Origin of the sequence: Pseudomonas luteola NBRC 103146, assembly GCF_002091675.1 — a bacterium.
In the GTDB taxonomy this organism is placed as follows: domain Bacteria; phylum Pseudomonadota; class Gammaproteobacteria; order Pseudomonadales; family Pseudomonadaceae; genus Chryseomonas; species Chryseomonas luteola.
In genome coordinates, this window is record NZ_BDAE01000007.1 from 55,785 (window position 1) to 112,076 (window position 56,292).

A 56,292-nucleotide genomic window follows, 5' to 3' on the forward strand; every position below is an offset into this window, starting at 1 on the left:
CTCGCTCGCTACCGAGTGGATGAAGGGCAAGACCATCGATGAGGCAGAGGCGATCAAGAACTCCATGATTGCTGAAGAGCTAGCTTTGCCTCCGGTCAAGATTCACTGCTCGGTTCTGGCTGAAGACGCCATCAAGGCGGCGGTGCAGGACTATAAGCAGAAGAAAGGTTTGGCTTGAGGAGGCACTGATGGCCATTAGCATGACTGAATCTGCTGCACGTCACGTGCAGCGTTCTCTGGAAGGACGCGGCAAAGGCGAAGGTATCCGTCTGGGCGTACGTACCACCGGATGTTCGGGCTTGGCCTATGTGCTGGAATTCGTTGATACGCTGGCTGAAGAAGATCAGGTGTTCGAAAGCCATGGCGTCAAGGTCATCATTGATCCGAAGAGCCTTGTCTACCTTGACGGTACCGAACTGGACTTCGTCAAGGAAGGACTCAACGAGGGATTCAAGTTCAATAACCCTAACGTGCGCGGTGAGTGTGGCTGCGGCGAAAGCTTCAACGTTTGAGGTCGCCCGTGGGAACGCCTTGTCACTTTGCCTTGTTCGATCTCAAGCCGTCTTTTGCGCTTGATCTCGAGCAGCTTTCGAGTCGCTATCGTGAGCTTGCGCGTACAGTGCATCCTGATCGCTTTGCCGATGCCCCCGAGCGGGAGCGGCGACAGGCACTGGAGCGTGCGGCGCAGTTGAACGAGGCGTATCACGTTCTCAAGACTCCCTCGCGGCGAGCCCGTTACCTGCTGTCACTTCAAGGGCATGAAATGCCTGTTGAGGCGACTATCCAGGATCCCGACTTTCTCCTTCAGCAGATGCAGTGGCGTGAAGAGTTGGAAGAATTGCAGGATGAGGGGGACGTTGATGGTATCGCGCCCTTCAAGCAGCGTTTGAAGAAATCCCAGGCTGAACTCGAGCATGAGTTCGATTCGTGTTGGGAGAACGCTTCGAAACAGGAAGCTGCAGAACGGCTTGTTCGCCGCATGCAGTTTCTCGACAAGCTGAGCAGCGAAGTGCGTCAGTTGGAAGAGCGCCTCGACGATTAATCTGGCGCCTGCTTAAAGGCGCCCCTAGCACAAGCTGAATAGCAATGGCTTTATTGCAAATTGCCGAACCTGGAATGGCTCCCAAGCCGCATCAACGCAAGTTAGCGGTAGGGATTGATCTGGGCACTACGAATTCTCTTGTCGCTGCCGTGCGCAGCGGCGTCTCTGAGCCGCTTCCTGATGAGCAGGGCGGTGTCATTCTTCCTTCAGCCGTTCGCTATCTGGAAAAGGATATTGAAGTAGGGGATGTAGCCAAGCAAAGTGCTGCACAAGATCCTTTCAATACGATTCTTTCCGTAAAACGCTTCATGGGTCGCGGCCTGGCTGACATCAAACAGCTGGGCGAGCAGTTACCCTATCGATTCGCTGAAGGCGAGTCCCACATGCCTTTCATCGAGACGATACAAGGGCTCAAGAGCCCTGTTGAGGTCTCAGCCGAAATTCTTCGTGTACTGCGTTCGCGTGCAGAAAAGACCCTGGGTGGTGAATTGGTTGGAGCGGTAATAACCGTTCCGGCTTACTTTGATGACGCGCAGCGCCAAGCGACCAAGGACGCTGCCAAACTGGCCGGTTTGAATGTGTTGCGGCTGCTTAACGAGCCTACCGCAGCGGCAGTGGCCTATGGGTTGGATCGTGGTGCGGAGGGCCTCATTGCGATCTATGACCTGGGCGGCGGCACATTTGATATTTCCATCCTGCGTTTGAGCAAAGGGGTTTTCGAAGTCCTGGCTACTGGAGGTGATAGTGCCTTGGGTGGTGATGATTTTGACCATGCCATTGCGACCTGGGTAATCGAACAGGCGGGGCTGTCTACTAATCTGTCGCCCTCGGAGCAACGTCAGTTATTGCAATTAGGCTGTATGGCCAAAGAGCAATTATCGGCGCAACCTACTGTTACGCTCAGTTACGGTACCTGGCAGGGCGAGCTTACTCGCGAGCACTTTGAAACACTGATCGAGCCGTTGATCGCGCGAAGCCTGAAAGCTTGCCGTCGCGCAGTGCGTGACTCTGGTTGCGAGCTTGAGGAAGTCAAGGCGGTGGTTATGGTGGGTGGCTCCACTCGCGTGCCGCAAGTCCGATCCGCAGTGGCCAGACTGTTCGGTCGCGAGCCACTGACGGACATTGATCCAGATAAGGTTGTTGCCATCGGTGCGGCCATTCAGGCTGATACCCTGGCGGGTAATCGTGGGGGCGAAGAGCTCTTGCTGCTGGATGTCATTCCGCTCTCCCTTGGGCTTGAAACCATGGGCGGTTTGATGGAAAAGATTATCCCGCGTAACACGACCATACCTGTGGCACGTGCCCAGGATTTCACAACGTATAAAGATGGCCAGTCAGCCATGATGATTCATGTGCTGCAGGGTGAGCGAGAGCTGGTGAAAGATGCTCGTTCGCTGGCCCGTTTCGAGCTGCGCGGCATTCCGCCTATGGTGGCTGGCGCTGCCAAGATCCGTGTGACTTTTCAGGTAGATGCGGACGGCTTGCTGAGCGTCTCGGCGCGAGAGCTCTCCAGTGGTGTGGAAGCCAGTATCCAGGTCAAGCCATCCTATGGTCTGACGGATGGTGAAATCGCGCGTATGCTGCAGGATTCTTTCCAGAATGCCGGCGATGACATGAACGCTCGCGTGCTACGTGAGCAGCAAGTCGAGGCGCAACGTCTTCTAGAGGCGGTCCAGGCGGCTGTCGCTGAGGACGGCGATCGTTTGCTGAACGCTGAAGAGCGTGAAGTTATAGAGGCCGAGATCGACAAGCTAAAGAGTCTTGTCGACCATTCAGATGCCTCTGCTATTGAAGTACAAACCAAGCGTCTTTCCCAAGTGACCGATGCATTCGCGGCTCGCCGGATGGATGCATCGATCAAGGCGGCCCTGGCGGGTCGTCGTCTTAACGAAATCCAGGAGTAAGTTCACCATGCCGCAGATCGTTTTTCTGCCCCACCCAGAGCATTGCCCCGAGGGCGCGGTGATCCAGGCCGAAGAAGGTGAAACCATTATCGATGCAGCGTTGCGCAACGGTATTGAAGTCGAGCATGCCTGTGAGATGTCTTGTGCCTGTACGACCTGCCATGTCGTCGTTCGTGAAGGCTTTGGCTCCATGGAGCCGTCTGACGAGCTTGAAGATGACATGCTGGACAAGGCATGGGGACTAGAGCCGGAGTCCCGGCTGTCCTGTCAGGCAAAGGTTGGCACTGCCGACTTGGTCGTTGAAATTCCCCGCTACACCATCAATCAGGTATCGGAACGTCACTAAGGAAGATCATCATGGCGATGAAATGGGTCGATGTGCTGGATATCGCAATCGCTCTTTCCGAAGCTCACCCGGATGTGGATCCCCGCTATGTAAATTTCGTGAATTTGCGTAACTGGGTCACCGCACTGCCCGGGTTTGACGATGACCCCCAGCGGGGTGGCGAGAAGGTACTCGAAGCCATCCAGGCTGCGTGGATTGAAGAAGCGGACTAACCTATTCTTCGTTAGCCTACGCTTTTGACCGAAGCCCGCGTATAATCCGCGGGTTTCGTTTTTGCTAAATGCCCAACTTTGGAGTTGTCATGTCTGTTCAACGCACCCTTTCTATCATCAAGCCGGACGCTGTAGCCAAGAACGTCGTTGGTGAAATCATCACTCGCTTCGAAAAGGCTGGCCTGCGCGTTGTGGCCGCGAAGATGGTTCAGCTCTCCGAGCGCGAAGCCGGTGGCTTCTATGCTGAGCACAAAGAGCGTCCTTTCTTCAAGGATCTGGTGTCCTTCATGACTTCCGGTCCGGTCGTTGTTCAGGTTCTGGAAGGCGAAAACGCCATTGCCAAGAACCGTGAGCTGATGGGCGCTACCGATCCCAAGAAAGCAGACGCCGGTACCATCCGCGCTGATTTCGCTGTTTCCATCGATGAAAACGCTGTTCACGGTTCTGATTCCGAAGCATCGGCTGCCCGTGAAATCGCTTACTTCTTCGCTGCAACTGAAGTTTGCGAGCGCACTCGCTGATCCACAGGTGAATCCATGAGCAATACAGTCGGCAAGACTAACCTGCTGGGGCTTACCCAGCCACAAATGGAGCAGTTCTTCGAGTCCATCGGAGAGAAGCGCTTTCGTGCCGGCCAAGTGATGAAATGGATTCACCACTTTGGCGTTGATGATTTTGACGCCATGAGTAATCTCGGCAAGGCCTTGCGCGAAAAGCTCAAGGCCTGCGCCGAGGTTCGTGGCCCCGAAGTAGTAAGTGAAGATATTTCGGCGGATGGCACCCGCAAGTGGGTCATTCGTGTGGCTTCCGGTAGCTGCGTTGAGACGGTTTACATTCCTCAGGACAAGCGTGGCACGCTGTGTGTTTCGTCACAGGCAGGCTGTGCACTTGACTGCAGTTTCTGTTCGACCGGAAAGCAAGGTTTCAATAGCAATCTCACGGCTGCCGAAGTCATCGGCCAAGTGTGGGTTGCCAACAAGTCATTTGGTACTGTGCCGGCCAAGATCGACCGTGCCATTACGAACGTCGTGATGATGGGCATGGGTGAGCCGCTGCTCAATTTCGACAATGTCGTAGCTGCCATGCAAATCATGATGGATGACTTGGGTTATGGAATATCCAAGCGCAAGGTAACGCTATCCACGTCAGGGGTAGTGCCCATGATTGAGGAGCTGGCCAAGCACGTCGATGTGTCTCTGGCGCTGTCGCTGCATGCGCCCAACGACGCCTTGCGCAACGAGCTGGTACCGATCAATCGCAAGTATCCTCTGGCCATGCTGCTGGATGCCTGTCAGCGGTACATTGGTCAGCTGGGTGAAAAACGTGTTCTGACCATTGAGTACACTCTACTCAAGGACGTCAACGACCAGCCCGAGCATGCTGTGCAGATGATTGAATTGCTGCGCAACGTGCCCTGCAAGATCAATCTGATTCCTTTTAATCCTTTCCCTCATTCCGGTTACGAGCGCCCCAGCAAGAATGCGGTGCGTCGCTTCCAGGAACTCCTGCAGCAGGCCGGTTTCAATGTCACCGTGCGTACTACGCGTGGCGATGATATCGATGCAGCCTGTGGGCAGCTGGTAGGAAAGGTTATGGACCGTACTCGGCGAAGCGAGCGGTACATTGCTGTACGCCAGTTGAATAATGAGAACGATGCGGCTTTGGGTGTTCGCCAGAATTAATTAAAAGGAGAGGGTTAGTGATGTTGCGTGCAGTATTGGCTTTGGCAGTTGCAGGACTTTTAACCGGCTGCGTCACTACTGGCTCTACTGACCCTCTGAGTACGGGAAAAGGTCGTGATCATGCCCGGGACGCCTACATTCAGTTGGGTCTGGGCTATCTGCAGGAAGGAAACACCGAGCAGGCCAAGATCCCGCTGAAACAGGCCCTGCAGCTTGACTCCTCGAGTGCCGATGCCCATGCCGCGCTGGCATTGGTGTTCCAGACCGAGATGGAGCCCAAACTGGCTGACGAAGAATACCGCAAGGCCATGTCAGCACGCCGTAACGATTCCCGTATTCTCAATAATTACGGAAGCTTTCTTTTTGAGCAGAAGCGATACAGCGAAGCCTACGATCGTTTCATAGAGGCCTCGCAGGATCCTTTGTACCCTGAACGCTCGCGAGTCTTTGAAAACCTCGGTTTAACTGCGTTAAGGTTGAATAAGCCCGTATTGGCACGCCAGTATTTGGAGAAGTCGCTGAGACTGAACAGCAACCAACCCAAGGCTTTGCTGGAAATGGCGCAGCTCTGTTATGCGGCTCGTGAGTATGTACCTGCACGTGGGTATTACGAAGCATTTAGCCGCATTTCGCCCCAGGATGCGCGTAGCCTTTTACTGGGCATCCGTCTGGCCGAAGTATTCAACGATCGCGATACGGCTGCCAGTTATACCTTGCAATTGAAGCGGCTTTATCCCGCTTCTGAAGAATATAAACAACTTCAGTCGGAGCAACGATGAGTAATGTGCAACCTGAGGCTGTAATGTCAGCTCGTGGTAATCCAGGCGACATACTGCGCCAGGCTCGCATTTCCAATGGGTGGAGCATCGCTCAAGTGGCTGCTCAGATGAATCTGAGTGGGCATGTCATCGAGTTGCTGGAAGCTGGGGACTATCAAAAGCTGCCAGGGCATACGTTTGCCCGCGGTTATGTCCGCTCCTATGGGAAGCTGCTGGGGCTTGATCAGGCTGAGCTTGTAAAGGTCTTCGATCAGTACACAGGGACCGATGCCAAAGGCAGTACGGTTCACACCATAAACCGTGTTGAAGAACCGGTGCGCTTGTCGCGTAATGTCCTGCGTATCGTCAGCTTTATTCTGGTCGTTGTTATCATTGGGCTTGGCCTGTTCTGGTGGCAGGAGCGCTCCGGGCTTGGTATGGGCGGCAATGGCCTTAGCCTTGAGCATGTCGAAGTAGAAAGCGCAGACGGCACTACTGAAATTCATACGCTTGATGAGCCTGAAGATCAGGCGGTGGCGGAAGCTCAAAAGGCTGAGGTGCCCGCTGCATCAGAGCCAGGTGTGCCCGCTACACCGACTGCTCCTGCTGCCAATGCTGTTGCGCAAACGCCTGTGCCTGCCCCGAATACCGCTTCCGGTACGGCAGCCAATGGCGCTGCGAATGCTGCTCCTGCTACGGCCGCTACACCGACTACTCCGGTTGTATCGACCGATGCTGCGCTTGCGCCTACCACGCCGCCAGCCGGCGAAACTGCGCCAGCGGCAGAGCAGGGAGGCTTGAGCATTCAGTTGGTAGCGGACTGCTGGATGCAGATCACAGATGCGTCGGGGAAAGTTATTTACAGTGGCCTCAAACGAAAGGGTGATACCCTGCAGTTTGAAACGGTAAAAGCTCCTGTGGAGATTCGTTTAGGCTACGCACGGGGTGCGCAAATTACCTATAACGGCCAGCCGGTAGACATCAAGCCCTATGTACGTGGGGAAACTGCTCGCTTCAAAGTAGGGCAGGCGTCTCAGTAACCAGAATTGCAGTACGATCAAAGCGGCATCATTCTGCCGCTTTGATTTTATTATCGGATCATATTTTATAGTTCTCTGGTTTTAACCAGTCTCCGTAAGGATCTGGTATTTATCAGGAAGAAGAGTCCTGTCATGCATAGCGAATCGCCGATCAAACGTCGCCCTTCTCGAAAGATCTGGGTAGGCTCCGTGCCGGTAGGAGGCGATGCTCCTATCGCGGTACAGAGCATGACGAACACCGAAACCTGTGATGTTGCCGCAACAGTTGCGCAAATCCGTCGTCTGGAAGATGCAGGCGCTGATATCGTTCGGGTTTCAGTTCCCGACATGGATGCTGCAGAAGCATTCGGTCAAATCAAGCAGCAGGTGAATGTTCCTCTGGTTGCAGACATTCATTTTGATTACAGAATTGCCCTTCGGGTAGCTGAACTCGGTGTGGATTGTCTGCGTATCAACCCTGGCAACATCGGGCGTGAAGACCGGGTCAGGGCGGTAGTCGATGCGGCGCGTGACAAGAACATTCCGATTCGTATCGGCGTGAATGCGGGCTCTCTGGAAAAGGATCTGCAGAAAAAATATGGTGAGCCTACCCCTGAAGCGCTACTGGAATCAGCCATGCGTCATGTCGATTACCTCGACAAACTGGATTTCCAGAACTTCAAGGTCAGTGTGAAGGCGAGTGACGTCTTCATGGCCGTATCGGCTTATCGCTTGCTGGCGAAGCAGATCGAGCAGCCGCTACACCTGGGCATCACCGAGGCAGGTGGTTTGCGTTCCGGCACCGTAAAATCTGCGGTTGGCCTGGGCATGCTGCTGGCCGAAGGCATTGGCGATACCATTCGTATCTCCCTGGCGGCGGATCCGGTCGAAGAGATCAAGGTGGGTTTCGATATCCTGAAGTCGTTGCGCTTACGCTCGCGCGGCATCAACTTCATCGCCTGTCCAAGCTGCTCTCGCCAGAACTTTGATGTGGTCAAGACCATGAATGATCTGGAAGGGCGCCTGGAAGATCTTCTGGTTCCCTTAGATGTGGCCGTTATCGGCTGTGTGGTCAATGGGCCGGGAGAGGCCAAAGAGGCTCACGTAGGGTTGACTGGCGGCACGCCTAATAACCTAGTGTATATCGATGGCAAGCCTGCACAAAAGCTGACCAATGAGAATCTGGTGGATGAGCTGGAGCAGCTGATTCGCCGCAAAGCGGCTGAAAAAATGGAAGCGGATGCGGCTGTTATTGCCCGTAGCTGAATGCCGTTAGAGAATTGAATTAAGGACTCCTCGTGAGCAAGTCTTTGCAAGCCATTCGTGGCATGAACGACATACTGCCAGAGCAGACGCCAGCCTGGCGCTATCTGGAAACAACTTTCGCTACCTTGCTGGATGGGTACGGCTACAAGGAAATCCGACTGCCTATCCTCGAATTCACCGAGCTGTTCGCTCGGGGTATCGGCGAGGGCACCGATGTGGTCGACAAGGAAATGTATACTTTTCTCGACCGTAACGGTGAGTCGCTGACGCTTCGTCCGGAAGGCACAGCAGGGTGTGTCCGCGCCGTGCTGGAGCACGGCCTTACAGGCGGTGGCCAGGTTCAGAAACTCTGGTATACGGGACCCATGTTCCGCTACGAGAAGCCGCAAAAAGGACGCTATCGCCAGTTCCATCAGATTGGCGTAGAGGTCTTTAACTTGCCTGGGCCGGATATCGATGCTGAGCTGATCATCATGACGGCACGCCTGTGGAGGCAGCTGGGTATTGATGATGCCGTTACACTGCAGCTGAACAGCTTGGGTTCAAGCGAAGCGCGTGCAGCCTATCGGGATGCCTTGGTTGATTACCTCAAGCAGCATTTCGATCAGCTGGATGAAGACAGTCAGCGTCGTTTGACGACTAATCCCCTGCGTATTCTGGACAGCAAGAATGCCCAGACACAGGCCTTGCTGACCGATGCTCCCACGTTGTCGGATTATCTAGACGAAGAGTCTCGTGCCCATTTTGAAGGCTTGAAGGCACGCCTTGAAGCAGCAGGCATCGAGTACACGATCAATCCGAAGCTTGTGCGGGGTCTGGACTACTACGGTCGTACCGTATTCGAGTGGGTAACCGATAAGCTGGGCGCACAAGGTACGGTGTGCGCTGGTGGACGCTACGATGGTCTGATCACTCAGTTTGGTGGAAAGCCTACGCCAGGCGTTGGTTTTGCCATGGGTGTCGAGCGTCTGGTGCTGATGCTTGAGACGCTGAACAAGATTCCCGCCGAGCTTAGCCGTCCGATGGACATCTACCTATGCACCTTTGGTGAAGCGGCAGAACTAGCCGGTCTGGCCTTGGCCGAGCAGCTGCGTACGGCCTTGCCGTCCTTGCGTCTGGCGGTTAATGCTGGCGGCGGAAGTTTCAAGAGTCAGTTCAAGAAGGCAGACAAGAGCGGTGCATGGTTTGCTCTGATTCTGGGTGAGGATGAGCTGGCGCAGCGCCAGGTTGGCCTCAAGCCCTTGCGTAATGATAGTGCCCAGGAGATGGTCGCCTGGGATCAGTTGTCCGCACGCCTGCACGATAGCTTGCAGCAGCAGACGTCCGCACACAGCGAAAGCGAATAGGAGTGACCGGTGAGTTCGCAGAATGAAGATCCAAATGTCGCCCACCTTCAGGATTGGTGGCAGCGTAACGGCAAGCCGCTGCTCACCGGTGGCGTTGTGGCCCTGGTGGCCGTGCTGGGCTGGCAATGGTGGGAGCGTAATCAGACCAATCAGTCTCAGGCTGCGTCCATCGTATATCAGGAGCTGGTTCAGGCAGCGCTGGATCCCAGCGGCAAACCGGATACCGCTCTGGTAACGGACCTGTCCAACCAGCTCAAGCAGGAGTATTCAGGTACTACCTATTCCCAATACGGTAGTCTTTTCGTGGCCAAGGTTGCTGTTGAGAGTGGCAAGCTGGATGACGCAGCCAACGAGCTGAAGGCGATTGTCGATAAGCCGGCGGATGATACTGTGGGCGAACTGGCACGCCAGCGTCTGGCGCGTGTGCTGGCTGCGCAGGGCAAGGCTGAAGATGGCCTGAAACTACTGGAAGGCAAGGTTGCAGAGCCTTATGTCGCCAACCGCGAAGAGTTACGTGGTGATCTGTTGGTCAGTCTGGGGCGTGTCGACGATGCCCGTGCCGCTTATGAAAAAGCCAAGTCCGAATTGCCTGCCGATGCCGCCGAAGGCACGCTGCAGATGAAGCTGGATGACCTGGCAAAAGGAGATGCCTGATGCTGCGTTGGAAACATGTTGCGCTACTGGCTTTGGCCCTGACTGCTGTCGGGTGCAGCAGTAACAGCAAAAAAGAGCTGCCGCCTGCTGAATTGCAGGACTTCAAGGCCGATGTTCAGTTGCAGGAGCAATGGAGCCGCTCGGTAGGGGAAGGGCAGGGTGATACCTACAACCTGTTGACGCCTGCCATTGACGGTCAGTCCCTGTACGTGACTGATAACGAAGGCCTGGTCATGGCGTTGAACCGTGAAAACGGTGACATCATTTGGAAGAAAAAGCTGGACCTGCCTGTTTCAGGTGGCGTCGGCGCTGCCTACGGGCTGGTTCTGGTTGGTACGTTGAGAGGGGATGTCGTTGCCCTGGACGCAACCTCGGGCGATGAAAAATGGCGTGCTAGGGTTTCCAGTGAAGTACTGGCTCCGCCGGTCAGCAACGGTGACATCGTGGCTGTCCAGACTCAGGACGACAAGCTTTATGCCCTTGATGCCGAGACGGGTGATCGTCGCTGGCTGTATGAGGAGAGCATGCCTGTTTTGACCCTGCGTGGCACAGGTGCTCCGGTCGTAACCAATCGCTATGTTGTCGCTGGCCTGGCCAGCGGCAAGGTGATTGCGCTGGATGAACAGCGTGGCTTGCCGATCTGGGAGCAGCAGGTTGCCATCCCGCAGGGGCGCTCTGAGCTGGATCGTATGGTTGATATCAACGGCGGACTGCTGCTTTCAGGTACTACGCTGTATGTGGCCACGTACCACGGCCGGGTTGCCGGACTGGATCTGGAGAGCGGTCGTGTGCTCTGGCAACGTGATGCATCCAGCTATACCGGTGTCGCTGAAGGTTTCGGTAACGTATATGTAAGCCTGGGAAATGGCACCGTTGAAGCAGTAGATCAAAATTCGGCTTCAGCGCTGTGGAGCAATGATTCCCTGGCGCGTCGTATGCTGTCCGCCCCGGCTGTGTTGTCGAACTACGTCGCAGTAGGTGATTATGAAGGCTATATTCACCTGCTAAGCCAGACGGATGGTCATATGGCCGGTCGTCAGAAGCTGGGTAACGGCGGCGTTCGGGTTCGCCCGTTAGTGGATGGCGACTGGATGTATGTGTACGGCAACGGCGGTAAGCTGGCTGCCTACACCATTCGCTAAGCTGTCCTGTATGTGTATGGCCGCTATCGCCCTCACGGTAGCGGCCTTTGTGTTTTCTGTATTCCTGTGGAGAGCCGTATGGTTCCCGTTATTGCTCTGGTAGGACGCCCTAATGTAGGCAAGTCCACCTTGTTTAATCGACTTACCAAAACCCGTGATGCCATCGTGGCCGATATCGCGGGCCTGACCCGCGACCGCAAGTATGGCGAGGCGCGTTGGCAGGGTCGGACGTATATCGTTGTCGACACCGGAGGTATCTCTGGCGACGAAGAAGGCATCGATATGAAAATGGCCGAGCAGTCGCTTCAGGCCATTGAAGAAGCCGACGCCGTTCTGTTCATGGTGGATTCCCGTGCCGGGATGACGGCAGGCGATCAGATGATCGCCGAGCATCTGCGTACGCGTAATAAGCGCTGCTTTTTGATTGCTAATAAGGTCGACGCAGTTGATCCAGACATTGCCCGGGCTGAATTCAGCCCAATGGGCCTGGGTGATGCGCTGACCATTGCGGCTGCGCATGGCCGCGGTATCAACGGCATGCTTGAGCAGGTGCTGGGCTCCTTCCCTAAGGACGAGGAAGAAGAGTTCATTGTTGATGCGGAGGACGAAGAGGGCGATCAGGCTTCGGATGAGAGTGTCATCGAGAAGCGTATTCCAGGACCAGATGAAAAGGCCGGGATCAAGATCGCCATCATTGGCCGTCCTAACGTGGGCAAGTCCACGCTGGTCAACCGCATGCTTGGCGAAGAGCGGGTCATCGTATATGACCAGGCCGGCACGACTCGCGACAGTATCTACATTCCCTTCGAGCGCAACGAAGAGAAGTACACGCTGATCGACACCGCAGGCGTGCGCCGCCGCGGCAAGATCTTCGAAGCGGTAGAAAAGTTTTCTGTTGTGAAGACGCTTCAGGCCATTCAGGACGCCAACGTCGTTATCTTTGTGATGGACGCCCGTGAAGGGGTAGTCGAGCATGATCTGAACCTGTTGGGCTTTGTCCTGGAAACCGGTCGCGCCCTGGTGATTGCGCTCAACAAGTGGGACGGCATGGAGTCCAGTGAGCGCGATTACGTGAAGACCGAACTCGAACGCCGCCTGATGTTTGCCAATTTCGCAGATATTCATTTCATTTCCGCATTGCATGGCACCGGTGTGGGTCATCTGTACAAGTCGGTGCAACAGGCATTCGCTTCGGCCGTTACCCGCTGGCCTACCAGTCGTCTGACCAAGATTCTTGAGGATGCGGTACAGGAGCACCAGCCGCCGCTGGTGAATGGCCGTCGAATCAAATTGCGTTATGCGCACATGGGCGGAGCCAACCCCCCGCTGTTGGTTATCCATGGCAACCAGGTGGATGCAGTCCCGCGTGCCTATGTCCGCTACCTGGAAAACACCTATCGCCGAGTATTGAAGCTGATAGGTACGCCTATTCGCATTGAATTCAAGTCGGGTGAAAACCCGTTTGCGGATAAGAAGAACACACTGACCGAGCGGCAGGTGAACAAAAAGCGCCGCTTGATGAGCCATCACAAGAAAGCGGAGAAGAAGCGCAAGGATAAGCGTCGCTAGTCGCTTCTCTGTTGTAACAGGCCAGCGCTGCCTGGCCCGTTCGAATACCAGGCCGCTCGGGCATGTTCCGTGTGGCCAGTCTTAAGTCATGATAGCGGTGCATAGTGCTTCGCTGAGCCGTCGACGGCATCGAAGCCGACCGCCTTGTTGTCGGAGCGTTCGATGATCCAGAGCAAGTTGCCTTCCCTCGGTGTGACTATCTTTACCCGCATGTCCCAACTGGCCATGGAAACGGGCGCAATCAACCTGTCTCAGGGTTTCCCGGATTTCGACGGCCCGGATGCCTTGCGCGAGGCGGTAAGTCGGCACGTCATCGCCGGTCATAACCAGTATGCGCCCATGACAGGGTTGCCCGCCTTGCGTGAGCAAGTGGCCCGCAAAGTGGCTACGCTCTATGGGCGCACGGTTGATGCCGAACAGGAAGTCACCATTACACCCGGTGCGACGCAGGCCATCTTCTGCGCCATTCAGTCTGTAGTTCGCAGCGGTGATGAAGTGATTGTATTCGATCCTTGCTATGACTCTTATGCACCCTCGGTTGAACTGGCCGGTGGGCGCTGCATCCACCTACCCTTGGCACTGTCGGATTTTGGGATCGACTGGGATCGTTTGCAGGCAGCCCTGACGTCGCGCACACGGGCTATCGTGCTGAACACGCCCCATAACCCGAGCGGCTCGCTGGTTGGTCGCGATGCGCTGGACCGTCTCGCCGCATTGATTCGCGATCGGGATGTCTACCTGATCAGTGATGAGGTATATGAGCACTTGGTTTTCGACGGAGCAGAGCATGCCAGTGTACTCACCCATGATGAACTCTACGCCCGTGCGTTTGTTATCAGCTCCTTTGGCAAAACATATCATGTGACAGGTTGGAAGACCGGGTATGTGATCGCCCCGCGCGAGCTTTCAAGCGAACTGCGCAAGATTCACCAGTATGTAAGCTTTTGCGGGGTGACGCCTCTGCAATGGGCATTGGCAGATTTCATGGAAGCGCATCCCGAGCATGTAACCGAACTCCCAGCGTTTTATCAGGCCAAACGAGATCTGTTCTGTGATTTGTTGGGTTCGTCTAAATTGGCATTTACACGTGCAGCAGGGACCTATTTCCAGCTGGCGGACTATTCCGCTATTCGGGATGACGTAAGCGATGTCGAAATGGCCGAGTGGTTGACGCGTGAGCACGGTGTGGCTGCCATTCCGATCTCCGTGTTTTATCAGGAAGCTCCAAAGGACTTGCGTCTGGTACGTTTCTGCTTCGCTAAACGAGAGGAGACGCTGCGGCTAGCAGCGGAAAAACTGTGCGCGATCTAAGCCTGAGACCTGATTTGAAACTGGCACTCATCCAGACTGAACTGTTCTGGCATGATGCTTCGGCCAACCGCGACCGGTTTACTGCCTTGCTGCAACAGGCGAAAGGCGCGGATCTGGTCGTACTGCCTGAGATGTTCACTACCGGCTTTTCGATGGAATCAGCCCTGCTGGCTGAGGATGAAGGCGGACGTACCCATGCGTGGATACGCGAGCAGGCGGCATCGCTCAATGCTGTGATAACGGGCAGCCTGATCGTTCGTGATGCCCAGGGGCAGTACCGTAATCGACTCCTGTGGGCGCGGCCTGACGGCACGATGTCCCATTATGACAAACGTCACCTGTTTCGCATGGCCGGAGAGCACGAACATTACACTGCAGGTGAAGCGCAAGCGGTGTTCGAGCTCAACGGCTGGCGCATTCGTCCCTTGATCTGTTACGACTTGCGGTTTCCGGTGTGGAGCCGTGATCCAGTAAAGACTGATCTGTTGCTCTATACCGCCAACTGGCCAGCCGCACGGCGTAACCACTGGAATCGGCTGCTTCCCGCTCGGGCCATTGAAAACCTCTGTTATGTCGCGGCCGTGAATCGCATTGGCGAAGACGGAAAAGGAATCGCCTATAGCGGCGACAGCCAGGTATTGGACTACCAGGGCGAGCCGCTCCTGGACGCCAAGGACAGCGCAGGAGTGTTTACGGTGTCGCTGTCTGCCGACACGCTGTCGCGCTACCGCGATGCGTTCCCCGCGTATCGGGATGTGGACGACTTCGAACTGCTTTGATTGCTCACTACTCCTCCCTAACGCCCCGTCTGCCATGCTGGCGATGGGGCGTTGTTGTTTCCGGCGCTTGCCCTTTGCCTTGGGACGATTGCAGACTGGCCCTTCGACAGGCTATTCAGGACAACAACAATGCAAACGCCTCGAATCGCAATTATTGGCGCCGGCCTCATGGGTGTCGGGATTGCCACTCATTTTGCTCGCCACGGACATTCGGTTCTGCTGCGAGACGTTTCCGCCGAGCGTTTGAGCGATGTGCCCGCCATTGCCAGAAGTGTTCTGGAAGAGCTATCAGCGGCTGCGCTGTTTGAACCCAGTCAGACCAAAGCAGTGCTGAGCAGGATCACGACAACCGATGCGCTGGCCGATTTGGCTGATGCCACGCTACTGATCGAGGCTGTACCTGAGCGGCTGGCGCTCAAGCATGCGTTGTATGCGGAGCTTGAGTCAGTCGTTTCGCCAGAGGCCATCATTGCCAGTAACACAAGCGGCTTTCCTCCCGAGCAACTGGCTCAGGGAATGGCATATCCCGAACGGTTGCTCATTGCTCATTTCTGGAACCCGCCTCATCTGATTCCACTGGTCGAACTGGTGCCGGGAGAAAAGACCAACCCAGCCTGTTTGGAGAGGGTGCGGGATGTATTGCAAGTCATGGACCTGGAAGTTGTTTTGCTCATGCGGGCGATTCCGGGCTTTATTGGCAACCGCCTGCAGTTTGCCGTGCTGCGTGAGGCCCTGCATATCGTACAAAGCGGTGTAGCGTCGCCTGAAGATGTGGACCGGGTCATGCGAGCTTCTCTAGGTAGGCGCTATGGCATGGTGGGACCACTGGAGGCGGCAGACATGGGTGGCCTCGATACCTTTCTGGATATCGCCAGCCACCTGATGCCGACCTTGGCCAAGGATGAGGAGGTGCTGGAGGTTTTGCGTGAACGCGTCGGGCAGGGAAGAACAGGCCTACGCAGCGGCAATGGGTTTTATGAGTGGAGCGAGGAGCGCAAGGTGCGGATAGCCGAGCGGCGTGCCTATCAGCTACAGCATGCCTTGCGGCCATGAATCGCTATACAGGTGTCGATATGGCGACCGCCAATGACCTGAGCGACTATCAGCAGATCAGTCTGCGGGCAATTCGCTCGCTATTTGAAAGCATCGAGCAGAGCAGCGAAGGCACCGTGATTGTGGACCGTGACCTCCGTATCGTCTGGATGAATGAGCGTTATGCCCGGCGCTTTGGCTTGCCCAGCGCAAAGTCGGCGATCGGGCAGGTGTGTGAGCAGGTGATTCCGGGAAGTCTGTTGCGGGAGGTGGTCAACACGGGCCAGCCCATCCTGCTGGATCTGCTTGATACACCCAAAGGACCAATGGTGGTGATGCGTTTGCCCATTCATGACGATACCGGTCAGGTAATCGGTGCCATTGGCTTTGCCTTGTTCGATGAGTTACGGACGTTGGCCCCCTTGGTGACGCGGTTCTTACGGATTCAGGAGGAATTGGCTTCGACGCGGCGGTCGCTGCAGAACGCCCGGCAGGCCAAATACAGTTTTGCCCACTTCGTAGGCAGCGGCCCGGCCAGTCAGGAGGTCAAGCGACGTGCGAGACGTGCGGCTACGGTAGAGACCTCTGTCTTGCTGTTGGGCGAGACCGGCACAGGAAAGGAGTTGTTGGCCCATGCCATTCATGCGGCGTCCCCCCGGGCCAATAAGTCGTTTGTCAGTGTGAATGCGGCTGCCATCCCTGAAAATCTGTTGGAAGCTGAGTTCTTCGGCACGGCGCCTGGGGCTTTTACAGGCGCGGACCGCAAGGCGCGGGCAGGAAAACTGCAGATTGCGCAGGGCGGAACGCTATTTCTGGACGAAATCGGCGATATGCCCCTGAGCTTACAGGCAAAACTTTTGAGGGTGCTTCAGGAAAAGGAATTCGAGCCGCTGGGGTCCAACGAGGTGCTGCGCTGCGACGTTCGGCTGATTGCGGCAACCTCACGCAATCTGGATGCGCTGGTAGCTGAAGGCTCATTTCGGGCGGATCTATACTACCGCTTGAACGTACTGCCCATTGTGGTTCCGCCGCTGCGTGAACGGCGAGAAGACCTGCCGGCGTTATGCGAAGCCATCCTGGACAGTTTGCTGACGGAAGGACATGCGCCTCGGGAGCTGGATGAGGAAGCACTGGCGTTACTCGCCCGCTACGATTGGCCTGGTAACGTACGTGAGCTGCGCAATGTTCTGGAGCGCGCATCGCTGTTGAGTGATGAGGCCGTTATTGGCGCGCTCAGCATTGGCTCGGCATTAGGAAAACCCTTGCCGCCCAAAGCGATCGAGCTGGTGTCCATTAGCACTACCAGGATGCCTAGTAGCAACATGACGTATGAAGAGGCGAAGCGGCAATTCGAGCATGAGCTCATTACCCAGGCCTTGTCATCGTGTTCAGGCAGGGTCGAAGAGGCTGCCAAACGCTTGGGCCTCGGACGCTCAACCCTTTATAAGAAAATGGCCGCCCTGGGGCTTTTGTCTTGAAATAGAGACTATTCTCCAATTAGAGACAAAATCGATGCGAAGTTGTCTCTAATTGGAGAAGTCAATGAATTGAAGGAGCAATTAGTTAGGTAATTCAAGGTGTTAGTGTCTGGCATGGATCTCGCTAACAAAGCCTTGCTGTCTCCACAGCTACAACAATAACTAGCCGCTGCGCCCGGTACTGACCGGCCAGCGAGGAGAAAACATGAGCGTATTGATTGCTCTGGCGGCGCTGGGTCTGCTGATGCTGGCGGCGTACCGTGGTTATAGCGTTATCCTGTTTGCACCGATTGCAGCCCTTGCGGCGGTGCTGCTGACCGATCCTTCCGCTGTGGCTCCGGCATTTACCGGTGTGTTCATGGACAAGATGGTCGGCTTCATCAAGCTGTACTTTCCTGTATTTCTGCTGGGTGCAGTCTTCGGCAAGCTCATCGAGCTTTCCGGTTTTTCCCGTTCCATTGTAGCCGCTGCGATTCGTCTGCTGGGCACACGGCAGGCCATGCTGGTCATCGTGCTGGTTTGCGCCTTGCTGACCTATGGTGGCGTCTCGCTGTTCGTTGTCGTGTTTGCGGTGTACCCATTCGCAGCCGAGATGTTTCGCCAGAGCAACATTCCCAAACGTTTGATTCCAGCCACCATTGCACTGGGTGCGTTTTCATTCACCATGGATGCCCTGCCGGGTACGCCTCAAATCCAGAACATCATCCCTACGACGTTCTTCAACACGACGGCCTGGGCCGCCCCTTGGCTGGGGTTGATCGGCTCGTTGTTTGTCATCGCGGTCGGGTTGACCTATCTGGGGCGGCAGCGTCGTAAAGCGATGGCGCGTGGAGAAGGGTACGGCACCGAGTTACGCAACGAACCGGAAACACCGGACAACATCAACTTGCCGAACCCGCTTCTGGCGCTGTCGCCACTTATCCTAGTCGGTGTCATGAATCTGCTGTTTACCCATTGGATTCCTCAATGGTACGGCAAGACGCACACGCTAGCGCTACCGGGTCTGGCAACGCCTGTTACCAGCGAAGTCAGCAAGCTGACGGCAATCTGGGCCGTCGAGGCTGCTTTGTTAATCGGCATTTTGCTGGTGCTTGTGGCTGCGTTTAAAACCATCCGTACCCGCTTGGCCGAGGGCACTAAAACCGCAGTAGGCGGGGCTTTGTTGGCCGCCATGAATACTGCGTCTGAATATGGGTTTGGTGCAGTAATCGCTTCGCTGCCGGGTTTTCTGGTCTTGGCAGACGCGCTCAAGACCATTCCCAACCCACTCATCAATGAAGCCATTACCGTAACGCTTCTGGCCGGTATCACTGGCTCGGCCTCAGGCGGCATGAGTATTGCGCTGGCGGCCATGTCGGACAGTTTTATCGCCGCAGCCAATGCCGCACAGATTCCCCTTGAGGTGCTGCACCGGGTGGCGGCTATGGCCAGCGGTGGCATGGATACCCTGCCGCACAATGGCGCCGTCATCACCTTGCTGGCAGTAACTGGACTGACGCACCGGGAAGCTTACAAAGACGTATTTGGTATCACGCTGATCAAGACGTTGGCAGTGTTCGTGGTCATCGGCGTGTTCTATGCCACTGGCATCGTGTAGAGGAGAACGTTATGGACTTGAAAGGCAAAACCGCCTTGGTAACCGGTTCGACCAGTGGAATCGGTCTGGGTATCGCCACGCGACTGGCCGAAGCGGGTGCCGATGTGATCCTCAATGGCTTTGGTGACAGCGAGACGGCTAAAGCCGACCTAAGCCGTTTGGGTGGGCGGGTGGGCTATCACGGGGCGGACTTGTCCCGGCCTGAGCAGATTACTGATCTTTTCGCCTATGCTGAACATGAGTTCGGTGGTGTGGATATTCTGGTCAACAATGCCGGCATCCAGCATGTGGCATCGGTCGAGACGTTTCCGGTCGAGAAGTGGGACGCGATCATTGCAATCAATCTGTCCTCGGTATTTCACGCGACTCGTCTGGCATTGCCGAGTATGAGGCAGCGCGGCTGGGGAAGGATTGTGAACATCGCGTCCGTGCATGGATTGGTAGGGTCGGCACAGAAATCCGCTTATGTGGCTGCCAAGCATGGCGTGGTCGGACTGACCAAGGTGGTTGCACTGGAAACGGCCGATTGTAACGTGACCTGCAATGCGCTCTGCCCGGGCTGGGTGCTGACACCTCTGGTGCAGCAGCAGATCGATGCACGCGCCGCTGCAGATGGCGATGCAGAGCGCGCACGGCGGGAGCTTCTGGAGGAGAAGCAGCCGTCACTTGAATTCGTCACGCCTGCCCAACTGGGCGAGCTGACACTGTTTCTTTGCAGCGATGCGGCCGCCCAGGTACGTGGCGCCGCGTGGAATGTCGATGGGGGCTGGTTGGCCCGTTAACAACAATAACGACACGAGGTAAACCATGAACAAGCTTTATCCCAGTGCCGCTCATGCCCTGGAAGGGGTCGTGGAAGACGGCATGACGCTAGCGGTCGGCGGTTTCGGTCTGTGCGGGATCCCCGAAGCGCTGATCCTGGCATTGCGCGAGACCGGCAAGCGCGAGCTGACCGTGATCAGTAATAACGCCGGAGTAGACGGGTTTGGCCTGGGCGTACTGCTCGAGTCCCGGCAAATCAAGAAAATGATTTCCTCCTACGTAGGCGAGAACAAGGAGTTCGAGCGGCAGTACCTTTCCGGTGAGCTGGAATTGGAATTCACCCCCCAAGGCACGCTTGCGGAAAAATTGCGTGCCGGTGGTTCAGGCATCCCGGCGTTCTTTACGCGTACCGGCTATGGCACGCTGGTGGCCGAAGGCAAGGAAACCCGTGAGTTCGATGGTGAGCAGTATGTGATGGAGCGGTCGCTGGTGGCGGATGTGGCACTGGTCAAAGCGATCAAGGCTGACAAGGCAGGCAATCTGGTCTTCAACAAGACTGCGCGTAACTTCAACCCTCTGGCAGCAATGGCGGGCAAGCTATGTATTGCCGAGGTGGAACAGCTGGTGGAAACGGGTGAGCTGGACCCCGACGAGGTTCATCTGCCGGGCATCTTTGTGCAGCGCATTGTTGTGAATGCCAACCCCGAGAAGCGCATCGAGAAACGCTCCCTGTCGGAGGGCAACTAACATGGCCTGGACTCGTGAACAAATGGCGCAGCGCGCCGCCAAGGAATTGCAGGACGGCTTCTATGTCAACCTGGGCATCGGCCTGCCCACTCTGGTCGCCAACTATATTCCTGAAGGAATGGATGTGTGGCTGCAATCTGAAAACGGACTCCTGGGTATCGGCCCGTTTCCGACAGAAGAGACCATTGACCCGGACCTGATCAACGCCGGCAAGCAAACTGTTACTGCCCTGCCGGGCAGCAGTTACTTCGACAGTGCCTTGAGTTTTGCCATGATCCGAGGCGGGCACATCAATCTCGCTATTCTGGGCGCCATGCAGGTGTCGGAAAAGGGAGACCTCGCCAACTGGATGATTCCCGGCAAGATGGTAAAGGGCATGGGCGGGGCAATGGACCTTGTTGCCGGTGTAAAACGCGTGGTAGTGCTGATGGAGCACACCGCCAAAGGCGCTCACAAGATCCTGCCGGTCTGTGACCTGCCACTGACCGGAGTAGGGGTGGTCAACCGGATCATTACCGACCTGGGGGTGCTGGATGTGACCCCAGAAGGATTGACGCTGGTCGAGCTGGCTGAAGGCGTCACCTTCGAAGCGTTGCAGGAAGCCACCGGCTGTTCAGTAATGGCATAGGCATGGTGCGCCTGTTGATCAGCGCAGGACGTACGCAACGGGATCCAGAAGAATGCCGCAGGCGAACCGCCTTGTGCTGATGCCGGGCGCATGGCCACCTTATTTCAGGAGAACAGTAATGCGAGACGTTGTTATCGTGGCCGCTACGCGGACGGCCATTGGCAGCTTTCAAGGTGCGCTGGCCAATGTGTCGGCCGTGGAGCTGGGGGCTGCAGTCATCAAGGCCGTGATCGAAAAAACCGGTATTGCACCGGAACAGGTCGATGAAGTCATCATGGGCCACGTATTGACGGCAGGTCTTGGACAGAACACGGCGCGTCAGGCCTCCATCAAGGCGGGATTGCCGCCTACGGTGCCAGCGATGGCGCTTAACAAGGTGTGTGGCTCGGGCCTCAAGGCGCTGCATCTGGCCACCCAGGCCATTCGCTGTGGTGATGCCGACATCATCGTGGCCGGTGGCATGGAAAGCATGAGCCTTGCGCCTTACGTTCTGCCCAAGGCGCGTACCGGTCTACGAATGGGAAATGCCGAGCTGGTCGATTCGATGATTCAGGACGGTTTGTGGGACGCGTTTAACGATTACCACATGGGGATTACTGCCGAGAATCTGGTCGAGAAATATGGCATTAGCCGCCAGGCGCAGGACGAGTACGCCGCGGCCTCCCAGCAGAAGGCTCTCGCGGCTATCGAGGCGGGCCGCTTCAAGGACCAGATTATCCCTATCGTGATCCCTCAGCGCAAGGGTGATCCGGTGGTGTTCGATACCGATGAGCAGCCGCGTGCAGGCACGACAGCCGAAGCCTTGGCCAAGCTCAAGCCAGCATTCAAGCCCGACGGTACGGTCACGGCCGGTAATGCTTCCAGCATCAATGATGGGGCCGCTGCGCTCATTCTCATGAGTGCGGAAAAGGCCGACGCGCTGGGCCTGCCGGTGCTGGCCCGCATCAAGGCCTATGCCAATGCAGGGGTTGATCCTTCCATCATGGGAATCGGACCCGTGTCAGCGACGCGCCGTTGTCTGGACAAGGCAGGATGGGATCTGGGCGAGCTGGACCTGATCGAAGCCAACGAAGCCTTTGCTGCCCAGGCATTGTCGGTAGGGCAGGAGCTAGGATGGGACTGGGACAAGGTCAATGTGAATGGAGGAGCTATCGCGCTGGGTCATCCGATTGGCGCGTCGGGCGGACGGGTCGTGATCAATCTCCTGTACGAGATGATCCGGCGTGACGCGCACAAGGGGCTGGCGACTTTGTGTATTGGTGGTGGCCAGGGTGTCGCGCTGGCTATCGAGCGATAAGCCAGGGGCTACACGCTTTGTAATGCTACAGGTGTGTAGCCACTGAATTTTCGATGCGTATGTGGTCGTTATGCAAAGATCCTTTTCTTGATGGGAATCATAACGATGTCTATTGTACGCATGCTGAAAGCCGGTGCCTTGAGCGGGCTCATGGCGATTGCGGGAGGCGTGATGGCCGCTGACGCGGACAATCCTTTGACCCAGGAGCGTTGGAAGACGCGTCCCCTTGTTGTCCTGGCGGCTTCGGCGGATGATCCGGTGCTCAAACAGTTGACCACCTCCCTTGAAGAGCCACGCAACCGTGAGGCCTTTATCGAGCGGGATATGGTGCTTTATACCGTAGTCGGTGATCGTGGCCAGCGTAACGGTGAGCCGCTGAGCGAACATCAGACCCAGGCGCTGGTCAGTGCGCTTGATGAGCAGCCGAGCGGCGAGGCAACGGTCATCCTGGTGGGCAAGGACGGCGGGAAGAAAATCGTACAACAAGGCCAGATCGATCCTGCTGCGATCTTTGCCACCATCGACAAGATGCCCATGCGCCAGCATTAACCCTGGGCGGCATAGTCATAGGGGCCACCTTTCTCCAGGGCGCGTTGATACGCCGGTCGCGCATGGATACGCTCCAGAAAGGCCTTGAGCTTGGGGCGGCCCTGCGTCAAGCCTGCGCGACAGGCAGCCGCTTCCAGCGGGAAACTCATCTGTATATCGGCTGCTGTAAAGGCGTCACCTGTAAACCATTCGTGCTTGCTCAACTCACTTTCCAGATAATCGAAGTGCAGGTTTAGCTGCGGCTGAATGAAGACTCGAGTGACCTGATCACTGATAGCGCGCGCGATAGGGCGGGCGAAAAAAGGCATCGGACCGGTGCGGACACGGTCGAACACCAGCTTGAGAAGCAGGGGTGGCATGGCTGAGCCTTCGGCATAGTGCAGCCAGTAGGTATAGCGTGCACGCTCGGGGGCGTCGGCGGGGGGAACAAGTGACTGCCCGTAGCGGTGGGCCAGATAATCAATGATGGCGCCTGACTCCGCCAAGGTCATCGAGTCATCGGTAATAACCGGCGACTTGCCCAATGGGTGAACATCACGCAGCTCCTTTGGCGCCAGCAACGTCTGCGGATCACGCTCATAACGTTTGATCTGATACTCGAGCCCCAACTCCTCAAGCAGCCAGAGGACACGTTGCGAGCGGGAGTTGTTGAGGTGATGAACCGTGATCATGGGCGCTCCATAGGCTGAGTAGATACATAGCCTAGCGTACTGTGCGTCTCGCCAAGCAATAAGCGGAACCAAATAAAAAAGGCGCCGTGTAACGGGCGCCTTTTTGGACAGCGAAAACTCAGCGACGCTTCAGCCAGGCCGCATAGGGCGGTGGCAGCAGGTCCTGAGGATTCTCGCGACCCAATTCGATAGCGGCATGGTAAGGCCAGAAGGGATCACCCAGTACAGCCTTGCCCAGCATGATCAGGTCGGTCTGGCCGCTCTCGATGAGTTCATTGGCATCCTTGGGCTCGCGAATGGACCAGCTGATGGAGGTCAACACATCGACCGCATCGGTGATCTGCTTTGCCTTGTCGCCCATGAAGCCTGGCTTGCCCCATGGAACATTGGACACATCAGGCGTGTTGAAGCCCATGCTGACGTCGATCAGGTCCATACCGCCTTCCTTGAAGCGGCGAACCAGCTCGATGGACTCTTCCATACCCTGATCGCCTTCAACGAAGTCGGTCACGCCCAGGCGTACGATCAGCGGCAGGTTCTGGGGCCATACCTCGCGTACGGCATGGAAGGTTTCCAGCAGGAAGCGTGCACGGCCTTCGAAGTCGCCACCGTATTCATCGGTACGCTTGTTGGCCAGCGGCGAGAAGAAGCTCTGCGCCAGGTAACCATGGGCGAAGTGCAGTTCAAGCAACTCGAAGCCCGCCGCAAGAGCGCGCTTGGCAGCGGCTACGAAATCAGCTGTAACGCGATGGATATCCTCGACCGTCATCTGCTTGGGGGCACGGGGCAGGTGGGCACCAAAGGCATTATCGGAGGGGCCAATGGTTTCCCAGGCCAGCGGGTGATCTTCCGGCAGATGATCATCGCCTTCCCAGGGACGGTTGGCGCTAGCTTTGCGGCCGGCGTGAGCAATCTGGATACCGGCTACGGCACCGGTGGATTTGATGAAGTTGACGATAGGCTTGTAGGCTTCGGCCTGCTCATCGTTCCAGATCCCCAGGTCAGCAGGGGTAATACGGCCTTCAGGGGAGACGGCGCTCGCCTCTACAACAACAAGACCTGCACCGCCTGCCGCACGCGAGGCATAATTCTGGAAGTGCCATTCGTTGGGCATGCCGTCTTTTGCCATGTACTGGCACATGGGAGAGACGGCAATACGGTTACGCAGGGTGACGTCTTTGATTTTCAGTTCGCTAAACAGATCAGCCATTGGGCATGTTCTCCAAGAGTAGGTAGCATCTGGCAGTTAGAGGCTTACCGATATATTGTGTTCAATATAATTGCGTGAAATGTAAACAAGCAAGAGGCTCGGCGTCGCAGGATGTTCGCTTTGGTCTCGACGAGGTCGTCATGTCTGATTCGATAAAAGAGACGCCAAATCGCTCCGTGTGCGAGCTTTCACTCGACGAACAGTTGTGTTTTCCGCTCTACGCAGCGGCAAATGCCACCGTTCGCGCCTATCGGCCATTGCTTGAGCCGCTGGGCCTTACGTATCCGCAATACTTGGTCATGCTTGTGCTCTGGGAGCGGGACGGGCTCAAGGTCACTGAGATCGGCAGGCGCCTGCATCTGGATACCGGAACCCTTACCCCGCTGGTCAAGCGCCTCGAAGCTGCCGGTCTGGTCCAACGGTCTCGCCTGGTTGAGGACGAGCGTTGTGTGGCGGTAACGCTGACCCAGGATGGGCGAGCCCTGCAGGAGGCCGCACGTGGAATTCCCGGTACGATGAAACAGACGCTTCCTCTGGACGCCGACACGGTGGCGGCTCTGAAGGCAGGTCTTTCACGCCTGATCGAAGTCAGTGAAACATTGAACGGACGCGATTAGGCCTGGATTGAAACTATAAGGCGCCACGCTTTCCTAACCCTCTGAGACAGTACATTCGATAGGGTGCCGCCATGGCAAAGGCGCATGCACTCAAAGCGCCACGATAGAGACAACAGGTTAAGGATTCTTGAATGCGCGTGTTTAGAACGCTGGGACTGCTGGGGCTGATTTCACTGCTGGCTGCCTGTGCAACACCGTTCGGACCACCGACCACGCTGGACGGCAAACTCAGGCGACTGGGCTATAGCCAAGGCGAGCCAATCCGTACAATCCTTGGGTTCGACTTGTCTGGATGGAATTATCTGGATCGCAGCCACATTGCGCTGGGAACTGGACTGGGGCGGGCCTATCTGGTTGAGTTTGCGCAGCCTTGCGGCAACCTGCAGGCAGGTAACCGTATCGGCTACAGCTCAAGAGCGGCCGGCTTGCGGCCTGGAGATCTGATCATTTCCAATCCGCCAGCCGGTGATGCGGAGCGGTGTACCATTGGTGAGCTGTACAAGCTGATTCCCCTGGACCGCTGATCGCTGCACCGTAGGAGTGGTACTTTGAACAGCAGCTCTGCCCATTTTCTCCCAAGGAGTTTTCGCGTGAGGCGTCTGATTCCGTTTGCCGCTTTTTTCCTGTTTCCGTTGCTGGCCCAGGCCGAGACCATCAACTGCCGTGTGGTAGGTGTGCACGATGGCGATACGCTGACCTGCCTGACGCCACAGAAAAAACAGCTCAAGATTCGACTGGCCGAGATCGATACGCCTGAGTCCAAGCAGCCCTATGGGACTCGTGCGCAGCAGTCCCTCTCCAGCATGGTTTTTGGCAAGGATGTGCGGCTTGAGGTACAGGATACCGACCGCTACGGCCGCAAGGTGGCGCGGGTTTACCAGGACAGGACAGATGTGAATGCCGAGCAGGTCAAGTCCGGCTCGGCCTGGGTGTACCGGCAGTATTTGAAAGACAAGTCGCTGCTGGATCTTGAGGCCGAAGCCAAGGCTGCCAAGCGCGGTCTTTGGGCGCTACCGGAGTCGGAACGCATGCCACCGTGGGAGTGGCGCAAGGCCGACCGTGATAAGCGTCAGGATAAGCGGCAGGGATCGGCCACCTACACGCCGCCGGTCAAGGCGGCAAGCGAGGAGGGCGAGTTCAACTGCTCGACGCTCAAGCGCTGCAGTGCCATGTCCAGCTGTGCCGAGGCTAAATACCAATTGCAACAGTGTGGCAACACCCAGATCGATGGTAATCACGACGGAGTACCCTGCGAGGCGCTTTGCAAGCGGTAGGATTGTTATACCCGTAAGCCTTGCGGGCTTACGGGCTTTCATTGTTCCCGTCAGGGTGTATAGGCGTTGATGAAGACGGCGGGATCGACCCGTGCATCGTTCAGGCTGACATTCCAGTGCATATGCGGCCCGGTGGCTCTACCCGTCGACCCCACGAAGCCCACCACGCCACCTCTGGGCACTTCCTGCCCCAGCTTTACGTTTACTTTGGACATATGGCAGAACATGCTGATAAAGCCCTGTCCGTGGTCGACGAATACCGTACGGCCATTAAAGAAATAATCGCCAATCAGAATGACCTTGCCTGCGGCTGGCGCCTTGATCGGTGTACCGGCTGGAACGGCAAAATCGAGGCCTGAATGTGGGTTGCGCTCCTGGCCATTGAAAAAGCGCCGCAAGCCGAACGGGCTGGAAAGGCGTCCATCGACGGGGCGGTCCAGCAGCAGGTTACTGGGCGTACCGGGGGAAAAGATCTGATAGGCCTTGGTCTGCTCAGCCAGCTCACGCTCGATTCGCTTGAGATCCGCCGGATTAGGGTTTACCTGCCGATCATTTTTCAGCGTGATGTGCTGTTCCTTATAGTGGCGACTGCGCACGGCAAAGGTTTCCGTGCGGCTACCATTGACCGTCAATGTCTGCTGACCGGGTTTGATCGTGAGTGGAATACCGACGATAGCAATCCAGCGCTGGCCCTCTTCATGGACCACCATGACCGGCTTCCCTTGATAGGTCGCTTTGGGAGCCGTCGGGCCGTTGCCCAATGGAACAACCGCCACGCCCCCTGGAACAGGTTTATCCAGCAGGCGAGTAAGGAAACCTTCGGCATGGGCACAAAAGGTAAAACACAGGGTAATCAATAGCAGAAGAAAGCGAGGCATAGGAAAACAATCAAGGCGATGTGATCCAGTCATCCTCGTTCATGTCTTGGCTTCTGGCAAATCGCTCGTGGCTGAACCCGGGCGAGTTCACACCGGTCACTGCATGAGGACATCAAGGAGAAGCCTCATGAAGCTCTACTACTACGAACACTGTCCCTTCAGTACCAAGGCGCGTATGGCGCTGGGCCTCAAGCAACTCGATGCAACGCTTCAGGTGCTGTTGTATGACGATACAGCCACCCCTGAGCGTTTGGTAGGCAAGAAAACTGTCCCGATCCTGATAAAGGACGACGGGACCGCCATGACGGAAAGTCTGGCGATTGTTCACTATCTTGATCATCTCGATGATAGACCAATGATCGAACAGGCCCATTCACAAGCTGTAATCGCCTGGATTGAATCTGCCCTGCCGTCGTTTCAGCAGCTGGGCTATCCGCGCTGGGCACAGATCGGCCTCAAGGAGATGGGCTCGCGTGAGGCGCACGCACTGTTTGTCGAGAAGAAAAGCCAGATCATCGGAGATTTCAATGCGGCCCTGTCAAACAGCCAGCAGGCCATTGAAGACATCAACCACCGCTTGACGCTATTAGTTGAGATGTACGGCCTTGACCCGGTACGTCCGCAGCTCCTGCTGGATGACTTCAACCTGTTTCCAATTCTGCGAGGCCTGAGCGTCACGGCTGGGCTAGAGTGGCCTGACTCGGTGCGCCGCTATGTCGACGAGCTGAGCGCACGTGTTCAGGTAGAAACGTTTTTCAGTCGCGCCTGCTAATGGTCAGTCCAGTAGGGAGAGCGTCGTTAATTCCCGATGATTGTCTTCCACCCGAACATCCAGCTCGCCTTCAGCCAGGCGGGCTTTGAGGCGCTGGCCATTACGCGTTTGATCGGCGGATCGGATGGCGTGGCCGCGTTCGTCGAGCAGAATGCTGTAACCACGACCCAGAGTGGCAAGCGGGCTGACGATATGTAGCGTTTGAACCTGGGCGGCCAAGCGCTGACGACGCTCCTTGAGCTGACGTTCCATGCAGCGCGGAAGCTGCTGGGCCAGTTGATCCAGACGCTGACGTAGCAAAGCAAGTTGACGGCCCGGATGCTGGCCGGCCAGTCGCGTCTCGACATGGGCAAGGCGGTCCCGCCGTCGGTTCATGTCGATGACAAAGGCGCGGCGCAGGCGCATGTCCAGATCATCGATACGCTGTGCTTGCTGGCGCAGCCGCTCGCCCGGATGCTTGAGCCGACGCGTCATGTTTTCCAAGCGCAACTGCTCACGGCTAAGCCGCTCACCCATGCGGACAACCAGGCGCCGATACAGCGCGTCCAGGCGGTTTTTAAGGTCCCCGCTGTGAGGGGCCAATAGTTCGGCTGCAGCTGAGGGGGTAGGGGCGCGTACGTCGGCCACGAAGTCGGCAATCGACACATCCGTCTCATGCCCGACCGCACTCACGATAGGCGTTTGAACGGCTGCAACAGCGCGGGCAACCTGCTCTTCGTTAAAGCACCATAGATCCTCAAGGGAGCCGCCGCCCCGGGCCAGAATGATCGCGTCGAAACCCTGCACGTCTGCCGTTTGCAACGCACGAACGATCTGTCCGGTGGCCTCACGCCCTTGTACTGCCGTAGGTATCAGGACCAGCTCGACCTGTGGCGCACGGCGCTTGAAAACGCTGACGATATCGCGGATGACCGCTCCAGTCGGTGAGGTCACGATTCCGATACGGCACGGATGGCCCGGCAGCGGTTTCTTTCGCTCTTGCGCGAACAAGCCTTCGTCCAGCAGTTTCTGCTTCAGGGCTTCGAATGCCTGTCGCAAGAGCCCGTCACCTGCTGGCTCCAGGGTTTCCAGAATCAGCTGATAATCACCACGACCTTCGAATAGGGAGACCTTGCCGCGAACCTTCACCGCCATGCCATCCTTGAGCAGGTTCCTGACACGCACGGCGTTCTGCCGGAAGAGGGCGCACCGTACCTGGGCGTCCTTATCCTTCAAGGTAAAGTAGATATGGCCGGAGGCGGGGCGGGCAAGATTGGATATCTCGCCCTCCACCCAGACCTGAGAAAAGACGTCTTCCAGCAGAACACGGGCGCGGCCGTTGAGCTGGCTGACGGTTAGGACCTCACGGTCGAGGCCGAGACGTTGAAAAGGATCGTTAAGCATGGCGGGCATCATAAGCCCGCCATCGGCTGGATGCTAGCGACCCAGCACGTCCGGGTTCGCGACATTCTCCGGCTCGCCCGCAAAAAAGGCGATCAGATTGGCAAACGCTTCGCCAAAGTAGAGTTCGTAGCTGTGCTTTTCCACGTAGCCCAGGTGAGGGGTGCACAGGATGTTGGGGTGGGAAAGGAGGGGGTGGCCGGCCGGTACGGGCTCCTCTTCATACACGTCTACCGCGGCATAGCCTGGGCGACCTGCCTCGACAGCTTCAAGCAGTGCGCCCGGCTCGATCAGACCTGCACGGGCAGCATTCACCAAAAGGGCTGACTTCTTCATCAACGCCAAGTCCTCACGACGGACGATATGACGGGTCTTGTCTGAAAATCGCAGGTTCAGGCTCAGTACATCCGACTCGGCAAAGAAGGTTTCCTGGCTGTCGGCGGCGCGATGACCGTCCGCCAGTGCAGCCTGCCTCGAGGTCTCGCTGCCCCACACCAGAACAGGCATGCCAAAGGCCTGACCATATCGGGCGAGCAGCTTGCCAATCTTGCCGTAGCCCCAAATACCCAAAATTTGGCCGTTTAGGCGTTCGCCCAGATTGACCTGCCAGCCACCGGCATAAAAGGCATCGATGGCTGGTTTGAGCTTGCGCCGCGCCATGAGAATCAGCGCCCAGGTCAGTTCGGCAGCGGCGATGGGCGAGCCGGTGCCTTCCACCACCGCAATTCCGCGATGAGTACAGGCTGCGACATCCAGATGACCGGTCGCCTTGCCGGTCTGGCTGATCAGCTTGAGGCGGGGTAGATGGGACAGCAGCGCCTCGTCGACATGTGTTCGCTCACGGGTCAGCACCAGCGCATCGGCTTCTCGAAAGCGCTCGATCAGAACGGCTGGGTCACGCTCGGCATCATGATAGACCGTGACGGTATGCCCGGCACGTTCGAGCAGGGTAAAGCAGTCCAGGGTTTCGACAACGTGTTGATAGTCGTCCGGGATGACGATGTGCATGGCGGCGCTCCGTTGTGTTCTTGTGCCGACAGTTGAGCATAAGAACAGAGAGCCGCCTAGGTGGGATGGGCCGTCTGGGCAGGGTACCCAGACGGATAATTTGATGCCCTCAGAAGGTCACGCTGGCACTCAGACGCGCCGTACGAGGCTCGCCCACATTGACCTGCAATGCGCTACCGGTGCTGGAGGGGTAGTAATGCTTGTCAAACAGGTTGTCGACGTTGAGTTGCAGCTTGGCTTTATAGCCATGCACAGGCAAGTCCCAGCGCAGGAAGGCGTCAGCGACGGTATAGCTGCTCATATAAAAATTGTTTTCATCGTCGCCGGCACGTTCCCCTACATAGCGCGCACCTGCACCGGTATGCCAGTCGCCCAGGTCAGACGGCACCTGCAAATGATGAGTGAGATACAGGCTGGCCGTATGTTCAGGTGCCTGATTGAGTCGGTTGCCTTCCCAAGTGGGATTGCTGTTGTTTTCCAGAATACGCGTACGGGTATAGGCATAGGTGCCGATGATGTTCCAACGCTCGGACAGCCGCCCGGTGACGTCCAGTTCCAGCCCGCGAGCACTCACTTTGCCTGCACTGCCTATCGACTTTCCGTTGACCATGCGGGTGCTCACTACATTGTCTTTTTCGATATCGAATACGGCTGCGTTCAGATTCAGGCCTGGCGCCAGAGTGTATTTGACACCCAGTTCATAGCTGCGTCCTTTTTCCGGATCAAATGTCTGATTGAGATCGTCCACGGTGGTGTTGGGAGCAAAGGAGCGGCTATAGTTTCCGTAGAGCGACAGGGCGTCGGTTGCCTGAAAAACTAGACCAACAAACGGGATAACTACCTGATCGTCTCTATCCAGACTAGGCTTTCGGTTTGCTCCCAACCCTTGGGCAGCATATTGCTCGAATTGCTGATAGCGACCTCCCAAGACCAGAATCCAGCGATCATCCAGATGCCAGTTATCTTTGAAATAAAGCGAAGTGGACTCAAGCTCATTGCGTGCATTGCTTTGTGTAGGACTGATCTGACTGGGCTCGGCAAGCTTGCCATAGGTGGGTGAATAGATATTGATGTTACGGCGGGAGCCAGTGCTATTGCGGTAGGTCTTGCCCCTGTACTGATCATTCATTTCATGATCGATACCGATCAATAAATCATGGCGCTGGCCCAGGAAATCCTGTTTCCCAATAAAGTCCCAGCTGGTGTAGGTGGTCTCGTAATCATAATGACCGCCATTGGCTGTTCGAAGAAGTTCGCCACTGGGCGTAACCGAGACCGGCTGAGCGATGGCGAGGCTATAGCGGTCGTTATTCCAACCGTAGGTCAGACGCGTCTTCCACTCGTCGCTAAGCTGATACTCGAATCGAGCCGTTGCAGTCTCGCTGATGCCGGTTGTGTTGGCCCATTTCTCATCCAGGCGCTTGTTGTAGCTGACACTGGCCGGATGGCCATCAACAAACACCGTGCCGCGGTCAAACGGGCTCGTATAGTCGTTGTATTCATAGGCCAGCGTCACGCTGGCGCGTTCGCCGGTCCAACTCAGCGAAGGAGCGATGAGGGTGTGCTGATTGACACCATAGTTGCGCCAGTAGTCCTCGCTTTGCCGCTCGGCGATCAGGCGATATGCAAAACCGGTATCGCCCACAGGCCCGGTAGTGTCGATATTCAGACTACCGCCCCCTTCGCTGAAGGCCGAGCCGCCAAAGGTAGTGCTCTGCACATACTGAGGCTGTTTGCTGACTACGTTGATCAATCCACCCGGCTCAAGTGCTCCGTAAAGCAGAGAAGCCGGGCCCTTGAGAACTTCGACCCGCTCACTGGTAGGACCAAAGTTGCGGGACAGGTTCGAGCGTACGCCATCGCGAAAGATCGAACCGTCGGCATTCGTACCAAATCCCCGCTTGACCAATGAATCCTTGGTGTTCCCCAAGGTATTGCCCTGGCTGACGCCGCTGACAAACTTCATTGCATCATCCAGCGACTGAACGTCGTAGTCCTGAATGATTTCAGGCGTTACGACCTCAATAGACTGTGCTTCCTCCTTGACCGGCACGTCACTCTTGCTGGCTGTACCTGCCTGTACGGCTGTATACCCGTCTTCTACCTGAGGCATATCTGCCTGGATTTCCATGGAAGACAGGTCGACGTAGTCTTCCGCCTGGGCGGGTAGGGTGTACGCAGCGATGTAACCTACAAGCAGGGAAAGAAGAAAAGGTATTTGCCGGACATGGCCGAAGGGGCGTGGCGAGGCTTTCAAGATAGGTGCTCATGATCTGGTAATGATAATTATTCTAATTTGATATTGTTTCCCATGTAAACGGAGCGGCAACTTTCATGCCTACGTTGAGGCTTTCCTCTAGGACAGGTATAATGTCGCGCTTCTTATTTTTCCCGCCCGGGAGCCCCTGCCATGCTGCGCATCAGCCAAGAAGCCCTGACTTTCGACGACGTTCTCCTGATTCCCGGTTATTCCGATGTCTTGCCAAAAGACGTCAGCCTGAAGACCCGCCTCACGCGCGGTATCGAGTTGAACATTCCCCTGGTATCCGCTGCGATGGATACCGTAACCGAGTCCCGTCTCGCCATTGCCATGGCCCAGGAAGGCGGTATCGGAATCATCCACAAGAACATGACGGTCGAGCAGCAAGCTGCTGAAGTCCGCAAGGTCAAGCGCTTCGAGGCTGGCGTTGTAAAGGACCCGATCACGATCGATGCCAGCGCAACCGTCCGCGACCTGTTCGACCTGACGCGTCAGCACAACATCTCGGGTGTACCGGTCCTGGCCAACGGTGATCTGGTCGGTATCGTCACCTCCCGTGATGTGCGATTTGAAAACCGCCTCGATATTCCGGTGCGCGATGTGATGACTCCCAAGGAGCGTCTCGTTACCGTTCGCGAAGGTGCCAATAAGCAGGAAGTGCGCGAGCTCTTGCACAAGCACCGTCTGGAAAAGGTCCTGATCGTCGATGAGGCCTTCAACCTGAAAGGCATGATGACCGTCAAGGACATCGAAAAAGCCAAGGCCTATCCGAACGCCAGCAAGGACGAAGCGGGCAGCCTGCGTGTCGGTGCTGCCGTCGGTACCGGCGCCGAGACGCCTGAGCGTGTGGCTGCGCTGGTTGCTGCCGGTGTTGACGTCATCGTGGTCGATACCGCTCACGGTCACTCCAAGGGTGTGATCGAGCGTGTGCGCTGGGTCAAGGAAACCTATCCGCAGGTACAGGTCATTGGTGGCAACATCGCGACCGGCGAAGCGGCCAAGGCACTGGCTGATGCAGGCGCCGATGCCGTCAAGGTCGGTATCGGCCCGGGCTCCATCTGCACCACGCGTATCGTAGCCGGTGTAGGTGTTCCGCAGATCTCCGCCATTGCCAACGTTGCCGCTGCGCTGGAAGGTACAGGTGTTCCATTGATCGCTGACGGTGGCATCCGTTTCTCCGGTGACCTGTCCAAGGCCATCGTGGCGGGCGGTTACTGTGTCATGATGGGCTCCATGTTCGCTGGTACCGAAGAGGCGCCGGGCGAGGTCGAGCTGTTCCAGGGCCGCTCCTACAAGTCCTACCGTGGCATGGGCTCGCTGGGTGCGATGTCGCAGAGCCAGGGCTCCAGCGACCGCTATTTCCAGGACTCCGCGTCCGGTGCTGAAAAGCTGGTACCGGAAGGCATTGAAGGTCGCGTACCGTACAAAGGTCCGTTAGCCGCTATCATTCATCAATTGATGGGTGGCCTGCGTGCCTCCATGGGTTACACCGGCTGCGCCACGATCGAGGAGATGCGTACCAAGCCTCAATTCGTTCGCATCACCGGTGCCGGCATGGCGGAATCCCATGTACACGATGTGCAAATTACGAAAGAAGCGCCCAACTACCGCGTAGGCTGATTGCTGCGACGATAGGTTCGCTGGGTGTTTTATGTTGAGATTCGGGGCTGTCTTAGACGGCCCCGAATCGTCTGTTCTTACCGCTCATGAGAAATGGCCATGTCCCAAGACATCCACGCTCACCGTATTCTGATTCTCGACTTCGGTTCCCAGTACACCCAGTTGATCGCACGCCGTGTGCGTGAGCTCGGTGTTTACTGCGAACTCCATCCCTTCGACATGGATGACGCCGACATCCGTGCCTTTGCCCCTCGCGGTATCATCCTTGCCGGCGGACCGGAATCGGTACATGAAGCCAACAGCCCTCGCGCACCCAAGGCCGTATTCGAGCTGGGCGTTCCGCTGCTAGGCATTTGCTATGGCATGCAAACCATGGCCGAGCAGCTGGGCGGCAGAGTCGAAGGCTCCAACGTTCGCGAGTTTGGTTATGCCAAAGTCGATGTGGTCGGCAAGAGCCGCTTGCTTGACGGTATCGAAGACCATATCGACGACGATGGCGTCCTCGGTCTGGATGTCTGGATGAGCCACGGCGACAAGGTATCCAACCTGCCGGAAGGTTTCCATATCGTTGCCAGCACTCCAAGCTGCGCCATTGCAGCCATGGGTGACGAAAAACGCGGCTGGTATGGCGTGCAGTTCCATCCGGAAGTGACTCATACCAAGCAGGGCGGCCGTATCCTGTCGCGCTTCCTGTTGGATATCTGCCAGTGCAAGGCACTGTGGACACCTTCCAATATCGTTGAAGACGCCATTGCCCAGGTTCGTGCCCAGGTTGGTAGCGCCAACGTGCTGCTCGGGCTGTCCGGTGGTGTGGACTCTTCCGTGGTCGCTGCGTTGTTGCACAAGGCCATCGGTGATCAGCTGACCTGTGTCTTCGTCGATAACGGTCTGCTGCGTCTGCATGAGGGCGATCAGGTCATGGCCATGTTTGCCGAGAACATGGGCGTGAAGGTCATTCGTGCCGATGCCGAGCACCGCTTCCTGACCAATCTGGAAGGCGAAGCCGACCCAGAGAAGAAGCGCAAGATCATTGGCCGCACCTTTATCGACGTGTTCGATGCAGAAGCTAGCAAGCTGCCAAACATCAAGTTCCTGGCACAGGGCACTATCTATCCGGACGTGATCGAGTCTGCTGGCGCCAAGACGGGCAAGGCGCACGTGATCAAGTCCCACCACAACGTGGGTGGTCTGCCGGAAGAGATGAACCTGAAGCTTGTCGAGCCGCTGCGTGAGCTGTTCAAGGATGAGGTCCGCAAGATTGGTCTGGAGCTGGGTCTGCCCTATGACATGGTGTACCGCCATCCTTTCCCGGGCCCGGGTCTGGGCGTGCGTATCCTGGGTGAAGTGAAAAAGGAATACGCCGACCTGCTGCGTCGCGCGGATGACATTTTCATCACCGAACTGCGCAAGGCTGATTGGTATCACAAAGTCAGCCAGGCTTTCGTAGTATTCCAGCCGGTCAAGTCGGTTGGTGTGGTTGGCGATGGCCGCCGTTACGCCTGGGTCGTAGCCCTGCGTGCTGTAGAAACGATCGACTTCATGACCGCGCGTTGGGCTCACTTGCCTTATGAGCTTTTGGAAAAGGTTTCCAACCGCATCATCAACGAGATCGACGGCATTTCCCGCGTGACCTACGACGTGTCGAGCAAGCCGCCGGCAACGATCGAGTGGGAATGATCTGACGCATTAAGCACAAAGGCCGCCTTTCTAGGCGGCCTTTGTGCTTTTAGCCGATCCGTTTTAGCCCCAGCCACCGTCGACAGGAAACTCGTGCCCTGTCAGTTGGGCACTGTCATCCGCCGCTAGGAACAGCACAGTAGGGGCAACGTGCTCAGGAAGCAGGCGCAGTTTGAGGCACTGGTGTTCCTGAATACGGGCTTCGTCTTCCGGCGTGATCCATTTCTCCAGCTGACGCTCGGTCATGATGCAGCCTGGCACAACCGTATTGACACGAATGGCATCGACACCCAGATCCCGTGCAAAGGTTCGTGTCAGTCCGTGTACCGCTGCTTTGGCACTGACATAGGCTGCCAGCCCGCCAAGCGCAAGCTGGACGCTGATGGAGCCAAAGTTGATGATCGATCCGCCGCCAGCCTGGATCATCTGTGGCGCAGCGGCCTGAATAGCAAAAAACAGGGGGCGAAGGTTGATGGCCATGCGGTCGTCCCAGTATTGGGTATCCACTTGGCGCCAATCGTGACGATCATCATTGGCAGCGTTGTTAACCAAGACACGGATAGGCCCCAACGCTTGTCCTGCGTCCCTTATGGCTTCCTGAAGACTATCGATGTCTCGGATATCACAGCGGCGAAACCAGGGGGCTTGGCCGGTTTCGGTCTCCAGCTCAGTTATCAGGCGCTGACTGGCCTGCTCATCGATATCGATAAAGGCGACGTGTGCGCCTTGTGTGTGAAAGGCGCGAGTCAGGGCACCACCGATGCCGCTGCCGCCACCCGTAATGAAAACGGTGCGGTCCTTGAGGCTAGGGTACTGTGCAGTTGCTTGATTCATTTAGATTTCTCTGTATGGACAAGAATTAGGCGCGCTCGGCGACCAGGTCGGATGCTGAAGGCGTCCGAGGTGACCAGGCAGCATTCATTTCTTCCAGGGTTTTGTTTTTTGTCTCTGGGACCCAACGCCAGACAAATACAGCGGCCAGCAGGCCCATAACGCCATATACCCAATAGGCGAAGCCGTGGTTGAAAAGGTCGGTCAACCAGGCATTGCTGTTCATCATGGGGAACGTCCAGGACACCAGTAGATTGGCTAACCATTGAGTAGCGACAGCAACGGAAAGGGCGCCTCGAATGCTGTTAGGAAAGATCTCTGAAAGCAGAACCCACACCACAGGCCCCCAGGAAACTGCAAAGGCGGCTACGTACACCAGCATCATCAACAGGGCAGTAATGCCTAGGCTTTGGAGGTAGAACGCTGTACCTAGCCCCAGCATGCTAGCGGCCATTCCAAGCGCGCCGATGATCATCAGGGGTTTACGCCCAACACGATCTACTAAAACGATGGCAACAACCGTGAAGATCAGATTGACTGCACCAACAATGATGGTCTGGATCAACGAGACGTCTGCTTGGCTACCCATGTTCTTGAAGATTTCCGGCGCGTAGTACAGCACCACATTGATGCCCACAAACTGTTGGAAGATGGACAGCAGCATGGCAATCAGGATGAGGGTGCCGCCATAAGAGAGCCAGGGCGCTTCACGGTGGCTCTGCTGGAAGGACAGACGAATCTCATTAAGAATGGTTTGTGCTGCGGCAGAGCCGTTGATTTGTTCAAGTACCTCCATGGCACGGCCCGGTTGGCCTTTCATGACGAGATAGCGGGGTGTTTCAGGCGTCTTGAGAAGAAGCGCCATAAAGGCGAAAGCCGGTACGATCTCTGAGCCCAACATCCATCGCCAGCCGTATTGGCTCAGCCATTCCGTAGTTTGGCCGCGGGCAATGAAGTAATTGACGAAATACACCAATAACATGCCAAAAATGATGCAGAACTGGTTGCACGACACCAGGCGACCACGCATGTGGCTGGGAGCAATTTCAGCGATGTACATAGGCGAAAGCATGGAGGCAATACCAACCCCTATTCCGCCTATGATCCTATATAGGTTAAAGGCGCTGATGTGCTCAATACCAAATACGTTGACGACTTCAGGCAAGGCAGAGCCGATAGCCGATACGATAAAAAGCAAGGCGGCTAGGGTCAGCCCGTTGCGACGGCCTAGACGCTGGCTGATATAGCCCGCAAAAAAGCCCCCAATTACGCAGCCTAGCAAGGCTGATGCAATGGTAAATCCAGTAATAGAGTTGGCGAGATTAGGCGTGATTTCATCAGGAAGAATGAAAACTTGCCTGTAAAACAGCCAGCCCGTAATAGCGGAAACAATCGCAGCAAACACTAAGCCACGCATGCGTCCGTAAAGCCGCATGAAGTAATAGATACTTAAGGCAAGCACAAGCAGGGTACTGAGCAGAAGCGTGTTCTTGAACTCAATGACGACCCGACTGGCCTGCATCGGGTCTTGAAACAACGGGTCAATAAAGTGCATCCGTATCGGTTCTACAGCACCGGAAATCACGGCAGTGTCGTAGCCGAACAGCAAGCCGCCGAATGCTGCGGCAATAGTGACGAATACCAAGAATCCAGAGGATTTGGCACGGTTCATGTTGTCTCCTAGGCTGTGGAGGCAGCCGGTTTTTGTATTTGTTAGCGATTCCCTGGAGTACAACGATCCGCCTCCTTGCGGATCAAAAAACTGTGCTGAGTAGTGAGGCAGGTTCAGCCTGGAGCAGTCAGGCTGAACAGTTCAGGTAAATACAGGGCGGCTGATGGGTCACTGCAGAGGAACAACGCTCAAGGGCAGGCCGCGGCGCTGAAGATTGTCCATTAGTGAGCGAATGCCGAAGGACCACGGGGCGGCTTGGTCGCTAGTGGTGACCCGGTTGCTCAGCGTGCCCAAACGCGATGTGCTGATCGTGACCACATCGCCCAGCTTGTGAGTGAAGCCACCGCCGGGTTGATCGCGATCCTGGCGTGGAGCGAATAGGGTACCGAGAAACAGGACAAACCCATCCGGGTACTGGTGGTTGGCATTAAGCGTCTGCGCGACCAGATCGAGTGGGTCTCGGCTGATCTGGCGCATGGAGCTGTGGCCTTCCAGCAGATAGCCGTCTTCGCCGTGAATGCGCAAGTCAACCTCTGCCGAGCGCACATCGTCGATGCCGTAACTTTCATCGAAAAGACGAATGAAAGGGCCGATGGCTGTTGAAGCATTATTGTCCTTGGCTTTGGACAGCAGCAGAGCGCTACGACCTTCAAAATCCCTGAGGTTTACATCGTTGCCCAAGGTCGCGCCCTGAACTTTGCCCGTACTGGAGACCACCAGCACAATCTCAGGCTCTGGGTTGTTCCAGGTGGATTTGGGGTGAATACCAATGTCCGAGCCGTAACCTACCGCTGAAAGAGGCTGGGCCTTGGTAAACACTTCGGCGTCCGGCCCTATACCTACTTCCAGATATTGAGACCATAGGCCCTGCTCGATGAGTACCTTTCGTAGCGCTTCTGCCTGATCTGATCCTGGCACGATGTCGGATAGATCAACGCCGATGCGCTCAGTCAATGAGGCGCGGATGTCAGCCGCCTTGCCCGGATCGCCCTTGGCCTGTTCTTCGACGACGCGCTCCAGCAGGCTGGCCGCGAAGGTGACACCGGCTGCCTTGATAGCCTGTAGATCGATCGGTGCGAGAAGCCAGGGCTTGCTCTCATCACGCTCGCGGCTGTCGCTATTGGCGAGCAGACCTGGCAGGTCTATCAGGGGAGCTGGCAACGGCAGCTCACGAAGATAGGCAGCAGGGTTGTCCAGTTCCATCAGCGCAGATATGGTCGAAACCGAGGTGCTGATGTCATACACCGCCTGCTCTTTGACGAGCACCACGGCAGGGCCGGCGGTGGAGCCGGGTAGCCAGACACGGCCGACCCAGGTACCAGCGGCCATGTCGTCAGGCGCTTGATAGGCCGCCGTCAGGGGATGTGAAGGCGTGTAGGAAGACATGCGGTTCTCCTTGCTCAATGGGAGTGGCGAGGGGCACCGTTTTCGGTGATCACTCGCATATACAGGGTGGCTGGCTCCAGGCAGCCGCCAGTCGATAACTGCCCGACCAGTTTGCGGTAGAGCTCCTGCCAGGGGGTCTGAGAGGGCGGAATGCTGGGCAAGGCCTCACCGCGCCGACGCTCCAGTTCATCCTCGTCGATCAGCAGTTCGACCCGTCGTGCATTAAGGTCGACCCTCAGGCGGTCCCCTGTTCTGAGCAGGGCAAGTCCGCCGCCTATAGCTGCTTCGGGTGACATGTTGAGAATAGACGGGCTGGCTGAGGTGCCGCTCTGGCGTCCGTCACCCATGCAGGGCAGTGAATCGATGCCTCGACGGATCAGTTCTGAAGGTGGCGCCATGTTGACCACCTCGGCGCTGCCGGGGTATCCCACTGTGCCGCAACCGCGAATGACCAGGATGCAGTGCTCATCGATTTCCAGGCTGGGATCGTTGATGCGGGCGTGATAGTCCTCAGGCCCCTCGAAGACAATCGCACGCGTCTCGAAGGTGTTCTCCTTGCCTGGCTCGGCCAGATAGGTCTGACGGAACGCTTCACCAATAACCGAGACCTTCATGATGGCGCTATCGAAAAAATTGCCGCTCAGGACGATAAACCCGGCGCGATGCTTGAGGGGCGATTCACAGGGGCGAATCACATCGTTATCCAGTGTCTGATGTTGCGTGATGATCTCGCCAATGGTTTTGCCGGAGACGGTGTTGCAGTGCCGATGGATCAAACCGGCCTTATCCAGTTCGTGAAGCACGGCCGGTACACCGCCCGCGCGGTGAAAGCTTTCACCCAGGTATTCACCTGCCGGCATGCAATTGACCAGCAACGGGACGTCCTCGCCCAGGCGCTGCCAATCTTCCAGGCTCAGATCGATACCCATGTGGCGGGCAATCGCGATCAGATGTGGAGGGCAGTTGCTGGAAGCCCCTAGGGCCGAAGCCAGCACGATGGCATTTTCGAATGCCTCTCGCGTCATGATCTGCGAAGGGCGGATCTCTTTTTTCACCAGGTCGACAATGCGCTTGCCTGTGACGTAGGCCATCTGGCCACGCTCGCGGTAGGCAGCCGGAATACTGGCGCACCCAGGCAGCGACATGCCGAGCGCCTCGGCCAGTGAGTTCATGGAGAGGGCTGTGCCCATGGTGTTGCAGTGGCCGATAGACGGAGAGGCCGCCGTGGTCATTTCCATGAAGCCTTCGTAGTCGATCGTCCCGGCAGACAATAGGTTGCGTGCATGCCAAAGCACGGTTCCGGAGCCGATACGCTTGCCGTTATGCCAGCCGTCCAGCATGGGGCCGCCGGAAAGCACGATGGCAGGAAGATCTGTCGTGGCGGCTGCCATCAGGCAGGCCGGGGTGGTTTTGTCGCAGCCTGTAGTCAACACCACGCCATCGAGCGGATAGCCGTGCAGAATCTCCACAAGCCCGAGATAAGCCAGGTTTCGATCAAGCGCAGCGGTAGGCCGCCGGCTCTGCTCAGCGAGCGGGTGCACCGGAAACTCCATGGGGATTCCGCCTGCGTCACGAATGCCGGCCTTGACGCGTTGGGCAAGTTCCAAATGGTGGCGGTTGCAGGGGGCCAGGTCACTACCTGTCTGGGCGATCCCGATAATAGGTCGACCCGATTGCAATTCATCACGGGTCAGTCCGTAGTTCATATAGCGCTCGACATAAAGCGCGGTCATGTCGGCATGGGCAGGATCATCAAACCATTGCTGGCTGCGTAGTCGGCGTTGTGTGGATTCACTCATGCTTTGTTGTTCTTCAGATCAGAGGTGAAGGGGCGCAGCGAGCGCTCCGGAGCGATGACAGGTATCAGACGCTGTGCTGGAAAAGGACGTGTGAGGGGCAAGGACATGATGCGTTCACCACTATTGTTTTTATCAAGCGAATGTTAGCGCCTACATTTCGATGTTAGCGCCTACATTTTGTTTGTAAAGACCTCTTTTGACGCTAAAATCAGCTGTGCTTATAACGGTATGGATGATGAGAAACCGGAAACCGGCTCGTAGACGAGTCACGATGCAGGACATAGCGGAACACGTCGGCGTGAGTTCGATTACGGTTTCCCGAGCGCTCAAGACGCCGGAAAAGGTCGCCGTGCCGGTGCGTGACAAGATCCTCGAAGCATGCAGCCAGCTGGGCTACGTCCCCAACCAAGCCGCTATGGCCCTGGCGTCGGCACGTTCCCAGAATATTGTCGTGTTGATCCCCTCGCTTACCAATAGCGTGTTCGTCGACATCCTGGTCGGCATCAAGGAGCGGCTCGACCGGCATGGTTATAACCTGCTCATCGGCATAACCGGCTACTCGCTCGAACAGGAGGAACACCTGCTGCGTACCTATCTGCAGCATTCCCCGGATGGGGTGATCCTGACGGGTATCGACCATACGCCCGGGCTATGGGCATTGCTGGAACAACAGCAGATTCCAACGGTGCATACCATCGAAACCCTGACGCGGGACGATTGTTGGAGCGTAGGGTTTTCCCAGTTTGCCGCTGGGTATGCCGCGGCCCGTCATCTGATCGAGTGCGGCTATCGACGTATCGGCATCATTGGCGCGCAGGGCGATCCACGTACGCTGCGGCGTCGGGATGGGTGCCGCCAGGCGCTTGAGGAAGCCGGGTTATATGATCCACAGCGGGAGCTGTTTGTGACCAGCAACTCTTCCCTGGCACTGGGGGCAGAGCTGTTTGAGCGGATGCACCGTGCACATTCCGATTGTGAGGCGCTGTTCTTTTGCAATGATGACTTGGCGCAGGGCGCTGTTTTCAAATGCGGCCGCCTGGGTATTGCCGTTCCCGACCGCATGGCCATCATGGGCTTCCATGACCTAAACGGGTCGGCCTGGACGTCTCCGCCGCTCACGACTGTGGCAACACCACGCTATCGCATCGGTTGTGAGGCCGCAGAGCTGCTTGTCGCTCATCTGGCGGGGCAGGACAGGCCGGAGCGTCATGTAGACCTGGGATTTGAAATCGTTCACCGCGAAACGACACGGCTTGATCCCAGGGCCTAGGTCGCTCATCTCCCATCAGTCTGAAAGCGTGCGTCTCCGCTTACTTAATTGAGAGTGCTTCTTATCTTTGAGTGAAATCGGGTGTATTGTGCGCTCCTCCAATTTCCCGAGGGACTGCATTTCATGTCTTTCACGCGGCGCCAGGTGCTCGGCGGTTTGACCGGTCTGGTTGTGGTAGGGGTAGGCGCTGGCGGCGCTCGCTGGTGGCTGGGGCGGCCACAGGTGGCCAAAGCATATGACTACGAGCTGATCGCGGCGCCGCTGGATGTCGAGTTGGTGCCAGGGCATATTACGCCTGCGCTGGCCTATGGCGGCCAATTTCCAGGCAAGGAAATTCGGGCGCGGCAAGGCGAATGGTTGCGTGTCCGCTTCACTAATCATCTCGATCAGCCCACCACGATTCACTGGCATGGCATTCGTCTGCCCATCGAGATGGATGGCGTACCGTATATCTCGCAGGCACCAGTGCTGCCGGGCGAGAGTTTCGTCTATCAGTTCAAGACGCCGGACGCCGGAACCTATTGGTATCACCCGCATGTCGCCAGCAGTGAGCAACTGGGGCGAGGCCTGGAAGGACCGCTTATTGTCGAAGAGCGTGAGCCGACCGGCTTTGCGCACGACATGACGTTGTGCCTGAAGAACTGGCATGTGGATGATCAAGGAGCCTTTACAGCGTTCAGCATTCCTCGAGAGGCGGCTCGCGTAGGCACGCTGGGTCGGCTGACCACGGTAAATGGAAAGCACGTTCCCACTATTGATCTACCCGCGGGCGCAGTGGTGCGTTTGCGCATTCTGAATGTGGATAACACGGCAACCTACCGATTGAACCTGACGGATGTCGAGGCGCGTATTTATGCACTGGACGGCCATCCCATCGAGCCTCGGGCGTTTGGCGATGAGTACCTGCTAGGCCCTGGTATGCGCATCGATCTGGCATATAGGGTACCGGCAGCCGGGACAACGGTGTCCCTGCGTAACGGCCCGCTGCGATTGGCCACCCTGGGGTCTACCGATCAGGGCGCCCAGTCTGGAGAATGGCCGCGGCCCTTGCCGCCCAACCCTGTCAGCGAGCCGGACCTTGAACGCGCGGAAACCGTAAACTTTCGCTTCGAATGGGTAGCGACTCTGGCCAGCGACCCGGCGTACTGCGGCAAGGCGATGTACTGGCAGATCAACGGCCAGGCCGGTGGCGAGCACAAGGAAGGGGACCCGCATCCAGCGTTGGCGAAGCTCAAGCTTGGGCAGAGTTACATCCTTGAGTTTCGTAACATGGCCCAGTATTTCCATCCTGTGCATCTGCATGGGCTGACCTTCAAGGTCTTGAGTTCGGACCGGCATCCCGTGACGCCGTACTATACCGATACCTACCTGCTCGGCAAGAACGAGACAGCTCGGGTAGCGCTGATGGCCGATAATCCGGGACAATGGATGCTTCACTGCCATGTGATCGACCACATGGAAACCGGCCTCATGGGGACCATTGAGGTCAGCTGACGTTTGAGCTTGTCATGAATCGTATGCGCCGTTTCCCTCCCATTATCGACCGTAGTCAGGATGAGCTTTTCATGCGAGAGGCGCTGGCGCTGGCAGCTGAAGGCGCATCCCTGGGTGAGGTGCCTGTCGGTGCGGTACTGGTTCATGACGGACGGATCATCGGACGCGGCTTCAATCAGCCTATTACCGGCCATGACCCCAGCGCCCATGCAGAAATGCAGGCCATTCGTGCAGCGGCCTTGGCGCTGGAAAACTATCGTCTGCCGGACACTACCTTGTATGTAACCCTTGAGCCGTGCAGCATGTGTTCAGGGCTTCTGGTGCACGCCCGTATCCAGCGTCTGGTGTATGGTGCACGTGAGCCGCGTGCCGGTGCGGTAGAAAGCCGTGGGCAGTTCTTCAAGCAGGATTTCCTGAACCATCGCGTTATCGTTGAGGGCGGCCTTCTGGCTGAAGAGTGTGGCGCCTTGCTGACCGACTTCTTCCGGGCGCGTCGGAGTAAATCCTAAGGCGCATTGGCCTTTTTCTTTCGCTTCGGCTTGGCCTCCTCGCCAATCAGGCTTAGATCCCATTTGCCCAGGCTTTCCTTCAGGCCTAGCGCCACTGTGAGCCGGTCGGCATCGAACGGCGCGTGGACATTGGCATCATTATCAAAATAGCAATAGATGTCTCGGCTCTCCTGTGTGGGCAATCGATGTGCCTGGTCAATCAGCTGGGCATCGTCCGGCTCTCCACCTTGCGCCCAAGCCTGAATGCGAGACGTCCAATAGTGCAGCGCTTCATCCGAGTAGCGGCTTGAATAGAGCTGCTCGTGACCGTGCAGGCGTATATAAAGAAAGTCTGCCGTGACATCCTCCCGGTACAGCCACTTGCCCGCTGTGTCGGCAATTACCAGCGCCACGTTATAGCGCCGCAGTAGCTCGACAAAAGCGGGGTCGATAAAGCTCTCATGCCGGATCTCGACGGCATGGCGCAAGGGGCGATTGGCATCGATACTCAGGCTGCAGCGGCCCTCCATGCGCGCCTCACAATGCAGGGCGAGCGCCTGGGCGGTCTGGGTGTCCTGAGGCAGGAGCTTTAGAAATGCCTCAAACCGCTCAGGCTCGAACTTCAAATTAGCTGGAAACTGCCAGAGGATAGGTCCCAGTTTCTCCTTGAGCTCAAAGATGCCGGAGGCCAGAAAATTGGCCATCGCTTTTTCGATATCTTTTAGGCGCAGGATATGCGTGATGTAGCGCGGACCTTTGACGCTGAAAAGAAAGTTTTCACCGGTTTCTGCATACCAGCTGGCGTAGCTCTGAGGGCGCTGAAGCGAATAGAAGGAGCCATTGATCTCGATTGTAGACAGCGCCCGTGAGGCAAAGCGCAGCTCCTTGTTTTGAGTCAGCCCTTCAGGATAGAAAACACCCCGCCAAGGCACGTAGCGCCAGCCAGAAATACCAATACGGATCTGCGCAGCCATAGAAAACTCCTCAACTCGTCTCTTCTTCGGACTGCGCGGAGGGGAGTGGGGTTCGGCTAGGCTTCAGCCAGCGTTCGCATGCGTTCGACTACCGCACGTAGGCCATTGCCACGAGAGGCGGAGAGTTGCCGCTCCAGCCCTAGTTGGCCCAGCCAGTCATGAATATCCAGCACGGCCAGTTCTTCCTGGGTCAGTCCATTGGCTCGGACCAAGAGTACAGCCAGCAGGCCACGGAGAATGCGAGAATCGCTGCCCGCTCGAAAGAAGTGCTGCTCTCCATCCTGCTTGTGAGTGACCCAGACCTGACTTTCACAGCCATAGACCCGATCTTCGTCTCGTCGGGTCTCAACATCGGGCAAGCGTGTCGCCCACTGCAACAAGAGGCGTGAACGAGCTTCCCACCCGTTGGCGGAAGAGAAGGCATCCAGCGCAGCCTGCGCCTCAGTCGTCAAACCTGTCATTGTAGTAGCTCCAAGGCATTATCCAGCGCCATGAAGAAGCGCTCCAGATCCGTTGAGTCACTATACAGACCAAGCGAAATACGCAGCGAGCCTGCCTCGCCCAGGCGCTTGAACAGCGGCATGGCGCAATGATTGCCCGCCCGCACGGCAATGCCTTGCTCGCCCAACATATGGGAAAGATCAGCCACATGTATGCCATCAACCACTACGCTGGCCAGGGCAATCTGCGGCTCGCCCAATACACGAACGCCCTCGCGAGCCGCCAGTCCGGCCTGTAGTTTCACGCACAACGCCTGCTCATGACCAAAAATGGATGACTCGTCTTGTGCGCTGAGCCAATCCAATGCTGCCCCCAAGCCAATGGCTGCACCAACAGGCGGTGTCCCGGCCTCCAGCCCCATGGGAGCAGAATGAAACTCAGCGTGTTGATAATCGGCGTTACGCACCATCTCGCCACCAAACTGCCAAGGCGCAAGAGCTGCCAGGGCCTCGGCATGTCCCCAGAGTACCCCTATGGCCTCTGGTGCGTAGAGCTTATGGCCGGAAAATACATAGAAATCCGCGCCCAGGTCCTTGGGACTGTGGCGGCCATGAACCACACCTTGAGCTCCATCCACAACGAGCCAGGCGCCTTGATCGTGGGCCAGACGGGAGAGCTCGGCCAGCGGCTGCCAGGTTCCCAATACGTTCGACAGCTGGCTGATGGCAACCAGACGCGTGCGTGGGCCGATCAGTTCACTGGCTCGATTGAGGTCGATATGGCCCGAGTCTGTAAGCGGCAATACGATCAACTCTACCCCCTGGCGCCGAGCCAACTGCTGCCAGGGCAGAAGGTTGGCATGATGCTCCAGGGCACTGACCACAATTTCATCGCCGGGCTTGAAGTGATGCTCAAGCCCGTAGGCTATCAGGTTGAGCCCTTCCGTCGTGCCGCGAGTAAACACGACTTCCCTTGAGCTGGAAGCGCCTAGCCAGCGGGCCACCTTGTCGCGTACGGACTCATAGGCCTGGGTGGCGCGCTCGCCAGGGCGGTGCTGAGCGCGATGAACATTGGCGGCGCCGCGGGCATAGTACGCTGTGAGCGCATCCAGTACAGCCTTGGGCTTTTGCGCTGTGGCCGCAGTGTCCAGATAGGTGATGCCGTCTTCTTCAAAGGCAGCAAGGGCCGGAAAGTCGGTGCGCCAGGGGGAGGGCAATGTCATGGCTTCAACTTTTGGAAACGGATGAAAAAAAGCCGCCCGGCCGTGAGCCGGCGGGCGGCCTACTTACAGGTCTGGACCCGGTACCAAGGTACCGGGTTCCATGACTCAGTTATGCGCGTGCAGGGCTTCGTTCAGCTCGATTGCACTCTTGTTGGTTTTGCACTCGACCGCGCCGGTCTGGGAGTTGCGGCGGAACAGAAGATCATTCTGGCCTGCCAGATCGCGCGCCTTGACCACCTGTACCTGCTGGTTCTGATCATCCAGCACAATCACCTTGGTGCCCGCTGTTACATACAGGCCGGACTCCACTGTGCAGCGATCACCCAGCGGAATGCCGATGCCCGCGTTGGCACCGATCAGGCAGCCCTCGCCAACGCTGATCACAATATTGCCACCGCCAGACAAAGTACCCATGGTGGAGCAGCCGCCGCCCAGATCCGAACCCTTGCCGACGAATACACCCGCCGAGACGCGGCCTTCGACCATATTCGGGCCCGCCGTACCGGCATTGAAGTTTACGAAGCCCTCATGCATGACGGTTGTGCCTTCACCGATATAAGCGCCCAGACGAACACGGGCGGTATCGGCGATGCGCACGCCACTGGGAACGACATAGTCGGTCATCTTCGGGAATTTATCGACGGAGAACACTTCCAGCAATTTGCCGCGCAGACGGGCTTCCAGTTGCTCGGAAGGCAGTTCTGCCAGGTCGATGGCACCCTGATTGGTCCAGGCAACATTCGGCAGCAGGGCAAAGATGCCGCTCAGGTTGACGCCGTGCGGCTTGACCAGACGATGCGACAGCAAATGCAGCTTCAGGTACGCCTCAGGCGTTGAGGAGGGCGCAGCGTCTTCCGCCAGAATCGTGGCAACCAGCGGCTTGGCGCTTTCAGCCAGACGGGTTAGCAGGGCCATCTGAGTCTGAGCGTTCTCTACGCCACGCAAGGCATCGGCCAGAGAGCGCGCCTGAGACGGCGTAAAGGCGATGGTTTGGTTCCCGCCTGCATAATTGAGAACCGGCGTGATGGCCGCAATCAGTTCTGCCGAGGGGTTCAGCAGGGGCTGGGCATAGAAGACTTCGAGCCAGGCGCCGTCGCGATTTTGCGTGCCGACACCAAAGGCCAGGCTGAACACATTCTGAGACATGAAACTTTCCTTCTAAACAAATAAGGTCAGGCCGGACGCCGGCTGAGAAGTAATCCCACACCGGCACTACCCAGAAGGGCGGCACAACCACGGTTGAACAGACGCTTGGCACGCTCACCAGCCAACAGGCGGCCGAGACGTGCTCCGGCGAAGGCGTAAATTGCGATGGCGAAGCATTCCATGATCAGAAACGCTGCGCCCAATTGAGTAAACTGCTGCCCAAGCGGCTCACCCACCACTACAAACTGCGGAAGAAACGCGGTAAACAGCAAAATAGCTTTGGGGTTGCCTGCAGCGATCAGAAACTCCTGACGCATCAACTTCCAGAGGTCTGCCTTGATGACTTCGTCAGGAGATGGAGCGTCCGTCGAGGTGTTGGCAGTCCATAAGCGGATGGCAGTCCAGATGAGGTACATCGCACCTACAAGCTTGATCGCAGTAAAGAGCCAGGCCGACGTCAACAATACGAGCGCCAGGCCTGAGCCCGCCAGCGCGATCATGCCGGCAAAGGCAATCAGTCGGCCCAAGGTGCCGATACAGGCCGCTGCAAAGCCGAAGCGGGCAGCATTATTAACGGACAGCAGATTGTTCGGCCCAGGCGCCATGTTCAATGCGAAACAGGAAGGTATGAATAGTGCCCAGGCAATCGACATGTCAGCGGTCCAGTTCAGCCGAGTAGAGTTCCGGCTTGAAGCCTAGTGCGCGACGCTCTCCCAGGTCCAGTACAGGACGCTTGATCATGGAGGGCTGCGCCAACATGAGCTCGATGGCACGGGCCTCATCAATATCTGCCTTTTGTTCGTCAGGCAGTTTTCTGAACGTAGTGCCGGCGCGGTTCAGCACCTTTTCCCAACCAAGCTCACGGCACCAGGTTGAAAGGGTTTCCCGGTCGATGCCGCTGACCTTGTAGTCGTGAAAATGATAGGTCACGCCATGTTCGTCGAGCCATGTGCGCGCCTTTTTCATGGTGTCGCAGGCCTTTATGCCATACAAACTCAATGTGCCGTTCGTGTCGGGCATTCCTGGCCTCCCACCCTTGTAAAGTAATCGCCAAATAGGAATGTCAGAGTATGCCATGTAGAGGTGGGCTGTGCGCCTATCGATGCAATCTATAACAAGGCGACAAGGCATTGCCTAAGCTCTCTACGCACTCTATACGATAGGAATATGAAGAAATGTCGATCGACCTGAACCACAGACCCAGACTGAGCGATATGCGCCGACTCGCACCGCAGGAGGCAGCGCCTGCGGTTGATCTTGAGGCCAGGCAGCAGGGCCCTCGTATCACTGATGCCGAGTCGCTGTCCGGGCGCCCGGGATATGCCGCCGACTTTCTTGGTGAATTCAGCGTACCCTGGCCTACCATGAGCGATGAACGTGCCGGGGACGTGCTGCCTGTTTCAGGTTCCGCCGAAAATCGACTCGACTATATGCATTTCTCCATCACCATGTCGGCGTCACGCCGGCTGGCGTTCTACGTTGGCGTCAATATCGATGGTACTCAGTCCGTTTCGGTCGAGCGGGGCAAGGATCGCTGGTCCTATGACGGACGTATCCCGCTGGAAGCCCAGATTGGCGAAGACCTGTACGCCAATAACCTGCTGGATCGCGGACACCTTGTTCGTCGTGAGGACCCTAACTGGGGGAATGAGGCGGAAGTTGCCAACCGTGACACCTTTCATTTCACCAACTGCTCTCCGCAGATGGCCGGCTTCAATCAGAAGAACTGGCTGGATCTGGAAAACTACCTGCTGGAAAACACCCGGCGCTGGAAGGAGCGGGCAACGGTATTTACCGGGCCGGTTTTCCGGGACGATGACCGGCGCTATCGAGGTGTGCTGATCCCGTCTGCTTTTTGGAAGGTAGTCGCCTTTTTATCCGATGACGGAAAACCATCTGCAACCGCCTACATGATCGATCAATCTAGCGAGCTGGGACAGCTGGATGCCGCGTTCGGACGCTTCCGAACCTATCAGCGCAGTGTTCGTCGTATCGAACAGCTGACAGGTATCAATTTTGGCCCACTCTCCCGTTACGACGGTTTTTCCAACGAGGAGGCCATGACAGGGACGCGGATCGAGGCTGAGCTTCACACATTGGCCGACATACGGGTTTGATGGCTTAACGCCTTGCAGCTCAAGACGTTGGCCTCTTGAGTTGCAATCGTTTTCTGCCAAGCGGACACAAGGTAAGGAACTCACCCGCCAGGCAGGGGCCAAATTGTACAACCTGTACAATTATTAACTGCCAGATGTGCTGACGTATGCAGACCACTACACGAGCCACGACGAGCCGACAGGCTGTGTTAACGCCGTACGCCCTTGAGCCATCCCGTCATCTTTATTTTTCTCTGCTTGAACAGAAGCCCGCGGCTGACGCGCTCGAAAGGGCTCGGCACTATCTTGACGAGCAGCTGAGTGCGACTGGACCTATGCCATCCGATTTGCCGGAGGATCCGCAAGGGCTAGAGCGCTGGATGCTACAAAGTACCGAGCAGGTAGGTCAGGAGTACCGAGCCTATCTCAAGTCCCGGAAGGCAGGCGCCCCTCGTCGTTATTTCACGAGTAAATCCCATGCGCTCTACTTTTTGAGAGGGGTTGCCCCGACCAAACTGGTAGACGGCGCCTGGCTGTACGGTATTTTGCAGCGCTGGAATGACACCCGCTTCACTGCACCTATCCAGATCTATCTGGAAGAGTTGGGCGAGGGTTTGCCAGACAAGAATCATGTCGTCCTGTATAAGAAATTGCTGGCCAGTAACGGTTGTGAAGACTGGGATGGCCTGAGCGATGATCATTATGTTCAGGGTGCGATCCAGCTGGCGCTGGCCTATAACGCCGAGCATTTCCTGCCCGAGATCATTGGCTTCAACCTCGGCTATGAACAGTTGCCGCTTCATCTGCTCATTACCTCTTACGAGTTGAATGAGCTTGGGATCGATCCTTATTACTTTACGTTGCACGTGACGGTCGATAACGCCGGTACCGGTCATGCAAAGAAGGCCCTGCAGGCCGTTCATGACGCCATGCCGGTAGAAGGTCGCGAAGCATTCTATCGACGTGTAGCTCAGGGCTATCTGCTCAACAACCTGGGCGCAGGCACAACGTCTATCATTGGCTCGTTCGATCTTGAACAGGAAGTTATTTCGCTACTGGCAGAGAAAAGCACAGTCGGCAAATACGTGCATTCTGATTACTGCCGAATCGGTGGGCGCAATGTAAGTGAGTGGCTGGCCGATCCAGCTCAGATACCGGCCTTTCTTGAAGCCATGGAGGCTCAAGGCTGGATCAAGCGCCATGAAGACCCACAAAACAGCCGTTTCTGGAAGCTCATACAAGGTGAGCGTGCCGAAATGTTTGGTGTGTTTACTGCCTATGAGCAGCAGCTTATCCATGACTGGATTGCGGGTGATCTGGTGCACACCGGTGCCAAGGTAATAGCCAAGGACCAGGCAGGGCAGGACCGAGTTGCTATCTTGCCTAAGCGGGAGCTGAGCTTTCGCGCTAAGCAGCGCCAGCAGGAAGCGCTTTGTCAAAGCGCAGGCGATAATGCGGCCTCAAATGCCTCTATTGCAGAGGTAAATGACTTTGACAGCGAAGCCGCGGCCCTGGAGCAACGCCTGGCGTGCCAGCCGACTCGCGAAGCGGGTATGGCGCTTCTGATCGAGATGATGTCGCCAGCCAATCACCATACCGCCTCTGGATTGTTGGCCACACGCCTCTTCAACAAGCTTTTCAACTGACCATCCAAGGACAGGGCCCAACGAGGGCCCTGTCCTGTTTCTAAAGGATCAAACTGCGTGACGGATACACAGATGCGCGAACAGCCTGCAATCTCCAAACACTCGGTCCAACCTTTTCGCCTCTTGATCGAAGCATTACGCGACGCTCATTACCAATTCATCACAATAACGCCGGCCTCACATGCCCGCGTCAATAGTCGCCCCGGCAACGAGTGGGCGAAGGACTTGCAAGGTATTTTTGGCTGGAGTCGGCCCTTCAGGCAGGAGTTCATTTCACCCGAGCTTTTCGAAGCCATGCAGGCCGCCGACGTCCTGGAGTCCTACCAGGATGGTTGGCGCAGCAAGGTTCGCGTGTCGACTTTGAGCGATCAGCTGTTCATCCACTCCGCTTATCCTACGGACGAGGCGGATGCAGTGTTCTTTGGTCCAGATACGTATCGCTACGCCAACGCTATCGAAGCCCAGCTGCGCTTCGAAACTGGGCAGATTCGGCGGGCAGTCGATATCGGCAGTGGTGCAGGCCCGGGTGCGATACTTGTCGCGCTGGCGAGGCCAGGCGCTGAGGTCTTGGCTGTTGATATCAACGATCGCGCGCTCCGCTTTACTGAAATCAATGCGGACATGGCTGAGGCGACCAATGTGGTGGCTCGGCATAGCAACCTGCTGAATGATGTTGAAGGCGAGTTCGATCTTATTATTTCCAATCCGCCTTACCTGGTCGATCCTACCGAACGCGCCTATCGCCACGGGGGTGGGCCGCTGGGCGCCGGACTCTCTCTTTCCATTCTGGACGCCGCGCTGGAGCGCTTGGCACCAGCGGGAACCTTGCTGCTGTATACCGGCGTGGCTATGGTGGACGGCCAGGATCCGTTCCTAGAGGCTGTCCAAGAGCGGTTAGCCAAAACAGATTTGGTCTGGCGTTATCGTGAGATGGACCCGGATGTCTTCGGTGAAGAACTGGAATCCGGTGTTTATGCACAGGCCGACCGCATCGCGGCTGTAACCCTGACCGTTACCCGCCCTGCCTGAAACTGTCTTTCAACGTGACGCCCTCTTAGTTGAGGGCGTCCAGTTGGCGCCAGCACGACGTACTGGCGAGCCTTGGGTGAGGTGTATGACCTCATGACACCTCATGCCTACCGTTTGGGCGCGGCATTGCCGAACGTGTCTTTGCAGGGCTTGTCGATAGGGATCGTGTCGTACAGATCGGGCGGATCGGCTCGGTAGCCAGCGGAGAGAAGCGGTGACACTCGTTTATACCATCTTGATCATGCTGCTTGTCGTGGGCGCGACCCGCTTGAGCGCTCAGTTTCTTCCCGTGCCGCTTCCACTGATCCAGGTCGTTGTCGGGGCGTTACTGGCGTTGCCAGCCCTGGGCTTGCATGTCGCGCTTGATCCTGAGCTATTCATGCTCTTGTTCATTCCGCCACTTCTGTTCTCCGATGGGTGGCGCATGCCGAAGCGCGAACTCTGGCGGCTTCGGGCGCCTATCCTGACGCTGGCGTTTGGTCTGGTATTCATCACCGTTTTGGCCGCTGGCGCCTTTATTCACTGGCTGGTGCCTGGTCTGTCCTGGCCGGTAGCCTTTGCACTGGCCGCGGTTCTGTCGCCGACCGATGCCGTTGCGGTGTCTGGAATTGCACGTGGGAAACTGCCCAAGCGGCTGATGCATATCCTGCAGGGTGAAGCACTTTTCAATGATGCGTCCGGTCTTGTCACCTTTCGCTTTGCCGTAGCGGCTGCCATGACCGGCGTGTTTTCGCTGGCAGATGCGAGTCTGACGTTTCTCATGGTTGCCATTGGCGGTCTCTTTACAGGGGCGGCGCTCAGCTGGCTGACAGGGCAGGCCCGTAACTGGCTGGTCGAGCATGGGTGGACGGATCCTGCACCCTATGTCGTCTTCTTGCTTCTATTGCCATTTGCCGCCTATGTCATTGCCGAACACCTGGGCTTCTCAGGCATTCTTTCTGCGGTTGCCGCCGGGCTTGTGCAGAGCCGTATCGACATGCTGCCCAGGCAGTCGCGTACTCGATTGCTCAACCACAGTATCTGGTCGATGCTGGAGTTCACCTTCAATGGACTGGTGTTCCTGCTCTTGGGCCTGCAGCTGCCCGACATCATTGCTGCCGTGCTCAAGCCGTCCGAGCATGTCTACAAGACGCTAGGGTGGCTGATGGGGGAGGTAACTCTGATCTTCCTGGCGCTGATCCTGCTGCGTTACCTTGTCATGAACCTGTATTGGCGCATCTCCCGACATCATGAGGCTATGCCGGGCAATGATTTCCAACGTACCGCAATTATTGCGTCAATTGCAGGTGTACGCGGGGCCGTGACGCTGGCAGGTGTACTGTCTCTACCCATTGTTCTCGCGAATGGACAGCCATTCCCCCAGCGCGATGTCCTGATCTTTATTGCTGCGGGCGTAATCCTGCTGTCCCTGCTGGCGGCCAGCATTGGATTACCCCTGCTGCTGCGTGGACTAAGTGTGGGTACCAATGAGGCTGCCGACCGTGAGCGCCGAGAAATTCGGCGCAATACGGCAGAAGCGGCTCTTCGCGCCCTTGAGGCGGAAAGCATTGATGACGAAGATCCTGCGCGTGCGGGATTGAAGGCGGAAATCAAGACGCAGCTCATGGCCGAGTTTCGCGAACAGCTTGATATCTACCAGGACACGGAGGAGGTTCAGGCGCGTGCCCGAACCAGTCTGTTTATTGAAACGCAGCTGCGGTTGCTGGCTATCCGGGCTCAGCGTCGGGAGCTCTATCGTATGCGCTTGTCTGGCGTAATCGACGATGAAATCGTCGCTGAAGTCCTGAGTGATCTGGACTTCAGCGAGGCGACACTGATGCGCAGCCTGCCAGTTTCAACGGCAGGCTGAGCAGGCGTCAGCGGCTGCAGAATGCGCGGATACGCTCGGCGGCTTCGATACACTCGTTCAGAGGTGCTACCAAGGCCATGCGAACCCGATTGGCACCAGGATTCACACCGTTCACCGTCCGGGAAAGGTAGGAGCCTGGCACAACGGTAACATGTTCGTTTGCATACAGCTCACGGGCGAAGGACTCGTCATCTACCGGTGTTTTAGCCCAGAGGTAAAAACCGCCGTCCGGACGCTCGACGTCCAACACATCTTTTAGTATTGCCAGCACAGCGTTGAATTTTTCCCTGTAAAGCACGCGGTTCTCGCGTACGTGGGTTTCATCGCGCCATGCGGCAATGCTGGCGCGCTGTACCTGGATCGGCATGGCGCAGCCGTGGTAGGTCCGATACAGCAGGAAGCGTTTGAGAATCTCGGCGTCCCCTGCAACGAAGCCTGAGCGCAAACCAGGTAAATTCGAAC

At 57.0% G+C, this 56,292-nt stretch carries 55 protein-coding genes (2 of these 55 running past the window's edge); 38 read left to right on the forward strand and 17 right to left on the reverse strand.

The annotated features are described in order from the left end of the window. The 25 genes from iscU to PLU01S_RS10475 form a co-directional block, all read left to right on the forward strand. Positions 1-178, forward strand: the final stretch of a protein-coding gene (iscU, locus tag PLU01S_RS10355) for a Fe-S cluster assembly scaffold IscU (protein WP_019365648.1). Its footprint begins 209 nt before the window's first position; the window shows 178 of its 387 coding nt (coding positions 210-387); its start codon lies beyond the left edge, outside the window; it ends in the stop codon at positions 176-178. A 10-nt stretch (positions 179-188) separates the two neighbouring features. Further along, on the forward strand, positions 189-512 hold the full coding sequence (gene iscA / locus PLU01S_RS10360; RefSeq protein ID WP_074827960.1) for an iron-sulfur cluster assembly protein IscA: 324 nt from the start codon (positions 189-191) through the stop codon (positions 510-512). Between the two features lie 8 nt (positions 513-520). Continuing rightward, complete coding sequence (gene hscB, locus PLU01S_RS10365; RefSeq protein ID WP_074827964.1) at positions 521-1,042, forward strand: co-chaperone HscB; 522 nt, start codon at positions 521-523, stop codon at positions 1,040-1,042. Between the two features lie 44 nt (positions 1,043-1,086). Then, positions 1,087-2,946 (forward strand): Fe-S protein assembly chaperone HscA, encoded by a 1,860-nt coding sequence (gene hscA / locus PLU01S_RS10370; RefSeq protein ID WP_074827967.1) that lies wholly within the window; start codon positions 1,087-1,089, stop codon positions 2,944-2,946. 7 nt (positions 2,947-2,953) lie between these two features. Then, the gene (gene fdx / locus PLU01S_RS10375; protein WP_010797324.1) at positions 2,954-3,292 is read left to right on the forward strand and encodes an ISC system 2Fe-2S type ferredoxin; all 339 of its coding nucleotides are present in this window, start codon (positions 2,954-2,956) and stop codon (positions 3,290-3,292) included. 11 nt (positions 3,293-3,303) lie between these two features. Further along, positions 3,304-3,504 carry a Fe-S cluster assembly protein IscX gene (gene iscX, locus PLU01S_RS10380; RefSeq protein WP_010797325.1) on the forward strand — a complete coding sequence of 67 codons (201 nt, stop codon included), beginning with the start codon at positions 3,304-3,306 and terminating at the stop codon, positions 3,502-3,504. A gap of 89 nt (positions 3,505-3,593) precedes the next feature. Beyond that, positions 3,594-4,025, forward strand: a complete 432-nt coding sequence (gene ndk / locus PLU01S_RS10385; protein WP_010797326.1) for a nucleoside-diphosphate kinase — start codon at positions 3,594-3,596, stop codon at positions 4,023-4,025. 15 nt (positions 4,026-4,040) lie between these two features. Further along, positions 4,041-5,186 (forward strand): dual-specificity RNA methyltransferase RlmN, encoded by a 1,146-nt coding sequence (rlmN, locus tag PLU01S_RS10390; RefSeq protein WP_074827970.1) that lies wholly within the window; start codon positions 4,041-4,043, stop codon positions 5,184-5,186. A gap of 17 nt (positions 5,187-5,203) precedes the next feature. Further along, a complete protein-coding gene (gene pilW, locus PLU01S_RS10395; protein ID WP_074827973.1) occupies positions 5,204-5,965 on the forward strand; it encodes a type IV pilus biogenesis/stability protein PilW in 762 nt (253 codons plus the stop codon). Further along, complete coding sequence (locus PLU01S_RS10400) at positions 5,962-6,984, forward strand: RodZ domain-containing protein (protein ID WP_074827976.1); 1,023 nt, start codon at positions 5,962-5,964, stop codon at positions 6,982-6,984. The genes pilW and PLU01S_RS10400 overlap by 4 nt, the downstream gene beginning before the upstream one ends. A gap of 132 nt (positions 6,985-7,116) precedes the next feature. Further along, positions 7,117-8,229 (forward strand): flavodoxin-dependent (E)-4-hydroxy-3-methylbut-2-enyl-diphosphate synthase, encoded by a 1,113-nt coding sequence (ispG, locus tag PLU01S_RS10405; RefSeq protein ID WP_010797330.1) that lies wholly within the window; start codon positions 7,117-7,119, stop codon positions 8,227-8,229. 32 nt (positions 8,230-8,261) lie between these two features. Then, entirely contained in the window at positions 8,262-9,575 is a 1,314-nt protein-coding gene (gene hisS / locus PLU01S_RS10410) for a histidine--tRNA ligase (protein WP_074827980.1), read from the forward strand. A 9-nt stretch (positions 9,576-9,584) separates the two neighbouring features. Further along, positions 9,585-10,229 carry a tetratricopeptide repeat protein gene (locus PLU01S_RS10415; RefSeq protein ID WP_074827983.1) on the forward strand — a complete coding sequence of 215 codons (645 nt, stop codon included), beginning with the start codon at positions 9,585-9,587 and terminating at the stop codon, positions 10,227-10,229. After that, the gene (gene bamB, locus PLU01S_RS10420; RefSeq protein WP_139208863.1) at positions 10,229-11,371 is read left to right on the forward strand and encodes an outer membrane protein assembly factor BamB; all 1,143 of its coding nucleotides are present in this window, start codon (positions 10,229-10,231) and stop codon (positions 11,369-11,371) included. Before PLU01S_RS10415 ends, bamB begins: the two co-directional genes overlap by 1 nt. Before the next feature lie 78 nt (positions 11,372-11,449). Next, a complete protein-coding gene (der, locus tag PLU01S_RS10425) occupies positions 11,450-12,940 on the forward strand; it encodes a ribosome biogenesis GTPase Der (RefSeq protein WP_010797334.1) in 1,491 nt (496 codons plus the stop codon). A gap of 162 nt (positions 12,941-13,102) precedes the next feature. Further along, complete coding sequence (locus PLU01S_RS10430; protein WP_074827986.1) at positions 13,103-14,251, forward strand: pyridoxal phosphate-dependent aminotransferase; 1,149 nt, start codon at positions 13,103-13,105, stop codon at positions 14,249-14,251. Then, a complete protein-coding gene (locus PLU01S_RS10435; protein WP_074827988.1) occupies positions 14,239-15,030 on the forward strand; it encodes an amidohydrolase in 792 nt (263 codons plus the stop codon). The genes PLU01S_RS10430 and PLU01S_RS10435 overlap by 13 nt, the downstream gene beginning before the upstream one ends. Positions 15,031-15,159: 129 nt before the next feature. Further along, a complete protein-coding gene (locus tag PLU01S_RS10440) occupies positions 15,160-16,083 on the forward strand; it encodes a 3-hydroxyacyl-CoA dehydrogenase family protein (RefSeq protein WP_074827990.1) in 924 nt (307 codons plus the stop codon). A gap of 20 nt (positions 16,084-16,103) precedes the next feature. Continuing rightward, entirely contained in the window at positions 16,104-17,540 is a 1,437-nt protein-coding gene (locus tag PLU01S_RS10445) for a sigma-54 interaction domain-containing protein (RefSeq protein WP_074828197.1), read from the forward strand. Between the two features lie 205 nt (positions 17,541-17,745). After that, complete coding sequence (locus PLU01S_RS10450) at positions 17,746-19,137, forward strand: GntP family permease (protein ID WP_010797339.1); 1,392 nt, start codon at positions 17,746-17,748, stop codon at positions 19,135-19,137. Positions 19,138-19,148: 11 nt separating this feature from the next. Then, positions 19,149-19,919: a 3-hydroxybutyrate dehydrogenase gene (locus tag PLU01S_RS10455; RefSeq protein WP_074827993.1), complete on the forward strand. Its 771-nt coding sequence runs from the start codon at positions 19,149-19,151 to the stop codon at positions 19,917-19,919. A 25-nt stretch (positions 19,920-19,944) separates the two neighbouring features. Continuing rightward, positions 19,945-20,646, forward strand: a complete 702-nt coding sequence (locus tag PLU01S_RS10460) for a CoA transferase subunit A (RefSeq protein ID WP_074827996.1) — start codon at positions 19,945-19,947, stop codon at positions 20,644-20,646. Between the two features lies 1 nt (position 20,647). Beyond that, on the forward strand, positions 20,648-21,274 hold the full coding sequence (locus tag PLU01S_RS10465; RefSeq protein WP_074828000.1) for a CoA transferase subunit B: 627 nt from the start codon (positions 20,648-20,650) through the stop codon (positions 21,272-21,274). A gap of 118 nt (positions 21,275-21,392) precedes the next feature. Further along, a complete protein-coding gene (locus PLU01S_RS10470; RefSeq protein ID WP_074828003.1) occupies positions 21,393-22,571 on the forward strand; it encodes an acetyl-CoA C-acetyltransferase in 1,179 nt (392 codons plus the stop codon). A gap of 105 nt (positions 22,572-22,676) precedes the next feature. Then, positions 22,677-23,120: a DUF4174 domain-containing protein gene (locus PLU01S_RS10475; protein ID WP_074828006.1), complete on the forward strand. Its 444-nt coding sequence runs from the start codon at positions 22,677-22,679 to the stop codon at positions 23,118-23,120. Here the strand turns inward: PLU01S_RS10475 and PLU01S_RS10480 are convergent. Beyond that, complete coding sequence (locus tag PLU01S_RS10480) at positions 23,117-23,791, reverse strand: glutathione S-transferase (RefSeq protein ID WP_074828012.1); 675 nt, start codon at positions 23,789-23,791, stop codon at positions 23,117-23,119. The genes PLU01S_RS10475 and PLU01S_RS10480 overlap by 4 nt on opposite strands. 118 nt (positions 23,792-23,909) lie before the next feature. Next, the gene (locus tag PLU01S_RS10485; protein ID WP_074828015.1) at positions 23,910-25,001 is read right to left on the reverse strand and encodes an NADH:flavin oxidoreductase/NADH oxidase; all 1,092 of its coding nucleotides are present in this window, start codon (positions 24,999-25,001) and stop codon (positions 23,910-23,912) included. A gap of 140 nt (positions 25,002-25,141) precedes the next feature. On the opposite strand from PLU01S_RS10485, the gene PLU01S_RS10490 reads away from it, so the two are divergent. The 3 genes from PLU01S_RS10490 to PLU01S_RS10500 all read left to right on the forward strand — a co-directional run bounded on the left by PLU01S_RS10490 (position 25,142) and on the right by PLU01S_RS10500 (position 26,892). After that, positions 25,142-25,618: a MarR family winged helix-turn-helix transcriptional regulator gene (locus PLU01S_RS10490; protein ID WP_074828019.1), complete on the forward strand. Its 477-nt coding sequence runs from the start codon at positions 25,142-25,144 to the stop codon at positions 25,616-25,618. 131 nt (positions 25,619-25,749) lie between these two features. Further along, positions 25,750-26,142, forward strand: coding sequence for a DUF6491 family protein (locus PLU01S_RS10495; RefSeq protein WP_074828022.1), 393 nt, complete (start codon positions 25,750-25,752; stop codon positions 26,140-26,142). A 66-nt stretch (positions 26,143-26,208) separates the two neighbouring features. Continuing rightward, on the forward strand, positions 26,209-26,892 hold the full coding sequence (locus tag PLU01S_RS10500) for a thermonuclease family protein (protein ID WP_074828025.1): 684 nt from the start codon (positions 26,209-26,211) through the stop codon (positions 26,890-26,892). A gap of 50 nt (positions 26,893-26,942) precedes the next feature. Here the strand turns inward: PLU01S_RS10500 and PLU01S_RS10505 are convergent, their stop codons facing one another. After that, complete coding sequence (locus PLU01S_RS10505) at positions 26,943-27,770, reverse strand: peptidoglycan DD-metalloendopeptidase family protein (RefSeq protein WP_074828026.1); 828 nt, start codon at positions 27,768-27,770, stop codon at positions 26,943-26,945. Between the two features lie 127 nt (positions 27,771-27,897). Between PLU01S_RS10505 and grxB the strand changes: the two genes are divergently transcribed. Next, the gene (gene grxB / locus PLU01S_RS10510) at positions 27,898-28,542 is read left to right on the forward strand and encodes a glutaredoxin 2 (RefSeq protein ID WP_074828029.1); all 645 of its coding nucleotides are present in this window, start codon (positions 27,898-27,900) and stop codon (positions 28,540-28,542) included. 3 nt (positions 28,543-28,545) lie between these two features. Here grxB and xseA read toward each other — a convergent pair whose 3' ends face one another. From xseA to PLU01S_RS10525, 3 genes are all read right to left on the reverse strand, one after another. Further along, positions 28,546-29,925, reverse strand: coding sequence for an exodeoxyribonuclease VII large subunit (xseA, locus tag PLU01S_RS10515; RefSeq protein WP_074828200.1), 1,380 nt, complete (start codon positions 29,923-29,925; stop codon positions 28,546-28,548). 33 nt (positions 29,926-29,958) lie between these two features. Beyond that, on the reverse strand, positions 29,959-30,930 hold the full coding sequence (locus tag PLU01S_RS10520) for a D-2-hydroxyacid dehydrogenase family protein (RefSeq protein WP_019364415.1): 972 nt from the start codon (positions 30,928-30,930) through the stop codon (positions 29,959-29,961). 109 nt (positions 30,931-31,039) lie between these two features. Next, positions 31,040-33,061 (reverse strand): TonB-dependent siderophore receptor, encoded by a 2,022-nt coding sequence (locus PLU01S_RS10525; protein WP_083397957.1) that lies wholly within the window; start codon positions 33,059-33,061, stop codon positions 31,040-31,042. A gap of 279 nt (positions 33,062-33,340) precedes the next feature. Between PLU01S_RS10525 and guaB the strand changes: the two genes are divergently transcribed. Both guaB and guaA read left to right on the forward strand, forming a co-directional pair. Next, positions 33,341-34,810, forward strand: coding sequence for an IMP dehydrogenase (gene guaB, locus PLU01S_RS10530; RefSeq protein ID WP_010797355.1), 1,470 nt, complete (start codon positions 33,341-33,343; stop codon positions 34,808-34,810). 99 nt (positions 34,811-34,909) lie between these two features. Continuing rightward, the gene (guaA, locus tag PLU01S_RS10535; protein ID WP_010797356.1) at positions 34,910-36,487 is read left to right on the forward strand and encodes a glutamine-hydrolyzing GMP synthase; all 1,578 of its coding nucleotides are present in this window, start codon (positions 34,910-34,912) and stop codon (positions 36,485-36,487) included. 63 nt (positions 36,488-36,550) lie between these two features. Here guaA and PLU01S_RS10540 read toward each other — a convergent pair whose 3' ends face one another. From PLU01S_RS10540 to PLU01S_RS10555, 4 genes are all read right to left on the reverse strand, one after another. After that, positions 36,551-37,321 carry an SDR family NAD(P)-dependent oxidoreductase gene (locus PLU01S_RS10540; protein ID WP_074828031.1) on the reverse strand — a complete coding sequence of 257 codons (771 nt, stop codon included), beginning with the start codon at positions 37,319-37,321 and terminating at the stop codon, positions 36,551-36,553. 25 nt (positions 37,322-37,346) lie between these two features. Beyond that, positions 37,347-38,990 carry a D-xylose transporter XylE gene (gene xylE / locus PLU01S_RS10545; RefSeq protein ID WP_074828033.1) on the reverse strand — a complete coding sequence of 548 codons (1,644 nt, stop codon included), beginning with the start codon at positions 38,988-38,990 and terminating at the stop codon, positions 37,347-37,349. 168 nt (positions 38,991-39,158) lie between these two features. After that, the gene (locus PLU01S_RS10550; protein ID WP_139208870.1) at positions 39,159-40,319 is read right to left on the reverse strand and encodes a fumarylacetoacetate hydrolase family protein; all 1,161 of its coding nucleotides are present in this window, start codon (positions 40,317-40,319) and stop codon (positions 39,159-39,161) included. Between the two features lie 71 nt (positions 40,320-40,390). After that, positions 40,391-42,175, reverse strand: a complete 1,785-nt coding sequence (locus PLU01S_RS10555) for an IlvD/Edd family dehydratase (RefSeq protein ID WP_074828041.1) — start codon at positions 42,173-42,175, stop codon at positions 40,391-40,393. 235 nt (positions 42,176-42,410) lie between these two features. On the opposite strand from PLU01S_RS10555, the gene gntR reads away from it, so the two are divergent. The 3 genes from gntR (at position 42,411) to tadA (ending at position 45,448) form a co-directional block, all read left to right on the forward strand. After that, complete coding sequence (gntR, locus tag PLU01S_RS10560) at positions 42,411-43,445, forward strand: HTH-type transcriptional regulator GntR (RefSeq protein ID WP_037030040.1); 1,035 nt, start codon at positions 42,411-42,413, stop codon at positions 43,443-43,445. Between the two features lie 123 nt (positions 43,446-43,568). Then, on the forward strand, positions 43,569-44,939 hold the full coding sequence (locus PLU01S_RS10565) for a multicopper oxidase family protein (protein WP_074828044.1): 1,371 nt from the start codon (positions 43,569-43,571) through the stop codon (positions 44,937-44,939). Between the two features lie 14 nt (positions 44,940-44,953). After that, positions 44,954-45,448, forward strand: a complete 495-nt coding sequence (gene tadA / locus PLU01S_RS10570) for a tRNA adenosine(34) deaminase TadA (RefSeq protein WP_010797363.1) — start codon at positions 44,954-44,956, stop codon at positions 45,446-45,448. Here the strand turns inward: tadA and PLU01S_RS10575 are convergent. The 6 genes from PLU01S_RS10575 to PLU01S_RS10600 form a co-directional block, all read right to left on the reverse strand. Further along, the gene (locus PLU01S_RS10575) at positions 45,445-46,401 is read right to left on the reverse strand and encodes a DUF72 domain-containing protein (protein ID WP_010797364.1); all 957 of its coding nucleotides are present in this window, start codon (positions 46,399-46,401) and stop codon (positions 45,445-45,447) included. The genes tadA and PLU01S_RS10575 overlap by 4 nt on opposite strands. 56 nt (positions 46,402-46,457) lie before the next feature. Beyond that, on the reverse strand, positions 46,458-46,862 hold the full coding sequence (locus tag PLU01S_RS10580) for a SufE family protein (protein ID WP_074828047.1): 405 nt from the start codon (positions 46,860-46,862) through the stop codon (positions 46,458-46,460). Next, positions 46,859-48,064 carry an aminotransferase class V-fold PLP-dependent enzyme gene (locus tag PLU01S_RS10585; protein WP_074828050.1) on the reverse strand — a complete coding sequence of 402 codons (1,206 nt, stop codon included), beginning with the start codon at positions 48,062-48,064 and terminating at the stop codon, positions 46,859-46,861. The genes PLU01S_RS10580 and PLU01S_RS10585 overlap by 4 nt, the downstream gene beginning before the upstream one ends. A gap of 105 nt (positions 48,065-48,169) precedes the next feature. Next, entirely contained in the window at positions 48,170-49,210 is a 1,041-nt protein-coding gene (gene dapD / locus PLU01S_RS10590; protein ID WP_010797367.1) for a 2,3,4,5-tetrahydropyridine-2,6-dicarboxylate N-succinyltransferase, read from the reverse strand. 26 nt (positions 49,211-49,236) lie between these two features. Next, on the reverse strand, positions 49,237-49,863 hold the full coding sequence (locus PLU01S_RS10595; RefSeq protein WP_074828052.1) for a LysE family translocator: 627 nt from the start codon (positions 49,861-49,863) through the stop codon (positions 49,237-49,239). A gap of 1 nt (position 49,864) precedes the next feature. Continuing rightward, entirely contained in the window at positions 49,865-50,230 is a 366-nt protein-coding gene (locus PLU01S_RS10600) for an ArsC family reductase (RefSeq protein WP_074828055.1), read from the reverse strand. A gap of 155 nt (positions 50,231-50,385) precedes the next feature. On the opposite strand from PLU01S_RS10600, the gene PLU01S_RS10605 reads away from it, so the two are divergent. The 4 genes from PLU01S_RS10605 to PLU01S_RS10620 all read left to right on the forward strand — a co-directional run bounded on the left by PLU01S_RS10605 (position 50,386) and on the right by PLU01S_RS10620 (position 55,830). Further along, complete coding sequence (locus PLU01S_RS10605) at positions 50,386-51,327, forward strand: DNA/RNA non-specific endonuclease (RefSeq protein WP_074828059.1); 942 nt, start codon at positions 50,386-50,388, stop codon at positions 51,325-51,327. A 146-nt stretch (positions 51,328-51,473) separates the two neighbouring features. Next, the gene (locus PLU01S_RS10610; protein WP_074828063.1) at positions 51,474-52,952 is read left to right on the forward strand and encodes an iron-containing redox enzyme family protein; all 1,479 of its coding nucleotides are present in this window, start codon (positions 51,474-51,476) and stop codon (positions 52,950-52,952) included. A gap of 72 nt (positions 52,953-53,024) precedes the next feature. Continuing rightward, positions 53,025-53,981 (forward strand): methyltransferase, encoded by a 957-nt coding sequence (locus PLU01S_RS10615; RefSeq protein WP_083397953.1) that lies wholly within the window; start codon positions 53,025-53,027, stop codon positions 53,979-53,981. A 214-nt stretch (positions 53,982-54,195) separates the two neighbouring features. Next, entirely contained in the window at positions 54,196-55,830 is a 1,635-nt protein-coding gene (locus tag PLU01S_RS10620; RefSeq protein WP_074828065.1) for a Na+/H+ antiporter, read from the forward strand. Between the two features lie 7 nt (positions 55,831-55,837). Here PLU01S_RS10620 and dapC read toward each other — a convergent pair whose 3' ends face one another. Then, positions 55,838-56,292: the final stretch of a succinyldiaminopimelate transaminase gene (gene dapC / locus PLU01S_RS10625; protein ID WP_074828070.1), read on the reverse strand. The gene runs 739 nt beyond the window's last position; only the last 455 of its 1,194 coding nucleotides appear in the window; the start codon falls outside the window, past its right edge — the gene reads right to left on this strand; its stop codon occupies positions 55,838-55,840.

What these genes read in the sequence shown, in the direction of transcription:
- PLU01S_RS10445 (WP_074828197.1), top strand. Translation starts at nt 16,104, where the DNA reads ATGGCGACCGCCAATGACCTGAGCGACTATCAGCAGATCAGTCTGCGG.
- xylE (WP_074828033.1), bottom strand. Translation starts at nt 38,990, where the DNA reads ATGAACCGTGCCAAATCCTCTGGATTCTTGGTATTCGTCACTATTGCC.
- PLU01S_RS10475 (WP_074828006.1), top strand. Translation starts at nt 22,677, where the DNA reads ATGTCTATTGTACGCATGCTGAAAGCCGGTGCCTTGAGCGGGCTCATG.
- PLU01S_RS10580 (WP_074828047.1), bottom strand. Translation starts at nt 46,862, where the DNA reads ATGACAGGTTTGACGACTGAGGCGCAGGCTGCGCTGGATGCCTTCTCT.
- PLU01S_RS10565 (WP_074828044.1), top strand. Translation starts at nt 43,569, where the DNA reads ATGTCTTTCACGCGGCGCCAGGTGCTCGGCGGTTTGACCGGTCTGGTT.
- PLU01S_RS10495 (WP_074828022.1), top strand. Translation starts at nt 25,750, where the DNA reads ATGCGCGTGTTTAGAACGCTGGGACTGCTGGGGCTGATTTCACTGCTG.
- ndk (WP_010797326.1), top strand. Translation starts at nt 3,594, where the DNA reads ATGTCTGTTCAACGCACCCTTTCTATCATCAAGCCGGACGCTGTAGCC.
- iscX (WP_010797325.1), top strand. Translation starts at nt 3,304, where the DNA reads ATGGCGATGAAATGGGTCGATGTGCTGGATATCGCAATCGCTCTTTCC.
- tadA (WP_010797363.1), top strand. Translation starts at nt 44,954, where the DNA reads ATGAATCGTATGCGCCGTTTCCCTCCCATTATCGACCGTAGTCAGGAT.
- fdx (WP_010797324.1), top strand. Translation starts at nt 2,954, where the DNA reads ATGCCGCAGATCGTTTTTCTGCCCCACCCAGAGCATTGCCCCGAGGGC.
- PLU01S_RS10490 (WP_074828019.1), top strand. Translation starts at nt 25,142, where the DNA reads ATGTCTGATTCGATAAAAGAGACGCCAAATCGCTCCGTGTGCGAGCTT.
- der (WP_010797334.1), top strand. Translation starts at nt 11,450, where the DNA reads ATGGTTCCCGTTATTGCTCTGGTAGGACGCCCTAATGTAGGCAAGTCC.
- guaA (WP_010797356.1), top strand. Translation starts at nt 34,910, where the DNA reads ATGTCCCAAGACATCCACGCTCACCGTATTCTGATTCTCGACTTCGGT.
- PLU01S_RS10465 (WP_074828000.1), top strand. Translation starts at nt 20,648, where the DNA reads ATGGCCTGGACTCGTGAACAAATGGCGCAGCGCGCCGCCAAGGAATTG.
- PLU01S_RS10575 (WP_010797364.1), bottom strand. Translation starts at nt 46,401, where the DNA reads ATGGCTGCGCAGATCCGTATTGGTATTTCTGGCTGGCGCTACGTGCCT.
- PLU01S_RS10540 (WP_074828031.1), bottom strand. Translation starts at nt 37,321, where the DNA reads ATGAATCAAGCAACTGCACAGTACCCTAGCCTCAAGGACCGCACCGTT.
- gntR (WP_037030040.1), top strand. Translation starts at nt 42,411, where the DNA reads ATGAGAAACCGGAAACCGGCTCGTAGACGAGTCACGATGCAGGACATA.
- iscA (WP_074827960.1), top strand. Translation starts at nt 189, where the DNA reads ATGGCCATTAGCATGACTGAATCTGCTGCACGTCACGTGCAGCGTTCT.
- PLU01S_RS10455 (WP_074827993.1), top strand. Translation starts at nt 19,149, where the DNA reads ATGGACTTGAAAGGCAAAACCGCCTTGGTAACCGGTTCGACCAGTGGA.
- guaB (WP_010797355.1), top strand. Translation starts at nt 33,341, where the DNA reads ATGCTGCGCATCAGCCAAGAAGCCCTGACTTTCGACGACGTTCTCCTG.
- PLU01S_RS10605 (WP_074828059.1), top strand. Translation starts at nt 50,386, where the DNA reads ATGTCGATCGACCTGAACCACAGACCCAGACTGAGCGATATGCGCCGA.
- PLU01S_RS10550 (WP_139208870.1), bottom strand. Translation starts at nt 40,319, where the DNA reads ATGGCCGCTGGTACCTGGGTCGGCCGTGTCTGGCTACCCGGCTCCACC.
- dapD (WP_010797367.1), bottom strand. Translation starts at nt 49,210, where the DNA reads ATGTCTCAGAATGTGTTCAGCCTGGCCTTTGGTGTCGGCACGCAAAAT.
- PLU01S_RS10440 (WP_074827990.1), top strand. Translation starts at nt 15,160, where the DNA reads ATGCAAACGCCTCGAATCGCAATTATTGGCGCCGGCCTCATGGGTGTC.
- rlmN (WP_074827970.1), top strand. Translation starts at nt 4,041, where the DNA reads ATGAGCAATACAGTCGGCAAGACTAACCTGCTGGGGCTTACCCAGCCA.
- PLU01S_RS10505 (WP_074828026.1), bottom strand. Translation starts at nt 27,770, where the DNA reads ATGCCTCGCTTTCTTCTGCTATTGATTACCCTGTGTTTTACCTTTTGT.
- PLU01S_RS10480 (WP_074828012.1), bottom strand. Translation starts at nt 23,791, where the DNA reads ATGATCACGGTTCATCACCTCAACAACTCCCGCTCGCAACGTGTCCTC.
- PLU01S_RS10520 (WP_019364415.1), bottom strand. Translation starts at nt 30,930, where the DNA reads ATGCACATCGTCATCCCGGACGACTATCAACACGTTGTCGAAACCCTG.
- PLU01S_RS10525 (WP_083397957.1), bottom strand. Translation starts at nt 33,061, where the DNA reads ATGGAAATCCAGGCAGATATGCCTCAGGTAGAAGACGGGTATACAGCC.
- grxB (WP_074828029.1), top strand. Translation starts at nt 27,898, where the DNA reads ATGAAGCTCTACTACTACGAACACTGTCCCTTCAGTACCAAGGCGCGT.
- PLU01S_RS10585 (WP_074828050.1), bottom strand. Translation starts at nt 48,064, where the DNA reads ATGACATTGCCCTCCCCCTGGCGCACCGACTTTCCGGCCCTTGCTGCC.
- bamB (WP_139208863.1), top strand. Translation starts at nt 10,229, where the DNA reads ATGCTGCGTTGGAAACATGTTGCGCTACTGGCTTTGGCCCTGACTGCT.
- PLU01S_RS10600 (WP_074828055.1), bottom strand. Translation starts at nt 50,230, where the DNA reads ATGCCCGACACGAACGGCACATTGAGTTTGTATGGCATAAAGGCCTGC.
- hscA (WP_074827967.1), top strand. Translation starts at nt 1,087, where the DNA reads ATGGCTTTATTGCAAATTGCCGAACCTGGAATGGCTCCCAAGCCGCAT.
- PLU01S_RS10595 (WP_074828052.1), bottom strand. Translation starts at nt 49,863, where the DNA reads ATGTCGATTGCCTGGGCACTATTCATACCTTCCTGTTTCGCATTGAAC.
- PLU01S_RS10460 (WP_074827996.1), top strand. Translation starts at nt 19,945, where the DNA reads ATGAACAAGCTTTATCCCAGTGCCGCTCATGCCCTGGAAGGGGTCGTG.
- PLU01S_RS10615 (WP_083397953.1), top strand. Translation starts at nt 53,025, where the DNA reads ATGCGCGAACAGCCTGCAATCTCCAAACACTCGGTCCAACCTTTTCGC.
- PLU01S_RS10610 (WP_074828063.1), top strand. Translation starts at nt 51,474, where the DNA reads ATGCAGACCACTACACGAGCCACGACGAGCCGACAGGCTGTGTTAACG.
- PLU01S_RS10470 (WP_074828003.1), top strand. Translation starts at nt 21,393, where the DNA reads ATGCGAGACGTTGTTATCGTGGCCGCTACGCGGACGGCCATTGGCAGC.
- PLU01S_RS10400 (WP_074827976.1), top strand. Translation starts at nt 5,962, where the DNA reads ATGAGTAATGTGCAACCTGAGGCTGTAATGTCAGCTCGTGGTAATCCA.
- PLU01S_RS10555 (WP_074828041.1), bottom strand. Translation starts at nt 42,175, where the DNA reads ATGAGTGAATCCACACAACGCCGACTACGCAGCCAGCAATGGTTTGAT.
- PLU01S_RS10450 (WP_010797339.1), top strand. Translation starts at nt 17,746, where the DNA reads ATGAGCGTATTGATTGCTCTGGCGGCGCTGGGTCTGCTGATGCTGGCG.
- ispG (WP_010797330.1), top strand. Translation starts at nt 7,117, where the DNA reads ATGCATAGCGAATCGCCGATCAAACGTCGCCCTTCTCGAAAGATCTGG.
- PLU01S_RS10485 (WP_074828015.1), bottom strand. Translation starts at nt 25,001, where the DNA reads ATGGCTGATCTGTTTAGCGAACTGAAAATCAAAGACGTCACCCTGCGT.
- PLU01S_RS10430 (WP_074827986.1), top strand. Translation starts at nt 13,103, where the DNA reads ATGATCCAGAGCAAGTTGCCTTCCCTCGGTGTGACTATCTTTACCCGC.
- xseA (WP_074828200.1), bottom strand. Translation starts at nt 29,925, where the DNA reads ATGCTTAACGATCCTTTTCAACGTCTCGGCCTCGACCGTGAGGTCCTA.